We start from the raw sequence: 57348 nt of genomic DNA on the forward strand, positions 1-57348 counted from the left end.
GGCCGTCGCCGCCAACGCCGACGGCCGGCTGGAGGTGTTCGTGCTCGCGCCCGGCGGCGCCGCGCTGCTGCACCGCTGGCAGACCTCGCCCGGCGGCGCCTGGTCCGCCTGGGAGCGCTTCGGGACGCCCGCCGGGGCCGCGCCGAGGGTGGCCCGCGACGGCACCGGGCGGCTGAACGTCACCGCGATCGCCCCGTCCGGCACGGCCGCCTTCCACCGCCGCCAGTCGGTGCCCAGCGGGGGCTGGGACGCCTGGCAGCTGCTGCTCGGCTGGTCCACCGCCGCGCCGCCGGTGATCGCCGGCTCGGACGGCCGGCTGGAGGCCTTCACCCTCTCCCCGGGCGGCGAACGCCTCGCCCACCGCTGGCAGTCGGCGCCCGCCGGAGCCTGGGTACCGACGGACGTGCTCGGCGAGGACTTCGGCGAGCCCGGCCTGGTGCTCGCGGCGCCGCCCTCGGCCGCGGCCGACTCCACCGGGCGGCTGCACGTCTTCGCGGTGGCCGAGGACGGCCGGGTGCGCACCCGCGTCCAGGACCGGCCCGGCGGTGGCTGGCGGCCGTGGGCCGCCTTCGGCGACCGGCCGGTGGCGCCGCTGCGGTCGGGGGCGCCGATGGGTGCGGTGGCACCCGTGCGTTCGGGGGCGCCGATGCGCTGACCGAACGCCTGTACCCTCCGCTCCCGTTTTGTCAAGTAGCCTGCGGCATCCGGTTTATTGTCGTACGCGAAGAGGTACCGTTCGTCCGTCCGGCAAGAGCCGGCGCGCGAAACGGGGGAGCGGTGCGCGGGACGGAGGAACGGTGAGCGGGATTGTCGTCCACCTGCCGGAGGGGAACGGCGACGACACGGTGACCTTACGGCTCGGTCCGGGAGAACGGGCGCGCTTCGGCCGGGGCTCCGCCCGCATCCCCGTGGAGCTGCGCCTCGGCGACGAGACGGTCTCCCGACTGGCCGGTGAGATCCACGCGACCGACGACCACTGGCAGTTGAGCAACCTCAGCAACACCCACGCCTACCTGGTGGAGAACCCGGAGGGCGCCGGCGAGTACCTGCGGGTGCCGCCACGGCGGATCGGCGCGCCGATCCCCTTCGAGTTCTCCCGGGTGGTGCTGCCCTCCCGGCGGGAAACACCGCTCTCCTTCCAGGTGTTCGCGCCCGACCACGTCTACCTGGACCCGGACGCCCACGGCGGCTCCCGGGAGAGCCGCACCATGACGGCGTACTCGCTGGACGAGACCGCCACGTACTTCCTGGTCCTGGTCGCACTCTGCGAACCGTGGCTGCGCGACCGCTCCCCGGCCGCCGTCCCCACCACCCCGCAGGTGGTCGCCCGGCTGCACGGCCACCCCGCCTGCGCCCGGCTCACCGCCCGCGCCGTCAGCTCGCACCTCGACTACCTCGCCGACGAGAAGCTCCGCATCGACCTGCCCGACGGCGACCGCGCGGACCGCCGAAGCGGCAAACGCGAGGCCGTGGTGGGGCTCGCCCTGAAGTTCGGCATCGTCCGCGAGGAACACCTCGCGCTCCTGCCGGCCCCCGAACCCGCCCGCACCGGACGGTAGGGAGGGGCGGAGATGCCGCAAGACCCGGCCTTTCCCGGGGAGGGCGTCCCCAGCGAGGCCGTCCCGAGGGAGGGCGTCCCCAGCGAGGGCGTCCCCGAGCAGGACTTCCCCGGGGACGGCGAGGAACTGCTGCCGGCCGGCCACCGGGTCGGCGAGTGGACCGTCACCGGGCTGCTCGGCGAGGGCGGCTGGGCGACGGTCTACGCCGCCCGCCGGGCCGACGGCGGGGCCGGCCGCGCGGACGACGCGGACGGCACGGTCGCCCTCAAGGTGCTGCCGACCGCCGGACTCGCCCCCCGCCAGGCCCGCCAGGTCGCCGAAGCCGCCCGGCGCGAAACCGAGTTGGGCCGCACCGCCCCGCACCCCCGACTGGTCCGGCTGCTCGACACCCTCGTCCTGGCCGCCCCCGACCAGCCCACCCTCGACGGCGCGATCGTCCTCGTCATGGAACGCGCCCGCTGCACCCTGCGCGACCTGCTCGCCCTCGGCGTCGACGAGGCCGAGGGCGCCCGGATCGTCACCGGCATCTGCGAAGGCCTGGCCCACCTGCACCGCTCCGGCTGGGTCCACACCGACCTCAAACCGGAGAACGTCCTCATCGGCGCCGACGGCGAGGTCCGCCTCTCCGACTTCGGCCTCGCCATCGAACTCACCGGCACCCACGGCCACTGCTCCCCGATGGGCACCCCCGACTACCTCCCGCCGGAACGCTGGACGGAACCACTCGGCGAACACGGCGTCAAAGTCCGTACCACGGCGGACATCTGGGCGCTCGGCATCGTCATCCACGAGGTCTTCGCCGCCGGCGGCCGCCCCTTCCCCGGCGTCACCCCCACCGCCCGCAGCGCCGCGGCCCAACAGTACGCGGAAGGCCGCGCCGCCCTGCGACTGGCCGCCGCGGTCCCCCCGTTCTGGCGCGCCCTCGCCGCCGACTGCCTCGCCCCCACCCACGCCGCCCGCGCCCCGCACACGGCGGAGAGCCTGCTCGCGCGCATCGGCGCCGACCGGGGCCCGCGCCGCCCGCGCCGTCCGAGCACCGCTTTGCTGGCCCTGGCCTCCTGCGCCACGGCCGCCGTCACCGCCACCGCCCTCTGGCCGCACCCGGAACCGCCGCCCGGACAGCCCGCCCACGTCCGCGTCTTCAACGCCGAACGCGGCTGCCAGGACCGCACCGACCACGACCCCCAGTGCAGCCTCGGCCTCGCCGTCGACCCCCTGCGCCCCTACACCGCCGACAACGTCGGCCCCGTCCGCGTCTGGCACAACGACACCCTCGACGCCGACTGCCAACTCCCCACCGGCCTCCCCGTCATCAACGAGGAAGACCTCACCTCCACCCTCTGGTACCGCATCCGCCTCCCAGGCCACACCCCCGCCTGGCTCCCCGCCGTCCGCACCCGCGACCGCCCCGCCCTGCACCCCTGCCCATAACCGCCCTACGCGCCATCGGTCTTCCCGACCCCGGCCGCGAGCCCGCCACCGTCCTACGGCCGCACCGCCGCCGACCAGGCCCGTCGCGACCGCGCCCGTCCCGTCCGCGCAGTGGGTGTGCGGACGGAACGGGTGGGACATGCCCTGGCGGCGGGCTACCAGATAATCAGGACGTACCCGTTACCGCCGGTGCTCACAGTGGTGCTCCCGGCGCTGCCGCCACCGGTACCCGACTGGTCGTCCGGGCCGGGCGGCGGTGCGCCGCCGTTCCCGCCCCTGCCCCGCCGCTGCTGCCGCCGGTGCCGCCGCCACCGCCCCGGCCCGCGCCGCCGCTCACGCCTCCGTCCCCGCCCCGGAGGATCCGGCGATCGCAGAACCGTTGTGAACGCGGACGAAGGTGTCCCCGCCATTGCGGGGCCTCGCGCCGACGGACCCCGCTGTCCCCGCGCCACCGGGTTCGGCCGGGCGCAGAGTGGCGCCCGCCGCACCGCCCCCACCACCTGCACCGCCACTCCGACCTTCGAGGACGCCGCCCTGGCCGACGATGATTACGAGGCGCATGCCCGGGGTCACCGGCACGGCGGTGCAGGCCAGGGCCGCTCCGCCGCCACCGGCCCCTCCGCCGCCCCCACCCCCACCTCCGCCACCGGGCGCGCCCCCGCCCCCCGGGCCGAGCGCGTACAGGTTCGGCGAGGTGACGCCCTCGGGCACCTTGAAGAGGTAGATGTCGGCCTTGCCGTACGCCTGCTGGCCGTGGGGCTGGTCGGCCAGGGCGGGGAGCCCGCCGTCCTCGGGACGCGGGGTGGGCGGGAGCCGCCGCCGCGAGCTGGCAGCACAACGCCACGGGCACCCCGAGCAGCACGCCCGGCCGCCCGAGCGGAAGCGCCCGGCCCGCACGATCCACGGAGTCTCCTGGTCCCCTTGTGCCCGCACCTCCGGGGCCGGTACCCGCCGATCACCCCTGGCGGTGCATCAGAGAAGGCAGGGTGCGGGCGTGCGAACGAAGCCGCACGCCCGGGGTTTCCCAGGGGGACGTCCAGTATGTCGCCCCGGCAGGGGAGTTGCATCCTCCGGAGCCGCCGGCGCACACTCCCGTGTGCCCCGACGGTGGGCGGGCTGGAGGCCACTCCGCGCCCTGGCCGCCCGTTACGGCGTTGCAACCGGCTCTACGGAACGCCCGGCATCCAGTTCCGGGCACTCCGACCGATCGTGCCCGCCGTCAAGAGGCGCGCCTGCCGGGACGGCGGCGCTGCCCGGGCCGGCGCTGCCGTGCACTGCTCCGGCCACCCCCCTCCGGACGCGGCTTCGGGGCACGGGCGAACCGAGCCCTCGACCGCTTCAACTCGGCCACCCGACGCGACGACCGCCGGGTACGGCGCGGACGCCGTACGGACGGCTCCACCGCTGTGCCGGGCGGCAGATCCGCCCGCCGCCTGGCGCGGCCCTTGATGAACTGAAGGGACCACTCCAACACGATGCTCAGGACTACTCCCGCGACCTTGACCGCAGCTTCGTCCTGCCACAGCAACTCCATGAACCGCACTTCCATCCTCCAGTGAATCGACAAGCTGGAGGGGTGTAGATCACGCGGCCGGGCCGACACCCAGCCTGTGGGCGCCCACCCCGGAACGACCGGCCGCGTCGGCCCTCCCGGGAGCCCGGGGAACCAGAGGCACCCGGAGCCGGGAGACTCCACAGGCGATGGCCAGCGGCTCCGGCGCACCCTCGGTCCCCGACCTCAGGACGCACGCGGCAGCTGGCGGAGGATCGATTCGGGCTTCCAGCCGCCGCCGGCGGCCGCATAGCGGGGTGAGGGGATGCGGTCCCTGAACGCGCCGCTCGCGGTGCCAGCCCGGACGCATCGCTGCGGATGGCACTACGCGGGCAACCGCAGCGCCCGGCACGACGGCGGCCAGCAGCGCGTCGACGAGCACGAGAACGGATTCCGAGACGTTCACCTGGTCATCCCCCCACGGGACAGAGGCCTTGGCGACAAGCCGCGCATAGTGCTGGGGTCTTCGCGCTCAGGGCAGCATCAGTATCGGTTGGTTGTTCATAGATCGGCCCGAGGCCTGCTGGCCGCTGGGCTTGGTTGCCGCATCCGACAGTTGATAAAGCCGCAGGTGAGAGGCTAAATGTTGGATGATGAGTGTGGTTTGGGAGCAGTCCTGCCCGAGGCTGATGTCACCCGATCGTGGGACGCCCGTCTTGATAGGTGGGCCCTCGCGATGCCGATGAGCTCATCGACGAACTAGATGACTCGCTCCGATGAAATCAACCTGCGACCAAGGTCGGGAGCAGCGGCACCGGAGTGGACTGGCAGCGCTCATGGGTGATTACGTCGACCCTGAGCGTTGGTCGCGGAGCTGTCGGGACTGGTTCGGATGAGCGTGTTGGCCAGCGGCGGTGTCCGCCCGAGGACTTCACCGCCGCCAGCCTCGACCGACTCTATGGCGCGCGCCGACCAACTCTATGGCGCGCTCATTGCAAGCCCTCCAGGGCTGATGAGAACGAACCTGACCAGCGCCACGACGGGCACCGAACTAGCGTCGGCCCGCCAAGGCTAGCGGCCTTTGTCGGAGCCCACCAACGTCGTGTCCTTCAGGGCTGATCAGGGTCTCTGCGGCGCTGAACTGCCCTCCCCAGTGAATCGCGTTGGAAGCCGTCCAGGGCTGATCACCACCTTCGGGCCACGGTGGCCGCGCTGCTCCGCGCCACGGGGTTGCGAGCCCTCCAGGGCTGGTTGCGACGGTGACTCGCGGACTGCAAGGCCGAGACCTGTCCGGGTTGCGAGCCCTCCAGGGCTGATCACCACCCGTACCCACACCGCGCCCGCCGGCCCCGCCGTCCTGTTGCGAGCTCTCCAGGGCTGATCACCACCCTGCTAAATGGGGCCGGGCCCCATGTGGTTGTCGTGTTGCGAGCCCTCCAGGGCTGATCACCACCGGGGTTTCCACCTGGGCCTCGTGGCTGGCCGTGTGTTGCGAGCCCTTCAGGGCTGGTTACGACCTGTTGGCCCGGGGCCGGGTCGGGGGGTTGCCCTCCCCGTTGCGAGCCCTTCAGGGCTGGTTACGACCCGAGGGTAAAGCACCAGGTCCAGCGGTGTGCCCGATTTGCCTCGGGCGATGCCGTTGCGGCGACTCGGCGGTAGTGCATCGTCGCAGGTCAGAGCGCTTTGGGTTTGGTCCCTCTGCGGGTGGACGCTGTTCCCGTCGTGAGGCTGGCGGCGGTGACGCCGGGGCCTCTAGCACATATGACTGGCTATTGCTCCAAATCGTGAGGAATGCGGTGTCGATCGTTCACGCCCGACTAGCTTGCGGCGTGTTCGGGTTGCGGCACGCGGGTCGGGAGAGTCTGGTGCGGGTGAGGGTGGATGTGACGCCGGATGCGTCGAGTGTGCGGTGGGAGGACGTGCACGGGGCGGCGCGGGGTGTGGTGTACGGGTTGCTCAGTGGGCAGGACGAGGCCCTGGCACAGGCCCTGCACGACGGCGGGTGGCGGGGGAAGCCGCTGAAGCCGGTGGGGGTGGCCGGGCCGCTGTTTCTGGGGGCGCCGCGAAAGCGGGGCGTGTACTCCACGTCGCGGGACGGTTCGGTGTGGTTCGGGTCGCCGGTGCCGGAGATCGCTTCGGTGTTGGTGCGCGCGCTGGCCGGGGCCGATGAACTGGTGTGGGGCGCAACGCGGTTGCGGGTGCGCGGGGTCGCGGTGGACATGGATGCGCTGCTGCCGCCGGGGGAGGGGTCGGTGGAGCTGGAGACGATGACGCCGGTCGTGCTCAAGCACGAGAGCTGGAACCTGCTCCCGGGCGACGAGCACTACCTGGACCGCCTCCAGCACAACCTGGCGCACAAGGCGGACGTGTTGGGCCTGCCGGCCCCGCACGGTCTGCGGGTGCTGGAGGCGGGCCCCCGGCGGCGGTTCACGGTGCGTGGGGCGCCGCGGATCGGGGCGCGGGTGCGGGTGGCGATGGAGGCTGACGGCCGGTTCGTGAACGCGATCCGTTCCTGGGGGCTGGGCCTGGACACGATCCAGGGCTTCGGGTGGGTACGGTGACGGCCCTCGTCGCGTCCGGTCATCCCTTGCAGCGGGCGGGTGCCTGGGCCGTGGCCGTCATCGCCGAGCGCGACGGCCCGGGCCGGGTGAGCGCCGCAGACCTCGACGCCATGGCGTCCGTCCTGGTGGCGGACGTGCTGGCGGCCGCGACGGCACCCAAGGACAGCGGCGGCCGCTACGACTGGTGGAAGGTCCTGTTCGCGCTGTACCCGAACTCGAAGGCCACACACAGCAAGCGGCCCTCCGACCCGAACGTGCTGAGGCCGGACATCGAAAGGCTCTTCGCCCCGGACGCCCCGCAGTCCGGGCCGGTGCGGCCGTGCACGTTCTGCGGCGCCGGTACGGCGGTGGTCTGGGCGAAGTCGAACCTCCCCCTGTTCGACACCAGCAAGGCCCTGAACACCCTGCCACCCGGCGTCCCCGGCTGGCCGGTCTGCCGGGGGTGCCGGATCGCGATGTGGGCGCTGCCCTACGGCGCCTGGGTGACGGCCGGTTCGGCCACCGTCCTGTCCTGCCAAGAGCAGGATACCGAAAGGGAGTTCGCCCGCCGTAACGTACGGCGTGCCCGCCGCGTCATGCAGGCCGGTTTCAGTGGGATGTCCGCCGGGGCCAGGCCCGAGCTGGTCGTCCTCGCCGCGCTGCGGGACGCCACCGACGGCCTGTGCGCGACCACCCTGTGGAGCTTCAAGAACGACAACCAGGAGCCCTGGCTGCGCGTCACCCGCACCCGGCGCGCCGTCCCGGCCTTCCTCGCCACCGTCGACGGCAACGCACCGCTGCGCCGTGGCTGGCACCTGCTGCGTCGTGCTCTGGCCCGGCCGGACGCCGGGAAGAGCGGCGCGAGCGAGGCGGCGCGGCTGCTGTTCGAGGCGGAGGACGGGCGGAGCCGCCCGCTGCTCGGGCAGCTGCACCGCCTCCTCGCGGATCCCGACGGCGCGTGGAGCGTCGACGACCGCGAGGCCCTGGTCAGGCTCGCCTTCACCTACGCCGAGGAGGTCTTCGGAATGGAAACGGATCTTGAACCGGTGGCGACGCTGATCGCCGACTGGATCGCCCAGGACGGCTCGCGCGGGCGCCTGGCCGAGTACCGCAGGGCCGCGCTCAACGACTACCAGCTCGGCGCGCTCATGGTGAAGGCCTACATGCGTCTGCAACTGGTCGGGAACAAGACGCCGTTGGCGGGCCCCGAGCTGTGGAAGCCGCTGATCGGGCGCCGGCCGCGCGCCTGGGAGCAGCGGATGCTCCTGTTCGCGCTGGTGTCGGTGATGCTCCAGCGCCGAGGGGTCGCGATCAGCGGCAAGGAGCCCGACCCGCAGCAGGAACGCGAGATCGAGGCGCTGGCGGAGCAACCGGCGTTCGGCGTGGACGCCGAGGACGAGTACGACGCATACGAGATGGAGCGGGCGTAAATGGCTTACCTGGCAGGGATGATGGTGCTCTCCGTGCAGGCCGGGGCACCCAACAACGGGCGGAGCGAGGAGACCGTGTCCCGCGTCAAGTTCGCGCGGATCAGGGGCCGCAAGTACCCGTACGTGTCCGCGCAGGCGGCGCGTCGCTGGATCCGGGAGACCATGGTCGAGCGCGGCTCGGTACCGTCCCCCGTCACCCGGGTCGGCAAGGCGCAGGGTAAGGCGCAGAAGGCCAACACCCAGGCGGATCCCGTTCGTTACCCGGACGACGACCTGTTCGGCTACATGCGGGCGGGTGCGAGGAAGGACGACGCGGCGACCACCCTGCGCGACAGCCCGTTCATGCTCGGCACTCTGATGTCCGTCGAACCCGCCTATCCGACCGAGGACTTCGGCGTCATGTCCCGGGGGGTGACCGAACCCGTCCTGCACGGCCACGAGTTCTACACCGCCGACCTCGCCGCGCCCTTCCTGCTCGACCTCCCGAGGATCGGCACGTTCACCCTGCCCGGCGCGGACGGGGTGGGTCGGCCCAACTACCTCACCCAGGAGCAGGCGCTCCAGGTGGCGGAGGCCGCCGCGCTCGGCGCCACCACAGGCCCGTTCCGCGACCAGCCGGCTGTACGGCTGCCGCTGGAGGAGCGGCGCCGCCGGGCCGCGCTGCTGCCCGAGGCGATCGCGCACCTGAGCGGCGGGGCGAAGCAGGCCCTGCACTACGGCGACCGGGTGCCCGCGCTGATCGTCCTGGTCCCCTTCAAGGGCGGCATCAACCCGCTGGGCCACGTGATCGACAGCGACCCCGACACGGGGGTGCGGGTGCGCGGGGACGTCCTGGTCCAGGAGCTCGAAGCGTGGGCGGGGGAGTGGGAGGGGCCGGTACGGATCGGTTGGCGGCCCGGCTTCCGCGACCAGGCGCGCGAGGACTTCGAGAAGCAGTGCGAGCGGCAGCTGGCCGAGGGCACCATCGTCGTCGACCACCCCCGGACTGTTCTGCTCAAGCTGGCGGAGGAACTGCGCGCGGGCGAGCTGGACGGCTGGTTCGACGACCCGGAGCCGCGATGACCCCGGCGCCACCGGGCGGGCCGGTACGGGCCCTGCGTGCGACGTTCCACGCGCCCGTGGCCTCCTTCCGGGACCCGCTGTTCCCCGGTGTCACCCGCGTTCTCCCGGTGCCGCCGCCGTCCACCGTCCGCGGGCTGCTGGCGGCCGCCACCGGCGCGTACGCCGAACCCTTCGTCCTCGGCATGGCGGCCTGGTCGGAAGGCCACGGTACCGACACCGAGACCTACCATCCGATCGCCGCCGACGGCAGCAACCCGTCCGCCGGCGGCCGCATCCGGGCCGGAAAGGGCGGTACGACGGCCAAGGTCCGGCCCTTCCTCGCCGACGTCCACCTGACCCTGTGGCTGCCCGAACCGGGAGCGGACGGCGACCGGTTCGCCCGGGCGCTGCGTCGGCCTCGTCACGCCCTGCGCCTGGGCCGCTCCCAGGACCTCGTCCACCTCACCGGACTGGCCCACGTCGTCCTCGAACCCGCCGAGCGGGCGGTCGTCGGCCACGCCCTCGCCCCCGCCGACGGCCACGACGTGCCCTCCGCCCACGAGCACCGCCTCGCCGACACCGTCTCCGCCGACCGCCTCACCACCCGCTGGTCGCCGTACCTGTGGTGCGACGAACCCGCCGGGGCGGCACCGGTCCGCGGCGCCTACCGAGAAGCACCCACCAGTAACGAGGACACCCAAGCCGTATGGCTGCTGACCCCCTGACCCCACCCCTGGCCCCACCCCTGGCCCCACCCTTGACCCCACCACGAAGGCGCGCCCTCACCGACCTGCGGGCCAAGTCGCTGCCCCGGGAAGACCCCGAACGCCTCACCACCCACCTGCGCACCGTCCACGACGCGGTCGCCCAGCTGGAGGCGCGCATCGGGGCCGCCGGCGTCATCGCCACCGAACCGCAGTTCTGGAGCCTCGTACGCGTCGCGGCGCTGCTGCACGACGCGGGCAAGATCGCCGAACTGTTCCAACGGCAGGTCGAACCCGGCGGCAAACCCTGGGGCGAGCGCCACGAGGTCCTCTCCCTCGCCTACGTCGACCTGCTGGCCCTGGCAGCGGGGTGGGGCGGCGAGGAGCGCCTGCTGATCGCCACGCTCGTCGCCGGCCACCACCGGCCGCTCCACGCGGCGTCCTCCCTCGGCGGCGGCAAGCCCGCCCTGTCCCGCCTCTACAACGAACGGACCCGCTGGGACGAGGCCTTCGGCCACGTGCCCGGCCCGGACGGCCCACGGCCGCAGGTCCCGCGCGGCCTGCACCAGGAACTCCTGGCCTGGCTGGCCGGCTCCCTCGGCACCGAACCCGCACCACCGGGGCCGAACGACCCGGTGCTCGCCGACCGGGCCCGCCTGCTCCTCCAGGACGTCCTCACCGCCTGGAGGCTCCCGGTGAAGGCCCACCAGGGCCTGCTCGCCGTCCTGGCCCAGGGCGCCCTCACCCTGGCCGACCACGCAGGCTCCGCCCACGTGGACCTCCAGACCCACATGCCGCTGCCCACCGACTACCTCGCGCGGCTCCCGTACCCGCCGCACCGGCACCAGCACGACGCCGGTACGACCGTGGGCCACCTCGTCCTCATCGCCCCCACGGGCAGCGGCAAGACGGAGGCCGGACTCTCCTGGGCTGCCCGGCAGTTGGCGACGATGGCGGGCATGCCCAGGGTCGTTTGGACCCTGCCCTACCGCGCCTCCCTCAACGCCGCCCGACGTCGCTTCCAGCACACCCTCCACCCGGCCGCGGGGGAGAAGCAGCCTGACATCGGCCTCCTCCACGGCGCCCTCGCCCGTACCCTCCTCACGGAGGCGTCGGAGGACGACTGCTGTAGCGGCCCCACCAAGGACGACGCCCGCAAAGCCCGCGCCCGTGCCAACGCCATGCGCCTGTTCACCCAACGCCTGCGCGTCGCCACGCCCCACCAACTCCTCGCCGCCGCCATCGCCGGGCCCACCCATTCCTCCGTCCTCCTCGAACAGGCCAACTCCCTGTTCGTCCTGGACGAACTCCACGCCTACGACCCCGAGACCTTCGGCCGGCTCTGCGCCGCGATGCGGCTGTGGGAACAACTCGGCAGCAGGATCGCCGTGTTGTCCGCGACCCTCGCCCCGCCGCTGCTGACCATCGTCGACGAGAGCCTGCACCAGCCCGTCACCTGCCACCGGGCCGAGCCCGGGACGGCGCCGGTGCGGCACCGACTGGTCGTCGACGAGCTCGCGCTGACGGACCCGGAGAGCATCGCGCGGCTGGAAGGGTGGATCGACGAGGGGCACAGCGTGCTGGCGGTCGTCAACAGGGTTGCTGCGGGGCAGGCCCTCTTCGCCGCCCTCGCCGACCACGCCCGCGAGCAGCACCCCGACGACCCGGACGCCGCACTGCTCCTCCACTCGCGCTTCAAGAACAAGGACCGCGACGAGATCGAACGCCGACTCCTGAAACGCCACCGCGAGCGCCGGTCCGACGACGCGCCGCGTCGAGGCGGTCTGGTCGTGGCCACGCAGACGGTGGAGGTCTCGCTGCAACTCGACTTCGACCGGGGCGCGGTGGAGAACGCCCCCATCGAGGCCGTCGCCCAGCGCGCCGGACGCGTCAACCGTCGGGGCCTCCACCCGGACGGGGCGGTCGAGTTCCGGGTCCACCGGACGGACGGCCACCGCCCGTACGACCAGGGCGCGGTGGAGGCCGCCTGGTCGGCGCTCACCACCCTGGCGGTGGAAGGCGCCACCGACCTCAGCGAACAGGACATCGACCGCCTCCTCGCCCTCGCCTACGACACTGGTTGGGGCCACAAGTGGGCTGAGAGGGCTCGGGAGGCCCGCGACGGGTTCACCGCCGAGTTCCTCACCTTCGCCGACCCCTTCCACGACCGCACCGAGTACGCGAAGTCCCTCGGCGAACGCTTCGACACCGTGGAGGTGCTCCTGGAGGAGGACACCGAGGAGTACCGCCGACTCGCGGTCGGCAAGAAGGCGGACCCGCTCCTCGCCGCCGGACTGCTCATCCCGCTGGGCTACGGGCAGTTGAAGACCTACAGCCACGCTTTCGACCGGTCGCTAGGCGTCCATCTCGTCAAGGGCGAGTACGACCCCGTCCTGGGCCTCCGCCCGCCCGCCGAAACGGAGACGATCCTGTGAAACCCATCCCTGCGAGTCCACTCGGCGACGACCAGGGCCTCGGCGGCGTCCACATCAAGTACCTGCGCCACTGCCCGCGCCAACTCTGGCTCTACACGCGCGGTTACCGGCCCGAAGGCGGCAGCGACCTCGTCGCCTTCGGGGAGGTCGTGAGCGAGACCACGTTCACGCGACGGCGGGACGTCGACCTCGGCGAAGCCCGCATCGACTGGGTCACCGCCGGGGCCGTCATCCACGAGACCAAGTCCTCCCGCAGCCCATCACCCGCCCACGACGCCCAAGTCCGGCACTACTGCCTGCTGTTGGAGCGCCGAGGCGTCAACGTGCGCGGCGGCACCGTCCACTACCCCCTCATCCGCCGCACCACCGATGTCCCCTGGAACGAAGAGGCGCGGGAAGCGGCCGAGACCGCCGAGGACGAGGCCCGCGCCGTCATCGCCTCGGCCGAACCCCCCGACCGCCGGACCCGTGCCGCCTGCCGCGGCTGCTCCTACCTCGACTACTGCTGGGGAGACTGATGCCCGCCGTCGGCCGTACCTACTGGCTCACCGGACCCTGCCGCATCCGCCGCGAGGACGACAGCATCCGCATCGAGCGTGCCGACGGCAGCCCCGTCCGCATCCCCATCACGGACATCCGCGACCTCGTCGCCTTCGAGCACGTCGACCTCAACACCTCCGTGATGTCCCTCCTCAGCCGCCACGGCGTCACCGTCCACATCCTCGACCACTACGGCAACTACGCCGGACACTTCGCGCCCGCCGAGGCCATGTCCTCCGCCACCGTCCTCCGCCGACAGGTCGAGATCACCGGCGACCCCGCGCAACGCCTCCCGGTCGCACGCGGACTCCTCCTCGCCACCGCCGAGAACCTCCGCTGGGCCCTCGACACCGACCTCCTCGACCCGGCACTCGAAACCCTGCGCACCACCCTGCCCGACTGCCACGACACCGACGAACTCATGGGCCAGGAAGGCAACTTCCGCCGCACCGCCTGGGCCGTCCTCGACACCCGCCTCCCCGCCTGGCTCCGCCTCAACGGCCGCACCCGCCGGCCACCCACCAACGCCGGCAACGCCTTCATCAGCTACCTCAACGCCCTCACCTACGCCCGCGTCCTCACCGCCCTGCGCAGCACCCCGCTCCACCCCGCCATCGGCTTCCTGCACAGCGACACCGACCGCCGCCGCAACACCCTCGCCCTCGACCTCGCCGAACCCTTCAAACCCCTGCTCGCCGAACGGCTACTGCGGCGGGCCGCCGGCCAGAAGCACCTCAAACCCAGCGACTTCGAGACGGAAGTCGGCCGCGCCGCACTCAGTGCGGACGGCCGCAAGAAGATCGCCGCCCTGGTTCGGGAGGAACTCGCGACGACGGTGTACCACCGGACGCTGAAGCGGAAGGTCAGCTACGAGGAGCTCATCCACCTCGAAGCACTCAAGCTCGTCCGGCTGTGTCTGGAAGGCACGCCGTACAAGCCCTTCCGGCCCTGGTGGTAGCCGCCGATGTTCGTCATCCTGGTCTACGACACCGCAGCCGAACGCAACCCGAAAGTATTGAAAACCTGCCGCAAGTACCTCCACTGGACCCAGCGCAGCGTCTTCCACGGCGAACTCACCGCCGCCCAGTACCGCGCCCTCACCCACACCCTCAATAGCGTGATCGACCCCAGCTACGACAGCATCGTCACCTACACCGCCCGCTCCCCGGACATGATCGCCAGGGCAACACTCGGCGCCACCCTCGGCGGGCCGGGTGAGATCCTGTGACCAGTGCCACTGCAGTGCCGACCGGTCTCTGCGCTTCCGCTGCCTACGGCGACGCCCGCGGGTGCTCTGACCTTGGACTTTGCCCTCGGGTCGTGATCAGCCCTGGAGGGCTTGCAACGGCCGGCCTGCGGGCTGATCCCGCTGATCGCCACGCGTCGTGATCAGCCCTGGAGGGCTTGCAACGCGAGGACGCCCAGGCGGGCGATCTGCTCGGCGGCCGTCGTGATCAGCCCTGGAGGGCTTGCAACACGGCGTACCGGCTGCTGGACCTGGCGGCGGCCGCCGTCGTGATCAGCCCTGGAGGGCTTGCAACGGGAGGTCGACGCGGTTCTTCTGCGCCCCGTCGGGTCGTGATCAGCCCTGGAGGGCTTGCAACGGGCGGCGGGTGATGTGGAGGGGGTCCTGGATGCCGGTCGCGATCAGCCCTGGAGGGCTTGCAACACCTGCGCCGCCTCACCCTTCAGCAGGCCGAGGCCTGTCGTGATCAGCCCTGGAGGGCTTGCAACGCTAGCCCCACCACTCCCCAGCCCGCACGCCGCACAGTCGTGATCAGCCCTGGAGGGCTTGCAACCCGATCCGTTCCCACAGCTCCTCCACGGACTGCGGAGTCGTGATCAGCCCTGGAGGGCTTGCAACCTGGTGGACCTGCCCGCGGACCCGGTTCTGGTCGACGTCGTGATCAGCCCTGGAGGGCTTGCAACGGGATGCAGGTGGGGTGAGCGACAACGGGCCAGCCGGTCGTGATCAGCCCTGGAAGGCTTGCAACTCCGGCGGCGGCATCAGGGGGTGCCGGGCACCCTGTCGTGATCAGCCCTGGAGGGCTTGCAACGCGATCCGCCTCACCTCCGCATGCGTCTGGGCCGGTCGAGATCAGCCCTGGAGGGCTTGCAACCGGCGTGCTCCGCCCCCGCACCCGTGGCCAGCGCCAGTGGTCATCAGCCTTGGAGGGCTTGTAATAGAACGTGCTCCAGGCGCAGCCGCCCGTTGCGGATGTCGCGAGCGGCCCTGGGCCCGTGACGGGCCCAGGGCCGACCGCCACCCGGTCAGATGCGGATGGCCGTGAGGACGTGGTAGTCGAGGAGGCCGTCGCGCCAGGCGGGGAGGAAGTGGCGGGTCCAGTGGGCGGCGGGGACGGCGTCGGTGAGGTAGCGGTCGAGGCCGGGCCAGACGTCGGCGCCGATGGATTCGGTGGTGATGTCGGTGAAGCCGGTGCGGGTGAGGGAGGTGGTGAAGTCGTCGAGGGGGTGGGCGATGTCGAGGCCGTCGGCGAAGCTGGCGAGGAGGATCTTGAGGCGTTCGGCGACGTCGGGGCCGGGGGCGGTGAAGAAGGTGGCGACGACGAGCCGGCCGCCGGGGCGCAGGACGCGGGCGGACTCGCGGGCGAAGCCGGTCAGTTCGCGGAAGTGCTGGGCGGCCTCGACGGAGAAGACGCCGTCCAGATAGCCGTCGGAGAAGGGGAGTTCGTCCGCCGAGCCGAGGGTGTACGCCAGCCGATCGGGGTACGTTGCCAGGGCTCTCGCGTTGACGGCGCGGGCCCGTTCGATCTGGTCGGGGTGGATGTCCACGCCCGTCACGCCCGCGAACCGGAACTCCCGCAGGGCGAGGGCGGCACCCAGGCCCCGGCCGCAGCCCACCTCCGCCAGCCGCAGCCGCTCCCGCGGCTCCGGGAACTCCCGCAGCACCCGCCGGTACATCTGCTCCTGGCTGCGCACCCGGTCTTCGGAGGTCGGGTCGGCGAGGTCGATCCCTTGCCAGTAGCCGAAGTTGATGAAGCCTCCGGCGAACGACGGGGCGGTGCTGAGGTCGTCGACGCCGTACGTCCGGCGTACGGTCGGGGGGATGCGGTTGTGGTCCATGGGCCGCTGGGTCTCCTGCTCGGTGGGCGCCCGGCCGTCGGGCGCGCCGAGGTACGTACCCAAACCTGTGGTGGTCCGAACACGGTACGTGATGGCGGAGCGTCCAGGGAGCGGTGGGGGAGCGTGGTGGTGCTCCGAGCGGGCTCGGGGCACCACCACGCGAACGGGGAGAGGCTACCGGGTGAGGTCGGCCGGTGTGTCGAGGCGGGTCAGTTTCCGCGGGTTGCGCACGATGTAGACCCGGGTGACCCGGCCGTTCTCCACCGCGAGGCTCACCACCGAGGGTTCGCCGCCGATGTCGATGCGGCCGGCCGGGGCGCCGTTGAGCCACACCGCGGTGGTGTCGAACGGGACCGGCAGCCGCCCGGTGCGCGCGAGCAGCGCCGCGACGGCCTCGGCCCCGTGCACGGGGGCCGGTACGGCGGCCGCGATCCCGCCGCCGTCGGCGATCAGGACGACGTCCGGTGCCAGCACCTCCATCAGGTCCTGCAGCCGCCCGGTGCGCAGGGTCGCCAGGAACCGTTCCACCACCCGTTGTTGCTCGGAGCGGCTGACCCGTACCCGGGGCCGGCGGGCCGCCACGTGCGCGCGGGCGCGCCGGGCGATCTGCCGGACGGTGGGCGGGGTCTTGCCGAGGGCCTCGGCGATCTCCTCGTAGGGCAGCTCGAAGACCTCACGCAGCACGAACACGGCCCGCTCGGTCGGCCCGAGCGTCTCCAGCACGGTCAGCATCGCGAACGAGACGCTCTCCGCGAGTTCGACGTCCTCGGCGACGTCGGGGCTGGTGAGCAGCGGCTCCGGCAGCCACTCGCCGACGTACTGCTCGCGTCGACGGGTGAGCGTCCGCAGCCGGTTGAGGCCCTGGCGGGTGACGATCCGGATGAGGTACGAGCGCGGGTCGTGCACCTGGGCGCGGTCGACCCCGGCCCACCGCAGCCAGGACTCCTGCAGCACGTCCTCGGCGTCGGCGGCGGAGCCGAGCAGCTCGTAGGCGACGGTGAAGAGCAGGCTGCGGTGGGCGACGAAGGGGTCCTCGGTCATGCCGGCTTCACTCCGGCCGACACGTCAGCGGCGGTGTCGGCGGCATCGTCGGCGGTGACGGTGGGCCGGGCCAGCGGGATCCCGCAGGAGTCGGAGAAGCCCTGCGACCGGACGCCGTTCGCGGTGTTGTTCCTGGTGGCCATGTTGACGAAGGCGACGTAGGCGGTGAGTTCGACCATGGCGGCCGGGCCGAGCTCGTCCAGCAGGTGCTCGTACTGCTCGTCGGTGACGGCCGGCGGGGTCACCGTCATGGCCTCGGCGTACGCCATCACCTCGCGCTCCAGCGCCGTGAACACCTCCGCCGCCCGCCAGTTCGGCACCTGGCTCGCCTTGGCCGGGTCCAGGCCCTGGTTCCGCGCCTGGAAGTAGCCGACGTCCAGGCACCAGCCGCAGCCGACCTGGGCGGCCACCGCCATGTGCGCGAAGGACTTGAGGCCCTCGTCGAGTGCGTCCCACTCGGCGATCCCGCGGGAGAAGTCCAGGTTCGCGGTGGCGACGGCGGGGTTGTGCCAGACGGCCTCGACGGGTTCGAGGGCGGTCCCGAACGTCCTGATCATGTTCTCGCTCAGCTCGGCGGGCAGCTGGGCCTTCGGCAGTCGCAGTGCCATGGTGTCCTCCGGGTTCGGTGGTTCGGTGGTTCGGCGGGTTGCCGGACATGAAGACACCGGAGGGTGCCCGGATGTGACAGCGGATGGCGAAGCCGGGTGCGCAGCCAGGTGGGCGGCCGGGAGAAAAGGCGTTTCGGACCGGCCGGGCGGTTCGCTACAGTCCGCCGGGAGTCCGACCACCGCGAGGAGACCGACCACCGTGACCGTCCCCGACGACCGCCCCGCCCCGCCGCTGACCGGGGGCGAGCGCGAGATGCTGCGCGGCTTCCTCGACTTCCACCGGGCGACCCTGGCCCTGAAGTGCGAGGGCCTGACCGACGAGCAGCTGCGGCTGCGCTCCAGCCCGCCGTCCACGCTCAGCCTGCTCGGGCTGGTCCGGCACATGGCGGAGGTCGAGCGGGTCTGGTTCCGCCGGGTGATCGACGGTGAGGAGCTGCCGCTGGTCTGGTCCGAGGACGGCGACTACCAGGCCGCCTACGACCCCGCCGGCGCCACCCGCGCCGAGGCCTTCACCGCGTGGCAGGCCGAGGTCGAGCACTCCCGCCGGATCGAGCTCGCCGCCGACTCCCTCGACGTCACCGGCTACCAGGCCCGGTGGGACGCCGAGGTGTCGCTGCGGCTGGTGATGCTCCACCTGATCCACGAGTACGCCCGGCACAACGGGCACGCGGACTTCCTGCGGGAGGCGATCGACGGCACGGTGGGCGCCTGAGCACCAGGCAGGGCAGAGGAGAGGGCTACCAGCCGAGCAGGTGGGTGCGCCGGGTGAGGGCGGTGAGGACGGAGCCGGTGGCGGCCTCGGGGGTGAGCGCCGCGGTGTCGAGGGTGTGGGCGGTGTGGACGGTGTCCTCAGGGGCCGGGCCGGGGTGGAGGACGACGTAGTGGAGGGCGGCGCCGGTGGCGCGGCTCTCGCGGCGGAAGGTGTCGAGGGCGGCCGGGGCGGCGGGGGCCTCCACCACGACCTGGTAGCCGCGGGTGGCGTAGGCGAAGGCGGCCTGGGCGGCGGCCGCGAGGGCGGTGGCGTTCTGGCGGCCGGCCTCGGGCAGGTGGGGCGGGAGCTGGCCGCTGCGTATGACCCGCAGGAAGTCGTCCGTCCGCAGGTGGACGCTCGGGTTCAGTTCCCGGGCGAGCAGCTCCGCGACCGGGCTGTTCCCGGCCCCGGCCGGGTCGACGAGGACGAGGACGCCCCCGGCGCCCCCGCCGCCCCCGAGCTCCGGCCCACCTACGGTCGTACGGTTCACAGCTGCTGATCCCTTCGCGGGCCGGGGACGGTCGGGTAGCCGGGGCGGGGCGGTCGGAGTGCGAAGGGGCTGGTCGGCCCATATCCGGACATCCGACCGCCTCGTCCCTACGACTGATGCGTTTCGGGGATCAACCTAGTCCAAACGGGTGGTCCGAGTCGTCCCCAGCCCGCTTCCTGGGCGGGTCGGAGTGGTCGGTCGGCGGGGCCGGCCGGGGTGGTCAGCCCGCTTCGGTGCGCAGCACGATCGGGTTGGTGAGCGCCGCCATCGGGCCCCAGGGCAGGTCCGGGCCCATCGAGTTGCCCCTGCCGGGGGTGCCGTCCGCCTTCGGGTGGCGCACCTCGGCCCGGACGTACGCGGCGAGCGAGGCGGTGGTGCGCCAGATCACGGTGCCGGAGCCGTCGGCGGGCAGCGGCTCCTGGTGCATCTGGCCCTCGTCGGTGAGCAGGCGGACCGTCCCGCCGGGCACGCCGGAGACGGTGAGCCGGACGTCCAGCGGGGCGTCGGCCGGGACGGTCAGCTCCTCGCCGATGCCCGCCCGGCGGCCGTGCCCGGTGACGGTGAGGTCCAGCGTGACGGCGGAGGACTCGGCCAGCCAGCTGCGCCCGGCGCGCAGCCCGTCGAGGATCGCGTCCCGGGTGAGGTCCTCGGCCAGGACGACGTTGTGCGGGGAGCCGATGGCCTGCGGCTCGCTGTGCGCGTCGCTGTTGCCCAGGGCGGGCAGCCAGGAGCGGCCCTCGCGCAGGGCGACGGCGAGCCGGCCGTCCCAGGTGTCCACCGCCGACTCGTCGTCGTACGTCCAGGGGCCGTTCCACACCTCGACGCCGTCGGCCTGCTCGTAGCCGAACTTCCACTGGCAGGCGACGTACGGGCAGTACGGGTGCGCGGGCACCACCAGGCCGCCGGACCGGTGGACCTGGCGGACGAAGCGCGGGAACTCCTCGTCGCGGGAGCGGTAGCGCCAGTCGACGAACTGGCCGGGCTCCAGGCCGAGGGCCAGCCAGTGGCCGTTGCGGGTGGTGATCTCCTCGCCCGGCAGGATCAGCAGGTCGGGGCCGGCCAGCGGGCCCCAGGCGGCATGCGAGGAGCTGGTGTTGTGGTCGGTGGAGACGATGAAGTCCAGGCCGGCCGCGCGGGCTCCGGCGGCCACCTCCTCGGGCTTGCGCCGCCCGTCGGAGTGGACGGTGTGCAGGTGGCAGTCGCCCCGGTACCAGGCCCGGCCGCGGCCGCGGGCCCGCTCCGCCGGGTACTGCGGGGTGAACCGCGGCCCGGGGGCGCCGAAGCGGAGGGTGACCTCGACGTGGTACTCCAGGCCCTGCGGGGCGACCTGGTAGGGGCCGAGGACCACGTGCCAGGTGCCGGGGTTGACCGGGCCGGGGAGGTAGCCGGGGGTCGCGGCGGCGCGGGAGAGGCTGAACTCGGTGCGGAAGCCGCCGGACCAGCCGCGGAAGCCGGGGCCGCCGAGGTCGGTGCCGCGCTCGTCGAAGATGCCGATGTCGCAGGAGTTGCCGGGGGTGCCGGCCGGGACGGGCGGCTTGTCGTAGCCGTAGGAGACGGCGATCTCGCGGACGCCCTCGGGGACCTCGACCGGGAGGTAGACGAAGTCGGGGGAGCCGGTGGGCAGGTGGCCGGTGAGGGTGAGGGTGCGGTCGGGGGGTGTGGCGCCGGGGGCGGCGGGGCCGTCGGCGGGGGCGGCGTCCGCCCGGCCGGTGGCGGCGGCGAGGCCGAGCGCGGTGGCGGCGCCGGTGGCGAGGCCGGTGCGGAGCAGGTCGCGGCGGGCGGGCTGCGGAGTCGGTTGGTCGGCCGGTTGGTCGGCCGGTTGGTCGGCGGGTCGGTTCGGGCGCGGGGTGCTGGGCTCGGTCGGCATCGAGGTCTCCGGATCGGGGCGGGCGGGTCGCTCGCGGGCTTACCCGGGCGGGTGAACCGGGGGTGAGTCGTGGCCCACGGCGGCGGGGCGGGTCGGTGAAGAGGCGCCGGGCGGGGGCGGGGGCGAGTTGCGGGGAGTGACGAATGGTCGGTTCATTGTCATGTCATCGGTTTACATGCCATCGGGTTGTATGAGGCATGGCTTGTGCGAGACATGGCGCGGATGGGAGACGGGCGTGTCGGTGAGTCGGCGGGCACTGCTCATGGGGGTGGCCGGAGGAGCGCTGGCGGGGTGCCGGAGCAGGGCGGCGGGCACCGGTCCGGCCTCGCCGTCGGCGTCACCGTCCACCGAACCGTCCGCCGAACCGCTCGCGACGCCGTCCGGCGGGCCCACCGAGGCCGTCGCGCCGACACCCGCGCCGACACCCGCCCCGGAATCGACGCCCGCGCCGGACCCCGCGAAGCAGCCCCCGCACCCGGCGACCCGGGCCGAGGTGGTCGAGCGGTACGGCGCGCTGGCCCCGGCCGAGTGGGGGCTGGACGTGTCCGGGGTGATCACCGAGCTGCCGGAGGGCGAGAGCGCCATGGCGCTCACCTTCGACGCCTGCGGCGGCCCCGGCGGCAGCGGCTACGACGCCGACCTGATCGACGCCCTGCGGGCGCACGGGGTGCCGGCCACGCTCTTCCTGAACGCCCGCTGGATCGACGCCAACCCGGACGAGTTCGAGCAGCTCGCCGCCGACCCGCTGTTCGAGATCGGCAACCACGGCACCGTCCACCGTCCGCTCTCGGTGACCGGCCGCTCCGCCTACGGCATCGCGGGCACGCGCGGCGTCGGCGAGGTGTACGACGAGGTGGCGGGCAACGCCGAGAAGCTCACCGGGCTGCTCGGGCACCCGCCCCGGTTCTTCCGCTCCGGCACCGCGCACTACGACGACGTCGCCACCCGGGTGGTCGCCGACCTGGGCCAGCGGGTGGCCGGATTCACCGTCAACGGGGACGACGGGGCGACGCTCCGGTCCGCCGAGGTGCGGCGGGAGGTCGCCTCCGCCCCGCCCGGCGCGATCGTGATCGGGCACATGAACCGCCCGGGCGGCGGCACCGCCCCCGGGGTGGCGGCGGCGGTGCCGGGGCTGCTGGCGGCGGGGCGGCGCTTCGTCCGGCTCTCGGACGTGCTGTAGCGGGGCACGCCCCCGCGACGGGGCCCCGGGCGGTCAGGCGGGGTGAAGGGCGGTCAGGCCAGGCGCAGGCCGCCCGGGTGCTCCTCCTCGATGATCCGGACCAGCCAGTCGAAGACCGTCGGCCCCCTGCCCGCCCGGGCGGCGTCCAGCTGGGCGGTGATCCGCGCGCGGTTGGTCGGGTGGGCGCGCGCCAGCCGCAGCTCCAGCTGCCGGACCGTCTCCGGGTAGCCGAGGTTGTGGCGGGAGACCTCGTGGTGGCGCCACTCGATGACCCAGTCGCCGTCCTCGGGGGTGCCGTAGCCGCCGCGCAGGCAGTCGGCGAAGGCGTCGAGGTTGCGGCCGAAGTAGCCGTCCACGCCGATGGTCCGCCCGACCACGTCCCAGAAGTCCTCCAGGGTCTTGATCTCGTCGCCGTCGATCACATAGGTCACCGTCACGGGGTCGAGGATATGCCGCCCCGGTCGAGGGCCGGTCGGTGACGGTCCGGGGGCCGGTCGGTGACGGCCCGGGGCCTGGTCGCCGGTCAGGGGGCGACGGCGATCGCGGTGGCGAGCAGCCCGTCCCGGACCGCCCAGCGGCCGTCGAAGCCGTCGATCCGGCGGCCGTTGACCACCGGGCCCGGGACGAGCAGCCGGGCGGTGAAGGTGCCGTCGGGGGAGAGGTCCAGCTCGGCCTCCTCGAAGTCCAGGAAGACCTGCGTCAGCGGGAACCAGGCCTTGTACACCGACTCCTTGGCGCTGAACAGGATGCGGTCCCACGGGACGTCCGGGTGCTCGGCGGCCAGCTTGGCGAGCCGCTGCTGCTCGACCGGCAGCGCGACGGCCTCCTGGACGCCCTCCGGCAGCGGCAGCGCGGGCTCGGCGTCGATGCCGACGGAGGCGAGGGTGCCGGCCCGGGCCACGGCCGCCGCGCGGAAGCCGTCGCAGTGGGTGAGGCTGCCGACCACGCCGTCCGGCCAGCTCGGCGCGCCGCGCAGGCCCGGGACGAGCGGGCGGTACGGGACGCCGAGCCGGGCGAGGGCGGCCCGGGCGCAGTGCCGGACGGTGGTGAACTCGCGGCGCCGCTTGTCGACGGCCCGGGCGACGGCGGGCTCCTCCTCGGGCTCCAGCCGGGCCTCCGGCGGGTCCTCGTAGGCCACCTCGGTCACCACGACGTCCGGCAGCAGGTCCCCGATCATCCGTTCCCCCTCGGTCGGCCGCGCGGCCGGGCTGCCGCGCGGGACGAGGGTAACCCGGGTGGGGGGATCTTGGCGGGTGATCGGGGATCATGGCCGACCGGCCCGGCCCGACTGGCGCGGACCGGTCGGTCCGAGTCCGGTCCGGGGCCGGTTTGGGCCCGGTCCGGCCCGGCTTGGGCGCGGCTACTCGAAGGCGGCCGCCGCCTCGCGCAGCGCCCGGGCCACCGTCTCCGGGTCGTACGGCGCGGGCTCGCCGGGCCGGTAGGTGACGGAGTGCAGGGCGCCGGTATAGCGGAAGGAGCGGTGCCGCTCGTACAGCGGCCAGGAGACCGGGGACTTGCGGTCGATGCCGACGCTGATGCCCTGGAACGGGGCCATGCCGATCAGCTGGTGGACCGGGCCGAGCAGGGCGGGCTCCGCCCCGGCCGCGGCGCCGTCCCCGGTGTCGCCCACCGGCAGGCCGCCCACCGGCAGGCCGTCCACGAGCAGCCGGAACTCCCATCTGAGGTCGGCGACGGCGGTGGCCTCCAGGGTGATCAGCCGGGCGCCGGCCGGCAGCGGGCCTCCGTCGGCCTCCAGCAGGTCGCCGTACTGGTTGTAGGCGAGGCGCAGCCGGCCCTCCTCGACGTAGAGGCTGTAGCCGCCGCCCTGGTCGCCGTGCGAGACCAGGACGCCCTGGTCGCCCGGCCGGTAGCCGTCGAGCGCGGCCTCGACCGTGAAGGAGCGGAAGGCGATCAGCCGGGAGGAGCGGTAGCGTTCCAGTTCGGGGGTGCCGGCCAGCAGGGTGACGGGGCGGCGCAGCCGCTCGGCCTCGGGGCCGCGCAGGGCGAGGGCGCCGCTGCCGTCGGCGAGCGGGAAGACCCCGTCGCGCCAGGCGGCGGCCTCCCAGGCGGCGGACAACTCCTTGACCAGGTCGGGGTGTTCGGCGGCGACGTCGTGGATCTCGGTGGGGTCGGTGCGCAGGTCGTACAGCGCCCACTCGCCCTCGTCGTACGGGGTGCCCGGGCGGTGCAGGGTGACCAGCTTCCAGCCGTCGCGGTAGTAGCTGCGGTTGCCGGTCATCTCGCAGTACTGCTCGTGGTGGGTACCGGGCGCGGCGCCGTCGCGCAGCACGGAGGTGAAGCCGGTGCCGTCGAGCTCCTGGACGGGGTGGCCCCGGCGCTCCGACGGCCTTTCCACGCCCGCGAGTTCGAGCAGGGTGGGCAGGATGTCGGTGACGTACTGGTACTGGGTGCGGACGCCGGTGTCGCCCTCGGTGCGGGGCAGGCCGGCCGGCCAGGAGAGCACGAAGGGGACGCGGACGCCGCCCGCGTAGGTCTGGCCCTTGTAGAGGCGGAAGGGGGTGTTGGAGGCCATGCCCCAGCCGCGCGGGTAGTGCACCAGGCTCCGCGGGCCGCCGATCAGGTCGATCTCGCGCCGGACGTCCGGGTTCCAGTCCGCCGGCAGGTTCGGGTGGTGGACGAAGCGGCTGAAGTAGCTGCGGGTGCCCTCGGCGCCGCCCTCGCCGGTGCCGCCGTTGTCGCTGGTGAACACGATGATGGTGTTGTCGAGTTCGCCGAGGGCGGCCAGGGTGTCGGTGAGCCGGCCGAGGTTCTGGTCGACGTTGTCGACCATCGCCGCGTACACCTCCATGTAGCGGGCGTACAACTTTTGCTGGACGTCGGTGAGTTCGTCCCAGGGGCCGACCTCGTACCCGGCCTCGGAGTTGCGCTCGGGCAGCTCGGTGCCGGGCGGGAAGTGTCCGGCGGCCAGCTGGCGGGCGAAGCGGGTGCGGCGCAGCTCGTCCCAGCCGCCGTCGTAGCGGCCGCGGTGGCGGGCGAGGTCCTCGGGCTTGGCCTGGAGCGGGCCGTGCACGGCGTTGTGGGCGAGGTAGAGGAAGAACGGCTTGTCGGCGTCGTGGGCGCGCAGCGAGGTGACCATCTTGACGGCCTGGTCGGTGATGTCGTCGGTGTAGTAGTAGCCGTCGGGGAACTCGTCGATGTCCAGCGGGCTGTTGTCGCGGACGAGTTGGTGCGGGTGGAAGAGGCTGGTCAGGCCCTCCAGGACGCCGTAGTACTGGTCGAAGCCCTTCTGGAGCGGCCAGTTGGCGCGGTCGTCGGCGGCGTTGGAGGCGGAGTCCCGGGTGAGGTGCCACTTGCCGACCGCGTAGGTGGCGTAGCCGGCGTCGTGCAGCAGTTCGGCCAGGGTGGGGATGTCCCCGGCGACCTCCATGCCGTAGCCGGGGAAGCCCGGGTCGGCGTTGGCGACGAAGGAGTAGCCGACCCGGTGCGGGTTGAGGCCGGTGAGCAGGGCCGCCCGGGCGGGGGAGCAGAGCGGCATGGTGTGGTAGTTGGCGAGCCGGACGCCGGTGGCGGCGAGGCGGTCCAGGGTGGGGGTGGGGATCTCGGCGCCGAACGGGCCGATGTCGCTGTAGCCCATGTCGTCGATCAGCACGACGACGATGTTGGGCGCGCCCTCGCGCGGGCGGACCCGCCGCGGCCAGGCGGGGACGGACTCGGCGAAGGTGCGGCCGACGGTGCCGGGGAAGCCCGCGTACGGGTCGCGGCGGTGCGGGTCGGGCTGCGGCGTCGGCCGGAGGTGCGGGTCGGGCGGGGTGCTCATACGGTGCTCCGGGGGTGGCTCGGGCGGGCGCCGGCTCAGCGGCTGGCGGCCGGAGCGGGCTCCAGGCCCGGCACGGCGGCCAACAGCTCGGCGGTGTAGGGGTGTTCGGGCGCGGTGACGACCCGGTCGGCGGGGCCGGTCTCGACGATCCGGCCGCGGTGCATCACCGCGATCCGGTGGCTGACCCGGCGGACCACCGCCAGGTCGTGGGCGATGAACAGGACGGCCAGGCCGAGTTCGCGCTGGAGCCGGGCGAGCAGCTCGATCACCTGGGCCTGGACCGAGACGTCCAGCGCGGAGACCGGCTCGTCGCAGACCAGCACGCTCGGTTCGGGCGCCAGGGCCCGGGCGATGCCGATGCGTTGGCGCTGGCCGCCGGAGAAGGCGCGCGGGTGGCGGTCGGCCACGGCCGGGTCCAGCCCGACCTGCTCCAGCAGTTCGGCGACCCGGGCGGCGCGCTGCTCCCGGTCGCCGAGGCGGTGGGCGATCAGCGGCTCGGCGATGATCTGCCCGGCGGTCATCCGGGGGTTGAGCGAGGAGTACGGGTCCTGGAAGACGAGTTGGACCTCGCGGTGCGGCCCGTCGCGCCGTGCCCCGCGGCCGAGTTCCTCGCCGCGGAAGCGGATGCTGCCGCCGGACGGCGGGTGCGCCTGGACCAGCGCCCGGGCCAGGGTGGACTTGCCGGAGCCGGACTCTCCGACCAGGCCCAGGGTCTCGCCGGGGTGCAGGTCGAGGTCGACGCCGTGCAGCGCGGTGACGGCGCGCTGCCGGGAGCCGTACGTCTTGGTCAGGCCGCGGACGGTGAGCAGCGGCCGGGTGCCCGGGGTGCTGTTGGCGGCCGCCCGGGAGGGCTCCTCCAGGCGCGGTACGGCGGCCAACAGCTCGCGGGTGTACGGGTGTTCGGGCCGGGCGAGGACCTCGGCGGTGGCGCCGCTCTCGACCACCCGGCCGTGCCGCATGACCAGCAGCCGGCGGCAGGTCCGGGCGATCACCCCGAGGTCGTGGCTGATCACCACCAGGGCGGTGCCGGTCTCCCGGTTGATCCGGGTCAGCAGCCGCAGGATCTGCTGCTGGACGGTGGGGTCGAGGGCGGTGGTCGGCTCGTCGGCGACCAGCACCTCGGCGTCGTGGGCGAGTGCGAGGGCGATCATGATGCGCTGGCGCTGGCCGCCGGAGAACCGGTGCGGGTGGTCGCGCAGTCGGCCGGCGGCGTCGGGGATGCCGACCAGGTCGAGCAACTCGGCGGCCCGGGCCTGTCGTTCGGCCTTCCGCCGGGTGCCGCCGTGGGCGCGCAGTGCCTCGTCCAGCTGGCGGCCGACGGTGAGCACGGGGTTGAGCGAGGACATCGGGTCCTGGAAGACCATGGCGATCCGCCGCCCGCGCAGGGCGCGCAGCGCGGTCTCGGGGAGGGTGGCGAGGTCCTGCCCGGCGAGGTGGACCGAGCCGGCGGTGATCCGGCCGCCGGGCGGCAGCATCCGCAGCAGCGCCAGCGCGGTGGTGGACTTGCCGGAGCCGGACTCGCCGACGATGCCCAGGGTGTCGCCCGCTCCGAGGTCGAAGGAGACGCCGTCGACGGCCGTGGTGCCCTGGGAGTCGGAATCGCCGAACCGTACGGTGAGGTCGGTGACGCGGAGCACGGTGGTCATCGGCGGATCCCCCGGTTCAGGGCCTCGGCGATCAGCGTGAAGCCGAGCACCAGCGCGGTGGTGGCGGCCAGCGGGGCGGCCGCGAAGGTCGGGTGGGTGGCCAGGTAGGCGACGGACTGGCTGAGGATGCTGCCCAGGGTGGGCTCCGGCGGGCGGACCCCGAGGCCGAGGAAGCTCATCGCGCCCTCGATGAACACGCCGAGCGAGAGCGCCACGGCGGTCTGGACGATCAGCGGGTCGACGGCGTTGGGCAGTACGTGCCGCAGCAGCACCCGGGCCCGGGAGGCGCCGCCGACCCGGGCCGCCAGGGCGTACTCGCGCTCCCGCTGGACGAGGATGCCGGCCCGCAACTGCCGTCCGTAGCCGGGGATCTCGGCCAGCGCGATGACGATCACCACCGGCCAGCGGCCCGGGCCGAGGACGGCGGTGACGGCCAGGGCGAGGATGAGCCCGGGGAAGGCGAGCAGCAGGTCGAAGGCGCGCTGGACGGCGAGGTCGGACCATCGGGAGGTGGCCGCGAGCAGGGCGGCGGAGCAGCCGAGCAGGGCGCCGACCGGGACGGCGGTGACGATCAGCGCGAGGTCGGTGCCGATGCCGTGCAGCACCCGGCTGTACAGGTCGCGGCCGAGGTCGTCGGTGCCGAAGGGGTGCGCGGCGCCGGGGCCGGCCAGGGCGAGCGCGCTCTGGGCGTTCGGGTCGGTGCCGGTGAGCAGCGGTGCGAGCAGTCCGGCCAGGGCGACGGCGCCGACCAGGACGAGGCCGGTCAGGCCGCGCGGGCTGAGCAGGGCGGAGCGGTAACGGCCGCGCAGTGCGGCGGACTTGAGGGGAGGGGCGGCGGTGGTCATCGGGTCACTCCCAGCGGATCCGGGGGTCGAGCCAGGTGTAGGCCAGGTCGGTGAGCAGTTGGACGGCCACGTAGACCGCGACCACGAGCAGCAGCAGGTCCTGCACCAGCGGGTAGTCCCGGCGCAGCACGCCCTGCTCGATCAGCTGGCCGAGGCCCGGCCAGGCGAAGATCCGTTCCACCAGGACGGCCCCGGCGACGAGGTGGCCGGTCTGGAGGCCGAGGACGGTGACGGCGGAGGGCAGTGCGTTGGGCAGGGCGTGCCGCCAGACGATCCGCCGCCGGGAGACGCCGAGCGCGGTCGCGGTGCGGACGTAGTCCTCGGCGAGGGCGCGTTCGATGCCGTCCTTGAGGTAGCGGGCCAGCACGGCGGCGCTGGGCAGGGCCAGGCAGAGGGCGGGCATCGCCAGGTACTGCACGGCCAGGTCCGGTTCGGCGAGCAGGGACTCGTGCCCGCCGGCCGGGAGCAGTTCGAAGGAGACGGCGAACAGCAGGACCAGCAGCACACCGGTGACGAACGGCGGGACCGCCAGCACGCCGGTGGTGACCGCCTGGACGGCGGCGGCGACCGGGCCGCGCCTGGTGGTGGCGCCGACCACGCCCAGCGGCAGCGCGATCAGCACCACCAGCAGCAGGGCGCCGAGGGTGAGTTGGACGGTGGCGCCGAGGCCGTTGCCGATCAGGTCGGAGACCTGGCCGCCGATCGCGTAGCTCGGCCCGAGGTCGCCGCTCAGCAGGTGGCCGAGCCAGCTGACGTACTGGCCGAACAGCGGCTGGTCGAGCCCGAGTCGACCGCGGATGGCGGCGACGGTGGCGGGGGAGGCGTCCGGTCCGGCGAGCGTGGTGGCCGGGTCGCCGGGGATCAGCCGGAGGATGAGGAAGACCAGGAAGGAGGCGAGGGCGAGGACGAGCAGTCCGCTGGGGAGGCGTTTCAGGAGGAAGGTGCGCATGGGGTTCCGGGCCGTCCTGCTCAGGCCGTGAGATAGGCGTCGTCGAGGTTGAGGTAGCCGAACTTGTTGAGCGTGACGCCCCGGGCCCGGCGGCCCGCGACCTCGACCAGTCCGGCGATGGCGAGGTCGATCACGAACTCCTCGTCCAGCAGCACGTCGGTGATCTGCTGGTGGAGGGCCCTGGCCTCGGGGCTGTCGCTGTCGCTGCGGTTCCAGGCCCGCTGCACCACGTCGGTGTAGGCGGGGGAGGCGAAGCGGGAGCTGTTCCTGGCCTCGTTGAAGGGGTAGGCGCTCACCGCGAGGGTCGCGGGCTGGAGTTGGGCGAAGCCGTGGCTGAGCGTCCACAGGGCGGGCATGGACTGGGAGATCAGCTGTTTCTGCATGGTCGGCGAGTCGGCGGGCTGGAGCACCGTCTCGATGCCGACCTGCCGGAGGTCGTACTGGAGGATCTGCGCGACGGCGGTCGGCCCGGCCTCGTTGGAGTGGGCGAAGGGCAGGGTGATGTGCTCGGCGCCGGCCTCCCGGAGCAGCGCCCGGGCCCGCTCCGGGTCGTGCCGGTAGTGGGTGGCGCCGGCCTCGGTGTAGGCCGGGGAGGACTTGGGCCAGGGCACCGAGGAGACGGTGCCGTAGCCGCCGAGGGCCTGTTGGACGAGCCGGTCGCGGTCGACCGCCCAGGCGATGGCCTGGCGGACGCGCTTGTCGCGGACGTGCTCGGCGGTGACGTCCACGCCGATGTAGTGGGCGCCGGAGCCGGTGTCGTACTGCCTGATCCGGAACCGCGGGTCGTCGACCAGGGTCGCGGCGTCCTTGCCGCGGACGTTGTAGGAGAGGTGGGTCTGGCCGGTCCTGAGCGAGGACAGCAGTGACTCCGCCTGCGGGATGATCCGGATCTCCACGCCGTCGAGGTGGGGGCGGCCGGGGTTCCAGTACTGCTCGTTGCGGGCGAAGGAGAGCGAGGAGCCGGGCTTGCGCCCGGTGAGGGCGAACGGGCCGGTGCCGATCAGCCGGGTGCCGGTGACGGCGTCCTCGATGCTCTCCCGGTCCGGGACGATCATGAACTCGAAGAGGTCGAAGAGGTTACTCACCGGGTGGGCGAGCACCAGGGTCAGCTCGAAGTCGCCGTTCTTGCGGAAGTCGGTGACGGCGGCGGCGGTGGACCTCAACTGGGCGGAGCGGGCCGGGTTCTGGAGGTTCCGGACGGCGAAGACGACGTCGTCGGCGGTGAACCGGCGGCCGCTGTGGAACAGCACGTCCTCGCGCAGCCTGAGGGTCACGTTCAGGCCGTCCGGCGAGACCTCCCAGGCGGTGGCGAGCTCGGGCTGCGGCCGGAGCCGGTCGTCGTACCGGGTGAGGGTGTTGAAGGCGAGGCGCTGGACGAGGGTGTTGGCGCTCACGGCGAAGAGCAGGCTCGGGGTGATGTCGATGCCGGTCGCGACGGTCAGCACGCCGCCCCGGCGCGGGGAGTCGGCGTCCACGGCACCGGCCGCGTTCCGGGCGTGCTCGACGGCCGAGCGGCAGCCCGCGAGCGTCAGCAGTCCGGCGCCGGCGAGGCCCGCGCGCAGCAGGGCGCGGCGGCTCGGGGCTGGGGGACGGGGGAGCGCGGTCATGGCGGTCCTTCGGGGGCGGCTGCGGGTGATCGGGGCGGTTTCGCGGGGTCGGGGGCGGCTGCGGGTGATCGGGGGCGGTTAGGGACGGTGGGCGGCGCGGGGTGCGGTGAGCGCGTGGACCGGCCGGGCGTACAGCTCGCCGAGCACCGGCGCTCCGGCGGCCACGGCGAGCACGTCCCGGCCGCGCGGCTGGGCGATCAGCAGGCCGGCGTCCCGGTGCAGGTGCGAGCGGAGCGCGAACTCGGCCCGGACGACGTCGAGATGGGCCGGGTCGAGGAGGGCGAAGGTCTCGGTCAGCACCACCAGGTCGGGGTTGACCACGTCGGCGAGCAGGGCGAGCGCGCGGCCGACGATCCGGGCCCGGTTGCGGACCAGCCGGCCGGCCGTCGGGTCGCCGCGCCGGACGGCGGCGATCAGCTGGGCCCGGTCCGGCCCGGCGGTGACCCCCTCGGCGGCGGCCGCCGCGAACAGCGCGGTGTCCGAGGCGGCCACCGAGAGACAGCCGAGCCGCCCGCAGTGGCAGCGCTCCCGGCTGTCCGTGTCCGGGTCGGTGACCGTCCCGGAGACCGGGAGGTGGCCGAGGTCGCCGGTGGCCGAGGGCGGGCCCAGGTGGACGGTGCCCGCGACCGCCAGCGCCGCGTCCACCACGTGGCCGACGAACAGCTGGACCATGCTGCGGCGGGCGGCCGGGTGGCCGAAGAGGATCTCCGCCAGGGTGAGCGCCCGGGCGTGGTTGTCCACCTGGACGGGCAGTCCGGTGGCGGCCGTCAGCTGCTCGCGCAGCGGCAGGTCCCGCCACCGCAGCGGATCGTGCCGGACGACCACCCCGGCCGCCGGGTCGACGGAGCCGCCGGTGACGGCGCCGAGGCCGACCACCGTACGGTCGCCGCGCAGGGTGTCGATCAGCCGGGGCAGCCGGGCCAGCAGCGGGCGCAGCAGGTCCGGGCCGGTCCGGCCGCGGTGCGGGACCTCCTTGCGCCGCAGCACCCGGCCGCGCAGGTCGAGCAGCGCGACGGTGGTGAACGGCAGGCCGATGTGCAGCCCGGCCACGGCGAGGCGGTCCGGGTCGAGGTCGAGCGGCAGCTGGGGGCGGCCCAGGGTGCCGGTGCCGGCGGCCGCCAACTCGGGCCGCTCGTGCAGGAGTCCGAGCCGGACCAGGTCCACCGCCTGCCGGGAGACGGCCGAGGCGCTGAGCCCGGTGAGCGCGGCGACCCGGCTGCGGGCGATCGGCCCGTGGTCGAGCACCGTGCGCAGGACGGCGGAGGCGTTGGCGTCCCGGCGGTCGTCGCCGGCGCGCGGGGCGGTGGACGTGGTCATCGGCGCGGATCTTCTGCCGTGGTCCCTCGCGGCCCCGGTCAGTTGGCCGCTTCGAGCTCCTCGGCGGGCACCAGGCCCGGCACCCGCGGCGGGTCGGCGGGTTCCAGCAGCCGGCTCGGGGCGCCGTCCACGCCGACCGGCAGGTCGCCGTCCAGGGTGATCCGGCGCACCAGGCGCGGCTCGTCGCCGTAGTCGGCGACCGCGTAGTGCTGGGTGGCGCGGTTGTCCCAGATCGCCACGTCGCCGACCTGCCAGTCCCAGCGGACGGTGTTCTCCAGCCGCTCCACGTAGCGCTGGAAGAGGTCGATCAGGGCCTTGCTGTCGTCGCCCGAGACGCCCTGGACGCGCTGGGCGAAGGCGCCCAGCAGCAGGGTCCTCTCACCGGTCACCGGGTGGACCCGGACCACCGGGTGCTCGGTCCTGAAGGCGGTGGAGACGAACACGTCCCGGAACAGCCTGGCGACCTCGGCGTTGTCCGCCAGCTCGGGGCGCAGGGCGAGCCGGGCGGCGTAGTCGTAGTCGTTGGTGTGGACGGCGCGCAGGCTCTCGGCGAGCGTCTTCAGCGGGGCGGGCAGGTCCCGGTAGGCGGCCGCGGTGTTGGCCCAGACGGTGCTGCCGCCGGCCGGCGGGACCTCCAGGGAGCGCAGGATCGAGGCCTTGGGGTAGGACGGGACGAAGGTGACGTCGGTGTGCCAGTTGTTGGCGCGCACGCCCTTGGTGGCGTCCAGCTCGAAGATGTAGCGGCCGTCCGCGCTGGGCACGGTGGGGTGGCCGACCGGCTGCCCGAGCAGCCGGGCGAAGGCCTCCTGCCCGGCGTCGTCCAGGTGCTGCTGGCCGCGGAAGAAGAGCACCTTGTGCTCGTACAGGGCGGCCTCCAGGGCGGCGACGGTCCCGGCGGGGAGGTCGCCGCCGAGGCGTATGTCGTGCACGAGCGCGCCGATCCGGCCGGCGACGGGGGTGAGGCGGAGCGCGGTCGGGGCGGTGGCGTCGGCGGTGGTCGATTCGGCGGGGGAGGCGGGGGCGGTGGTCATGGCGGGGGAGGCGGGGGCGGTGGTCATGGCGGGGCCCTTTCGGGACGGGTGTGGCGACGGCGGATACGGCTACGCAGCGTGACGAATGGCGGGTGCGCGGAGCGGCGTCAGGCGGCGGTGGGCGTACGGCTCCGCATGGCGGGCAGCGGGCGTACGGGGGCGTGACGGTCCGCTTCGGCGGACGTCAGCGGGCGAGGGCGCCGCGACAACAGCGGCGCGGGCAGCGGCGGGGGACGGGGCGGACGACGGTGGCCATCGGCCCTCCTTCCTGGTCGCTGCGGATGGGCTCGGGCCTCATCGTGCTGAACCGCCCGGGCCCCTGTCAATCGTCATCTTGGCTGGTGGGAAAGGGCGTTGCCGCTTCGTTGCGGCGGCTTGCGGCCGCTTGCCGGGTGTTGCGGCGGATGACGGGGGGATGGCGGGCGCGCTGCGGGCGGGCGTTCGGGCTTGTGGCCCGGGGGCGGGGTTACTAATTTTCGGAGCGGAAGTAATCCGGGCCGGCGCGGGCGGTTCCCGCCTCGGGGCCGACGCCTGCCCGGATACCGGTGCGGCTGTGACGTTCGGTGACGGCGGTGCGGTCGTTACTGCCCGAGCAGACGGGCGAAGTCCAGCCCGAGACTGGCGAGGACGGGCAGGGCGCCGAGGTCGGTCACGCCGGCGACCGGGATGCTGTAGCCCTGGTTCACCTCGCGCGGCGCGGCGCCGGCGGTGACGGGGGCGGTGGTCGGGAGCAGGACGCTGCCGAGGAGCAGGGCGACGAGCGAGGTGCGCATCTGAGGGGGCCTCCGGGGGCTCGGGTGACGGCCTGTCAACACCCTCCATGGCAGGGCGGTCACGCATCTTCGCCCCTTCGGCCGCATTGGTAAAGATTCTTGCCTTGTGTTCATGCCAACATCGCGGAGGTCTGGACCACCTTGCGGTCAGGCGCATACGTTTCCTCCACAAAGGCGTTCGGTCGGTGAACTTCCGTACGAATGTGCCGACTTCTGCCTGTCATGCTCATGACCTTCACCGCAACCGAAGGGAACGAACCATGCGTGCCATCGGCAAGAACCTCAGGATCCTCGCGGGCGCCCCGCTCGCCGCGGCCGCCCTGATCGCCCTCACGGCCGGCTCCGCCAGCGCGGCGATACCGATCAACCAGCCCATGACCGGCAAGGCCACCTACTACACCGACGCCGGCTACGGCGCCTGCGGCACCCAGATCAACGCCTCCACCCAGATGCTGGTCGCCGTCTCGCACACCTGGTGGACCACCGCCAACCCGAACAACGACCCGGTCTGCAAGGGCATCTCGGTCAAGGTGACCTACCAGGGCAAGACCGTCACCGTCCCGGTGAAGGACCAGTGTCCCTCCTGCGACTCCACCCACATCGACCTCAGCCAGCCCGCCTTCGCCAAGCTGGCCCCGCTGGACAAGGGCGTCATCACCGGCCTGAGCTGGCAGTTCGTCAAGACCGGGCTCAAGGGCGAGACCGTCGAGCTCTCCGCCCCGGTCACCGGCTCCACCATCGGCTGAGCCGGCCCCGACGCCGGCCCCGACGGCCGTGCCCGCCCCCGCGGCATGACGGGGGCGGGCACGGTCTCTCCGCGTCCGGTCCTCCTCCCGCGTCCGGTCAGGCGCCCGCGGACCCCGCGAGCCGCGGAGCCATCGCCAGCAGCAGCTGGACGGCCGGGGGAGCCGTCCGCGGATCGTGGGCCAGCCCCAGCGTGACGGTCGGCACCGGGGCCGTCAGTCGGCGCAGGCAGACGCCGGGGATCCGGAACACCCGGGCCCGGCCCTCGGGGATGGGCGCGATGCCGTACCCCGCCGCCACCGCCAGCAGGAGCTGCTCGTCGTCCGGCTCCTCCCGCACGATCCGCGGCGACCGGCCCGGCCACAGCTGCCCGGTGATCAGCGCGTGCATCCCGGGCCCGTTCTGGCGCGGCCAGAGCACCACCGGCTCGTCCGCGATCCGGTGCCGGCCGATCCGGGCCCGGGTGCGGGCGAGCGGATGGCCGGCCGGCACGGCGAGCAGCAGCTCCTCCTCGGCGACGATCCGGCAGTCGAGCCCGGGGACGTCCAGCGGCGGCCGGACGAACGCCGCGTCCAGCCGCCCGGCGAGCAGCTCGGCGACGTTGTGCGAGGTCCAACCGGTCTGCAGGGCGACGTCCAGCCGCGGGTAGCGGTTGCGGAACTCCGTCACCAGGGCGTCGCAGACCCCGCCCCGGGCGGAGCGGGTGTACGCCACCCGCAGCCGTCCCTCCCGCCCCTGGACCACCGCCGCGACCCGCTCCTCGGCCGCCGCCACCTCCCGCAGCACCCGCCGGGCCTCCTCGGCGACCGCGCGCCCGACCGGGGTCAGCGCGCAGCCCTTGCTGGTGCGCTCGACCAGCTCCACGCCCAGCTGCCGCTCCAGCGCCCTGACCTGCTGGCTCAGTGCCGGCTGCGCCACGTGCAGCCGGCGGGCGGCCCGGGTGAAGTTCAACTCCTCCGCCAGCACCGAGAAGTAGCGCATGCGCCGCAGATCCATCCGCAGATCCATCCGGCGATGATAAGGGCGGCTTATCGCTTCCGGACAGAACCGGTCTTGGACGGCTTCCGGCGCGAGCCGCTTTCCTGGTGAGGGCCGCCGGCACCCGGCGGGCGGCCTCCGAGGGAGGGGTTCGCGATGGACGGCACGACGGACGGCACGGTGAACGGTGCGACGGGCGGCACGGTGGACGGCGTGATGGACGTCGTCGTGGTCGGGAGCGGGATCATCGGGCTCACCACGGCGATACGCCTGCAGGAGAAGGGACTTCGGGTCGTCGTGGTGACGGCCGACGGGCTGCTGTCGACGACCTCGGCGGTGGCCGCCTCCGTCTGGTTCCCGGTCGCCACCGGCACCGGCGGCCGGGTGGCGGACTGGTCCGCGACGGCCTTCGCGGAGTTCGCCCGCCAGGCCGAGGAGGGCGTGCCCGGCGTCTCGATGCGCAGCACCCGCATGCTGGAGCACGAGCGGCAGTCGGCAGGCCAGCCCTGGTGGGGCGACGCCGTCCCCGACCTGCGCCGGCTGACGGCCGCCGAACGCGGGGCGGACTGCGCGGACGGCTGGTCGTTCACCGCGCCCGCCGTCGAGATGCCGCTCTACCTGCCGTGGCTGCTCGGCCGGTTCGTCGACAACGGCGGCGGGATCGTCCACCGCCGCCTCGACACCCTCGACCAGGCCCGCGCCTGGGCGCCCGTGGTCGTCAACGCCACCGGGATCGGCGCCCGGCAGCTCTGCGACGACCCGGCCGTGCACCCGATCCGGGGCCAGCTCGTCCTCGTCCGCAACCCCGGCCTGCCCACCTCGACCCGGATCCAGGACGACCCGGCCGGCTACACGTACATCCACCCCCGCAGCACCGACGTCGTCCTCGGCGGCACCTTCGAACCGGACGACTGGAACACCGTCGCCGATCCGGCCACCGCCGAGGCGATCCTCGCCCGCTGCACGGCCCGGATCCCCGCACTGCGCGAGGCCCGCGTCCTCGGCCACGTCGTCGGCCTGCGGCCCGCCCGCCACGGCGGTCCCCGCCTCGAGGCGGAGCCGGACGGCCGGACCGTCCACAACTACGGCCACGGGGGCGCCGGCGTCACGCTCAGCTGGGGCTGCGCCGACGCCGCGGCCGAACTGGCGGCCGCTGCGGCGAGCTGACCCCGTCGCGCGTGCGTACCGGCCCCCGAGCGCGCCGTCGCGGCGCCGCTCGGGGGCCTTCGGCCGGACGCCCACCGTGCCAAGTTCGCGGTTTTCCACGATGCCCGAGCGTGGTGGTCGGATGCCAGTCTGTGACTGCCACCGCACCCCGCAGCCGGGTCGGGGCGGGACCGATCGGCCCCGGGTGACCGGCTGTTCACGTGGAACGCTCAGAAGGGATACTTGTCATGAACAGGCGAATCGGAGCGACCTCGCTCAGCGCGGCTCTCGCGGCCGCGGTTCTCGTCGGCGGTACCGCCCAGGCCTACGCCGCCGCGGCCTCCCCCGCCCCGGCGCACGCCGCGCCGGCGCCCGTCGCGGCGCCCGCCGTCCAGGAAGGCGCGTCGGCGCAGGCGCTCGACATCTGGCACTGGGTCGGCCGGTACAACTCCCAGTTCGCCGCCGAGGCCGCGTACTGGGTGCTGTACGGCCTCGGGAGCGCCATCGCGATGAGGATCGAGAAGATCTGGGACAACGGCGTGGAGACCTGGGAGCTCTACATCCAGTGAGTCTCCACAGCCAGTGAGTCACCCGGCGCCGGCACCCAGCCGCGGCGCCCCCCTCCGGACGGGACCAAGGCGAGCGTGACGCGTGTCCGCTCGTCCAGCCGAGAAGAGAGTTGGTAGACCCATGCAGCGTACGACCTCCATGACCGGTCTGGGCCGCACGGCCGCGGGCGCCCTCACCGCCGTGCTGATGGCGGCCGGAGCGGTCGCCCTCGCCCCGTCCGCGCAGGCCGCGGCCGGGCAGGACGGGCCGCAGGCCTCGGCGGCGCAGCGCCCGGCCGCCGAGAGCGCGGCGGCGAACGTGCCGCTGGTCGCCGCGGACCGTTCCACGAAGGTCACGCTCTCCAACGGCAGCGGGTCCGGCCTGACCAAGACGTGGGACAAGCTCGACCACGGCTGCTGGACGAACGACATGCTGCCGTCCGACTACATCCCCAACACGAAGTCCTCCAGCTGGCAGAGCGAGTCCTGCGGGTTCGCGACCGGGACCGAGGGCAACATCACCTACACGCTCGACAACGGCGGCGAGGTCAAGCTGCACTGGAACAACCCGTACTGGGGCAGCAACGACTACAGCTGCTCCGTCCCGGACGGGTACACCTGTTCCCGGAGCGGCGGCAGCGGGGACAACACCGCGGTCACCTTCAGCATCGGGCGCAGCCGGGCCAAGGCCGCCGCCGCGGAGATGCCCAGCCTGACCAGCGCCTCCCGGAGCACGAGCATCAACCTGACCAACAACTCGGGGAAGCTGCTCACCCGCTCCGGCGCGAGCCTGCAGTGGGGGATCTGGTCCGACAACATGATGCCGCCGTCGATGGTCCAGCCCGGTGTCACCGCGAAGTGGGCGAGCGAGTCGGAGGGCGTGATGACCGGCACGGAGGGTGAGGTCAGCTTCAACGTGGCCGGGGAGCAGAACCAGGTCAAGGTGCACTGGAACAACCCGTACTGGGGCAGCAACGGCTACAGCTGCGACGCGCCGGCCGGGTACAAGTGCACCTGGCAGGGCGGCAGTGGCGACAACGCCGCGGTCTCCTTCACCCTGTCGAAGTCCTGACGCCGAAGTCCTGACGCGGGATCCGGTGCCGGGGCCCTGATCACGCCGGGCCGGGTCGAACCGGCCGCCCCCGCCCGGGTGCATCCGCACCCGGGCGGAGGCGCGTCCGCGGCCGCTACCGCTCCAGCGCCGCCACCAGCTGGGTGCGCCGGGCGATCCGCAGCTTCCGGTAGGCGTTGGTGAGGTGGGTCTCCACGGTGCGGCGGGTGAGGCAGAGCGCGGAGGAGATCTGGGCGTTGGTGTGCCCCGCCGCCGCCAGTTCGGCCACGCGCCGTTCGGCGGGGCTCAGGGCGTGCCCGCCGTCCCGGTTCCGCACCCCGCCCTCGCGCAGCGCCTCCTCCGCCGCACCGAGGAGACGGCCGACCGGGGCCGGTCCGCCGGTCTCCGGGGCGGGCCCGGCCAGCCGCAGGGCCACGGCGTGCGCCTCGCGCAGCGTGTCGCGGCCCTTGCGGCCGCTGCCCGCCTCGATGTGGGCCCGGCCGAGGTCGATCAGCACCTCCGCGAGTTCCACGGGCGCGGCGGCCGGCCTGAGCAGTTCGGCGCCCTCGGTCAGCGAGCACAGGGCCAGCCGGCCGCCCACGGCCGCGGCGTACGCCCGCAGCGCCCGGCCGACGGTGCGCGGGGTGCCCCAGGTCCGGGCGTGGCGCAGTTCCTCCTCGGCGAGTTCGCGGGCTTCGTCCCGCCGCCCGAGCCGTACCAGGGCGAGCGCCGCTCCGGAGCGCCACGGCGTGGCGACCGGGCTGACGAAGTCGTGGGCGAGCTGGCCGGCTCCGCAGACCAGGTAGTCGTCGAGGGCGGCCTGCCAGTCGCCGTCCGCGGCGTGCAACAGGGCCCGGGTGTAGCTGAGTTCGTTCCACTCCCAGGAGCTGTCGCTGCCGGACGGGCCGACCAGGGCCACGGCCTCCCAGGCCGCGGAGCGCCGTCCGGTCTCGCGCCGGGCGGTCGCCACCATGGCGGCGAGGTGCGGCAGTCGGACGCCCTGTCCGGCGGTCGCCTCCACCAGGGGGGCGTTCTCGGCGATGACGCGGTCGAACTCCCCGGCCCAGAGCGCTGCTTCGGCCCGGACGCTGAGCAGGCACTGCAGGCCCACGTCGGTCAGGTCCGGGGGGACGGGCGGGGCGGGCAGGCACTGGCCGGTCAACTCCCGTGCCTCGTCCAGGCGGTCCGCCCACTGGAGCAGGGTGGCCGCGCTGCCGAGCCAGGCGGTCCGCAGCCGCGGGTCCACCGGCGCGGCCAGCCGCGGCCGGACCCGGTCGAGCACCTCGGCCGCCGAGCAGAGGCCGGCCCCGGCCTCGTACTCGGTGATCAGTCCGCACACCAGGGGCTCGATGGCGGGGGGCGCGGTCGGGGCGAGTGCGCGCAGGCCGGCGACGGCGCCGCGCCAGGCGTCGTTGTCGTGCGAGGAGACGAGCGCGCCGAGGGTCCCCAGCACCTGGACGAGTTCGTCGTCGTCGGCGCCGCGACCGGCCCGGCGGAGGACCTCCAGCGCGGTGTCGGGATCCCGGCGCGCGACGTGGGCCGCGCAGAGGGCGGTGGCCGCGGTGGCCCGGTCCCGGAGGTCGGTGTGCAGTTCCAGTCCGGTGCGGAGCCGGCGGATGCCGGCGGTCGCGTTGTGCGGGAGCTCCAGGGCGCCGAGGCGCATGGTGAGGGCGGCCCGGCGGTCCGGATCGAGCGGGCCGCTCAGGGCGTGGCGCAGGTACGCGGCGGACTCCGCGACGTGACCGGCGCGCATCGCCTCCTCGGCGGCCTCGGACAGCGAGCGGGCCATCCACGCCTCGCCGGGCCGTTCGACCCGCAGCAGCCGGGAGGCCACGGCGGTCGCGGGCGCGCCGCTCTCGTCGAGCAGTTCCGCGACGCGGGTGTGCAGTGCGGCGATCTCCTCCGGTGCGGCGACGGCGAGGACGGCCTCCCGCGCGAGGGGGTGGTCCAGCAGCCTGCTGATGCGGCGCGCCGACCGTTCGCCCGGGGAGCGGGTGGCGGTGCAGAGGTCGGAGAGCTGGTGGAGCAGGCCGGGGCCGACGGGCATCCCGCCCTCGGCGGCGACGGCGAGGGCGAGGCAGGCGTGGCGGACGCAGGGGTCGGCCCGTCCCAGCCAGCGGGCGATCGTGTCGCGGAAGCGGCTGCGTGACGGGGTGGCCGACGGGCGGGGGAGCGCCCCGTCGGCGAAGTCGGCGACGAGCGCCCGCACCAGGGCCGGGTTGCCGATGCCCGCCTCGACGCAGGCCACGGTGGAGCGCTGGTCGAGGCCGGCGTCCCGGGCGAGGCGGATGACGGCGGGGACGCTGAGCGCGGGGAGGGCGACGGCCGTGCCGGTGGCGGGCGGGAAGGGGGCCGGACCTGACGGGTCGGCGCGCTCGGTGAGCAGCAGCAGGACGGGGATCTCAGCGATGCGGCGGGCGAGGTAGCCGAGCCAGCGCCGGGACGGCTCGTCGGCGTGGTGGAGGTCGTCCACCGCGAGCAGGACCGGCCGCTCGGCGGCGGACCGGGTCAGCCTGGTCACCAGCCCGTGGAACAGCCGTTGTTCGTCCGCTCCGGCCGCGACGGAGAAGGGCACGGCCTCGTCGTCCGCGAAGAGCTGGCGGACGAGCCCGAACGGGAACGCCGTCTCCTCCGGTACGCCGCGGGCGCGTCCGACGCGTACGGCGTCACCGTCGGCCTGCTGCCGGACGATCGCCTCCAGCGCGGCGGTCCGTCCCATGCCGGACACCGGTGCCGAGAGCAGGACCCAGCGTCCGCTGCCCGCCCGCGCCGCCGCCGCGGCCGCCGAGGCCGTGCCCAGCACCTCGTCGCGCTCCAAGAGCATGTGCTCCCCATCCTGTCGGTCCTGTTCGGCCGGTCCGGCGCGTGGTACCGGTCCGGGCCGTCCCCAGCGGTTCGGACAGGGGTTTCCGCGGTCGTCGGAGCCGTATTCCGCAGGAACATCGTGAACGATCTCTTTCCGGTTCGATCTTCACCCACGGGTGGCGCGAGGCGGCCGGTCGAAACGGAAAACGGCGTGATCATGCTCATGGCGAAGCTTGATCCCGACGCTACCGCCGGGTTTCCCGCAGGGTGTCCTGCCTGCGACGACGGCCGCACCCGGCCGCCCGGCCCGTCGGGCGGGGCCCCGGAGCGGAGCGGCGGGCGTGCGGCCGTGCCCACTCGGTTCGTCGGCGTATTGGTGGGGCCCGGCCAGGTTGTTCGAATACCGCTCGATTCCGTCGGGCGTCGACCGGGCGGGTGGAGCGGGCCACGGGGGCGGCTTACTGTTCGGGGGTCCGGAGGCGGGTCGAGAGCGAGCAGTCCGAGAGTGGGGAGGCCGAGGGTGTCCGAGGCGAGGAAGCCGGTGCTGTACGTCGTGGTGTGCGCGGCGGGGGTCGCGGGCGGGGTGGGGGAGCTCATCTCGGCCGCGCAGGAGCAGAACTGGGACGTGGGGGTGGTGGCGACGCCCCAGGCCATGGGGTTCATCGACGCCGAGGCGATCGAGGCGCGGACCGGGTACCCGATCCGCTCCGCCTGGCGGAAGCCGGGGGAGCCCCGGCCGCTGCCGGACCCGGACGCCCTCGTCGTGTCCCCCGCCACCTTCAACACGCTCAACAAGTGGGCCCTGGGCATCTCGGACACCCTGGCGCTGGGGATCCTCTGCGAGTCGTACGGCTGGGGAGTCCCGGTCGCCGTCCAGCCCTGCCTGAGCGCGGCGCAGGCTGCGCATCCGGCCTATGCGGACAGCCTGGCGAGGCTGCGGCGGATGGGGGTGCGGATCGCGGACTTCACGCCGGGCTCGTACGACTGGACGCGGGCCCTGGAGCTGCTGCGGGACTGACAGGGTGGCTGATCGGGCCCGGTGATCCTTGCAGTGTGGGGGGTGGCCCGGGCCGAACCCGCGGAGGTAGCGTCCGGGCAGGTCAGCGAGGGTACGGGAGGTTTCCGGTGGCGGCGGTCAACGGCGAGGTGTCGTTCTGGTACGCGGCGGACGGGGTGCCGGAGCCGGGCCCCGCGCTGCCCGGGGACCGGGACGTCGACGTGTGCGTGGTCGGCGGCGGGTACACCGGGCTCTGGACGGCCTACTACCTGAAGAAGGCCGACCCCGGTCTCCGGATCGCCGTCCTCGAACGGCGGTTCTGCGGCTACGGCGCCTCCGGGCGCAACGGCGGCTGGCTGTACAACGGCTTCGCGGGGCGCGGCGCCTTCGCCAGGCGGTACGGGCGGGAGCGCGCGGCCGCGATGCAGCGGGCGATGGACGAGGCGGTCGGGGAGGTCGTCGGCGTCGCCGGGGCCGAGCGGATCGACGCGGACATCGTGCGCGGCGGTGTCCTCGAAGTCGCCCGCAGCAAGCCGCAGTTGGAGCGTCTTCGGGCCCACGTCGAGGCCGAGCGGGCCTACGGCGAGGGCCGGGTCGAGCTGCTCGGCGCCAAGGAGGCGGCCGAGCGGATCAACGTCGCCGGCACCCTCGGCGGCTGCTGGACGCCGCACGGCGCCCGCATCCAGCCCGCCCGGCTCGCCCGCGGACTGGCCCGCACCGTCCGGGAGTTGGGCGTCGAGGTGTACGAGGGGACGGCGGTCACCGCGATCCTGCCCGGCAGCGGCTACCGCAAGCCCCGCGCCGTCACCCCGTACGGCACCGTCACCGCCGACCACGTGCTGCGCGCCACCGAGGGGTTCACCGCCGGGCTGCGCGGCGAGAAGCGCACCTGGCTGCCGATGAACTCCGCGATGGTCGCCACCGAGCCGCTGCCCGCCGAGTTCTGGGCGGAGGCCGGCTGGGAGGGCCGCGAGGTGCTGGGCGACTTCGCGCACGCCTACATGTACGCGCAGCGCACCGCCGACGACCGGATCGCGCTCGGCGGGCGGGGCGTGCCCTACCGGTTCGGCTCGCGGACGGACTCGGACGGCAGCACCCAGGTGGAGACGGTGCGCCAGCTCCGGGCCGTCCTCGACCGGTTCTTCCCGGCCGCCGCGCACGCCCGGATCGACCACGCCTGGGCGGGCGTGCTCGGCGTCCCCCGGGACTGGTGCGCCACCGTGGAGCTGGACCGGGTGAGCGGGCTCGGCTGGGCCGGCGGGTACGTCGGCAGCGGGGTGACCACCACCAACCTGGCCGGCCGCACCCTGCGGGACCTGGTGCTCGGCCGGGACACCGAGCTGACCCGGCTGCCCTGGGTGGGCCACACCGTGCGGCGCTGGGAGCCGGAGCCGCTGCGCTGGCTCGGGGTGCACGCGATGTACGCCGCGTACCACGCCGCCGACCGGCAGGAGGCGGCCGGCCGGGCCACCACCTCGCCGATCGCCCGGGTCGCGGACCTGGTCGCCGGGCGCTGAGCCTACGGGCCCGGGCCTCCGGGCCTCCCGCGACAGGGCCTTCGGGGAACCGGGTGTTGAACGGGTGCGGGCGGCACCGGGTTGACGGTCCGGCGGCGTGCCGACCCGGTGCGACGGCCGCCGGTGCGGTCGTCCCGCCAGGATGTCCGGATGACAGTGAACGAGGCGGACCCGCCGCCGGCGCCGCACGATCCACGGCCGTCGCTTCGATCGTCCGTTCGGACGTGCCGCCGAGCGGAGTCGGCCCGCAGCACCCACGGTGAAGGCGTGCTGAGGAGAACACTGCCGGCCCTCGCGGTCGCCCTGCTGCTCTGCGCGCCGACGAGCGGCGCGTGGGCCAGGTCGCCGGGCCGGCAGGTGGCGGTCGTGGACCAGGCCTCGCGCAGCGTGCTGGTGTTGCAGAGCGCCGAGGAGCTGATGGCCTACCGCGGCCCGGGCCGACTGCCCGTCGTGTGGGGCTGGAGTGCCGACCGCGCACCGGAGTTGACGGATCTGACGCCCGCGCGCAGCTGGACCGACCCGGACGAGGCCAAGTCCCGGATCCGGCAGGGGCGGCGCTTCCTGCTGACCACCGCCTCCGGCGGGCTGGCCGCCGTCGTGGAGACCACCACCGGCCGCGTCCACTGGGCGACGGACCTCGGGACGGCCGCCAACCCGCACAGCATCGAGCTGCTGCCGGACGGCAACGTGGCCGTGGCGGCGAGCGCGGGCGGTTGGGTGCGGCTGTACGCGGCCTCGCAGGGCCCGCGGGCCGCGGCGTACGCGGAGTTCCCGCTGACCGGCGCGCACGGGGTGCACTGGGACGCGCGGACCGGCCTGCTCTGGGTGCTCGGCGACACGGCGCTCACCGCGCTGCGGGTCGGCGGCACCCCGGCCGCGCCCGCCCTCACCGTCGTGCGGAGCAGCCCGCTGCCCGACCGCGGCGGGCACGACCTGGCGCCCGTCCTGGCGGATCCCGGACGGTTCTGGGTGGCCACGCTGACCGGCCTGTGGCGCTTCGACCCGGCCACCGACCGCTTCACCGCCGTGCACCTGGCCGATCCGGCCGCCGAGCGGGACCTCAAGAGCGTCGGCGACGAACCCGGCACCGGCCGGCTGCTCACGGTGGCGCCCGAACACGAGGCGCCGTGCGACTGGTGCACCTCGGTGATCACCCTGCACCGGCCGGAGGGGACGCGGTCGCTGCGGGGCTCGCACCTGTACAAGGCGAGGTGGTGGAGCGTCTGGTAGCAGATTTCGTTCCCCGAGGAGTCGATCCGGGGCCGCGCGTCGTGGATACCACTCGAATTGCGGACGGCATTCGACTGATGGGGCATATTGTGTACACCGACAAACTACTCCGATGGAGGTCAGTTTTCCGTCGCGGTCGGCAAACCATCCGTCGACCCCCGTCGGCTGGGATAGCGTCGTGGGGTCGGGGGGTCGACACCGATCCGGTGCATTCGAACGCTAGCTACTGGGCCGTAATGGCCGAATGAGTCATGGAGAAAATCATGCGGAATTTCCCTGCGGAAAACCGGCCAGACGGAGTCGACGACCTTCAACTCGCGATGGAATCACTGGCCGCCTTCCCGTCCCGGAACGCAGGGAGCGGGGCGGATGTGACCGAGCGGCTCGCGGCCGTCCACGATCTGTGCCGCGCGGTCGACGCGGTGCTGGACAGCCTGGTCGTCCAGGCCGCCGCCGAGGCGGCCGAAGAGGGTTGGACCGCGGCCCGGATGGCGGCCGAACACTCCGGCTACTACGCCAGGTTGCAGCGCGCGCTCCTCCCCGCCGGTGCCGGGCTGACCCGGCAGTGAGCGCGGTGCTGCCGGGCGTGCACGTGCTGTCCTGCCCCACCCGGTGGAGCGACGTCGACGAGAACGGGCACATCAACAACGCCCGTCTGGTCGGCTACATCCAGGAGGGGATTTACGACCTGTTCTGCCACCACGAAACCGCCGTCCGGGAGTCGCTGTTCCCGTCCGGGTTCATTATCGCCAGGCACGAGATCGACTACCTGGAGCAGTTGCACCACCGGCCCGAGCCGCTCTCGGTGGTGCTCACCGTGGAACGGCTCGGACGGAGTTCCGCCCAGGTCGAGGTGAATGTCTGCCGGGACCGGCTCACATTTATGCGGGCGCGGACCGTGGTGGTCGCCCGGGACCGCGAATCCGGCCGCTCGCGGGCGCTGAGCCCGGCGGAACGGATCTTTCTCTCGGCGTTTATGCCGGACCCGGCCCGCGCCCAGGCGGTCCTGGCGGCCACCACGGTGACCGCGGCGGCAGCGGTGAGCGCGGCGCCCCCGGCGCAGCGCGTGGCGGCCGGCCCGGTCACCGGCGGACTGCTGCCGTCCCGGCGGCCGCGCAGGCGGTGCCACGCCTCGGCGCGGTGAGCGGCGCGGCGGGCGGTGCGGTGCGGTGAACAGTGCGGTGCGGTGAACAGCCCGGTGGACCGCAGGACGGACCGTTGCCCCGGGGCGGCGGCGTGATCGACGGCGGCGGCCGGTTCCGAAGGCGCCGGGGCGAGTTACGCTGAGCAGCACGGGCACCGGTACGTCCCACGGCGGTCACGGACCGCGATCCCCGTCCTGGCCCAGGGCGAGCGCGCCGCCGTCGGTCCGGCCGAGCCCGCCGACCGGAAGGAGGACGCGATGACCATCTCCTGGGAGGACTTCCTCGCCCGCGTCGTGGAGCGCGGCGAGTACCGGGGCGCGGCCGAGGCGGACCACGCCACCCGGGTCGTGCTGGCCCTGCTCGGCGAGCACCTGGTGGGGTCCGAGCGGGGCGAACTCGCCGACGCGCTGCCCGAGACCTACGCCTCGCTGCTGCGCGACGCCCAGCCCGCGGCCGAACCGCTGACCGCCGAGCGCTTCGTACAGGCCGTGGTGGGGTGGATCGACGGGGCGACCCCGGCGACGGCGCAGTGGGACATCGGGGCCGTGCTCAGCGCCGTCGCCGACCTCGTCCCCGGCGAGCTGCTGGACCAGGTGATCGAGCAACTCCCGGACGGCTACGACCTGCTGTTCGGCCACCCGGCACCGGCCTGAGCCCGCGGCGGGTGCCTGCCGCCTGCCGCCTGCCGCCCGCGGCCGGTGCCTGCCGCCTGAGCCCGCCGCCTGAGCCCGCCGCCCGCCGTTCCGCGGCCTCGGCCGGTCGGCGCGGCTACCCCGTGGTGGCCCGGAACAGCTCCGCGCCCGGGCCGGTCAGTCCGACCGGCCCGGCGCCCGGGCGCAGGTAGGCCGACGCGCCCGCCGGAAGCGGGAGTTCGGAGCCGCCGGGGGCCCGCAGCAGGGCCCGCCCGGAGACGCAGAGCAGGATCTGCGGGGCGGGGCGGTCGACCCGGACGGCGGCGGCGCCGGGGCGCAGCCGGGAGAGCCTGAACTCCTCGGCCGGCGACGGGTACTCCTCCTCGAAGCCGTCGCCGGTCGGGCGCGGGGCGAGCGGCTCGACCTCCCCGGGCCGGAAGTCCGTGACCGCCAGCAGGCCGTCCACGTCGACGTGCTTGGGGGTGAGGCCGCAGCGCAGCACGTTGTCCGAGTTGGCCATCAACTCCACGCCCACGCCCCGGAGGTAGGCGTGCGGCACCCCGGCGTCCAGGTACAGCGCCTGCCCGGCGGTGAGCCGGACGTGGTGGAGCAGCAGGGCGGCGAGCAGCCCCCGGTCGCCGGGGTACTCCTCGGCGAGGCGGGCGTACGCGGCGCTGCTCGCGCCGTACGGCCCGCCGGCGGCCGCCGTGCGGCGCAGGGCGCCCGTGACGGCGGCGAGTTCGGAGCCGTCGGCGTTCAGGCCGGAGCGCAGCAGCTCGGGCAGCACGGCCTCGGCGGGCCGGGTGCGCAGGGCGGCGGCCCAGGGGGCGAGCACGCCGAGCGCGTCCAGCAGCCGGGCGGTGCCGGCGGCCGGGCGGAAGCCGCACAGCGCCTCGAAGTCGCCGAGCGCGCAGAGGAGTTCGGGCTTGTGCCCGCGGTCCTTGTAGACCCGCTCCGGCGCGTCCAGCGGGATGCCCCGGGCCTGTTCCGCCGCGTACCCGGCCTCGGCCTGGGCGCGGGTGGGGTGGACCTGGAGGGAGAGCGCCCGGTCGGCGGCCAGCACCTTGAACAGGAACGGCAGCGCCGGGCCGAACCGCCGGACGGTGTCCGCCCCGAGCAGGCCGTCCGGGTCGGCGTCGATCAGCTGGTCCAGCGGCCGCGGGCCGCTGCCGTCGCCTTCGTCGCCGGACCCGCACAGCAGGGACGGCGCCGACGGGTGGGCGCCGAGCCAGAGTTCGGCCTGCGGGGTGCCGTCGGGCGCGGTTCCGGTGAGCGCGGGGATGGCGGTGGGCGAACCCCAGGCGTAGCGGCGGACGGGGTTCTTCAGGAGGGCGAACGGCGGCATGCGGGCGGCTCCGGGGAGGCTCAGCGGCAGAGCGCGGCCGCGCCGATCAGCCCGGCGTCGGTGCCGAGCTCGGCGCGGCGCACGTCCAGGCCGCGGATGTACGAGAGGGCGGCGTAGCGGTCCAGGTGGCGGGCGAGCGGGGCGAACAGCACGTCCCCGGACTCGGCCACGCCGCCGCCGACGACGACCCGGGAGAGGTCCACCAGGGCGGCCGTGGCGGCGATCCCGGCGGCCAGTGCCTGGGCGGCGCGGTCGAAGGAGGCGAGCGCGACCGGGTCGCCCGCGGCGGCGGAGGCGGCGACGGCGCGGGCCGTCCGGTCGCCGTCCACGGGCCGCCAGCCCTCGGCGAGCGCCCGGCGGGCGATCGCGGTGCCGCTGGCGAGGCCCTCCAGGCAGCCGCGGGAGCCGCACGGGCAGGGCTCGCCGTCCAGGTCGACGGTGATGTGGCCGAGGTGGCCGGCGTTGCCGCTGGGGCCGGGGCGCACCGCGCCGTCGAGCACCAGTCCGGCGCCGACGCCGGTCGACACCACCAGGCAGAGCGCGTTGTCGGCGCCCCGGGCCGCGCCCTGCCAGTGCTCGGCGGCGGCCATCGCGACGCCGTCCCCGGCGAGGTGGACGGGCAGCGTGCGCTCTGCCACCGCCGGGTGCGCGGCGACCGCGGCGACCAGCGGGAAGCCGCGCCAGCCGGGGATGTTGACCGGGCTGACGGTGCCGTTCGCGAGGTCGACGGGGCCGGCGCTGCCGATCCCGACGGCCGTCACGGCGGCCCAGTCGGCCGTCCCGGCGAGCCGCTCCAGCACCTGGTGCACCACGGCGAGCACGGCCGCGCCGGGCTCGGTGGCCGGGGTGGGCAGCTGGAGCCGGTGCCGCAGCCGTCCGTCGGCGTCGACCAGCGCCCCGGCGATCTTGGTGCCGCCGATGTCGAGGGCGGCGAACAGCGGGGTGAACGGCACGGTGGGCTCCAGGAAGTAGGGGGCGGCGCCCCGGCCGCGGGGGCCGGGGCGCCGAACAGCGTAGATCAGCCTCGGCGGGCGGCGCTGAGCCGCAGGGTGACCAGCTCGAACGGGCGCAGCGCGAGGCGCACCGCGCCGTCCTCGACCGCCACCTCGCCGCGGGTGCCGTCCCAGGGCCGCTCCAGCAGGTCGCAGGGGACGGCGCCGGCCAGCGGGTAGGAGGTGGTCAGCCGGCCCCGGGCGCGGCCGCCGCCGGCCTCGTAGACCCGGACGATCAGGTCCCCGCTGCGGTCGTCGGCGAGCTTGACGGCGCTCACCACCAGGGCGTCGTTGTCCAGCTCCACCAGCGGGGCGACCCGCTCGGCGCTGCCGGTGACCGTCCGCTCGGGCAGGCCGATCCGGTAGCCCTCGCGGACGGCGTCGCCGATCGCCGCGCCCGGCACCAGGGCGTGCCGGAAGCGGTGCAGGCCCTGGTCGGTCTTCGGGTCGGGGAAGCGCGGGGCGCGCAGCAGCGAGAAGCGGACCGTGGTGGTGGTCCCGCCGTCGTCGGGGCGCACGGTGCGGGTGACGTCGTGGCCGTAGGTGGAGGCGGTGACCAGGGCGACGCCCCAGCCGGGCTCGTCGAGGTGGACGAAGCGGTGGTTGCAGGCCTCGAACTTGGCCGCGTCCCAGCTGGTGTTGGTGTGGGTGGGCCGGTAGAGGTGGCCGAACTGGGTCTCGGCGGCGTAGCGCTCGGTGTGGACGTCCAGCGGGAACGCGGCCTTGAGGAACTTCTCGGTCTCGTGCCAGTCGACCTCGGTGTCGATGTCCACCCGCTGCTCGCCGGCCGGCAGGGTGAGGGTCTGGACGACGGTGGAGGAGCCGAAGGAGCGGGCGATCCGCACCGAGGCCCCGGCGGGGGACGACGCGGCGGTGAGCGAGTCCACGCCGGTCAGGTCGGTGACGGTGTTGCGGTAGAACTGGTCGACGTCCCAGGCGTCCCACATGTTGGGGAAGTCGGGGTGCAGCTGGAGCAGGTTGGCCCGGCTGCCGGGGGCGACGGTCTCCCGGCCGGTCGCGGTCTCGACCACCGAGGCGATCAGGCCGTCCGCGTCCACGACGACCTCCAGCAGGCCGTTGCGCAGCGTGAGGCCGCCCCCGGGGCGCTCGACCGCCTCGCAGGTGCCGTCCGGCAGGCCGACCGCGGCGGCCCCGCCGGCCGGCACCGTCGAGCGGCTGTGCGGCGCCGAGTTGAACACCAGCTCCCGCCCGCCGGCGGCCGCCCCGGCCAGCGCCTGCTGGGCCGCGCCGATCAGCGCCTCCAGCTCCCCGGCCAGCGCCGCGTACGTCGCCTCGGCCTCGCGGTGCACCCAGGCGATGGACGAGCCGGGCAGGATGTCGTGGAACTGGTGCAGCAGCACCGTCTTCCAGATCCGGTCCAGCTGCTCGTACGGGTACTCCGCGCCGGTGCGCAACGCGGCGGTGGCGCACCAGAGTTCGGCCTCGCGCAGCAGGTTCTCGCTGCGCCGGTTGCCCTGCTTGGTCTTCGCCTGGCTGGTCAGGGTGGCGCGGTGCAGCTCCAGGTAGAGCTCGCCGACCCAGACCGGCGGGTTCGGGTACTCGGCCTCGGCCTTGGCGAAGAACTCGGCGGGCTTCTCCCAGCGGACGGTGGCCGAGCCCTCCAGGTCCTTCATCCGGGCCGCCTTGGCGACCATCTCGCGGGTGGTGCCGCCGCCGCCGTCGCCCCAGCCGGTCGGGGCGAGCGAGTGCCGGGCGACGCCCTTGTCCTTGAAGTTCTTCGCCGCGTGGGCGATCTCGCTGCCCTTCATCGAGCAGTTGTAGGTGTCCACGGGCGGGAAGTGGGTGAAGATCCTGGTCCCGTCGATGCCCTCCCAGAGGAAGGTGTGGTGCGGGAACTTGTTGATCTGGCTCCACGAGATCTTCTGCGTCAGCAGCCACTTGGAGCCGGCGTTGCGGATGATCTGGGGCAGGCCGCCGGTGAAGCCGAAGGTGTCCGGCAGCCAGGCCTCGTGGTTCTCCACCCCGAACTCGTCCAGGAAGAACCGCTTGCCGTGCACGAACTGCCGGGCCATCGCCTCCGAGCTCGGCATGTTGGTGTCGGACTCCACCCACATGCCGCCCGCCGGGACGAACCGGCCCTCGGCGACGGCCTTGCGGACCCTGGCGTACACCTCGGGGCGGTGCTCCTTGATCCAGGCGAACTGCTGGGCCTGGGACATGGTGTAGAGGAAGTCCGGCTCGTCCTCCAGCAGCGCCGTCATGTTGGCGGTGGTGCGGGCCACCTTGCGGACGGTCTCGCGCAGCGGCCACAGCCAGGCCGAGTCGATGTGCGCGTGGCCGATCGCGCTGATCCGGTGCGCGGACGGCACGGCGGGCGCGGCCAGCACACCGGCCAGCTCCGAACGGGCCGCCGCCGCCGTGCCGTTGACGTCCTGGAGGTCGACGGCGTCGAGCGCCCGCTCGACCGCGCGCAGGATGTCCCAGCGGCGGGCACCCTCCACCGGCAGCTCGGCCATCAGCTCGCCGAGCACCTCCAGGTCCAGCACCAGCTGCCAGACCGTCTCGTCGAAGACCGCGAGGTCCATCCGGGTCAGCTTGTACTGCGGCTGGTCGCCGGCCGTCTCCTTGTCGCCCAACTCGGTGGGCAGGAAGGGGTGGTAGTCCAGGATGACCGGGTTGGAGGCGGCCTCGACGTGCAGCAGCACCTGCTCGCCGCCGGCCGCCGGGGCGGCGATCCGCACCCACTGGTTCTGCGGGTTGAGGCCCTTCACCGGGGAGCCGTCCGGGCGGTAGACCAGGCCCTCGCACTGGAAGCCGGGCATGTTGGCGTCGAAGCCGAGGTCGATCAGCGCCTCGACGGTGCGCCCGGCCCACTCCTGCGGCACGGTGCCGGTCACGGTGATCCAGCTGGTGCCCCAGGGCGCTCCCCAGGCGTCGCCGACCGCGATCGGGGTGCGCGGGGCGGCCAGGCCCTCGGCGACCGGGACGGGCTCGCCGGGAGCCGTCCAGATGCCGACCTCCAGCGGGACGGACTCGGGGTAGACGGCCGGGCGGATGCGCTCGTCCAGGACGCGCTTGAGGCGGGACTCGACCAGGGTGCGGTCATCGTGCATGTCAGCGGGCTCCGTTGCGTGGCTGAGGGGAACGGACGGACTAGAGGGACGGTACGTCGGAGGGGTGGACCACCTCGGTGATGCCGCGCGCGGCGAGGTGCTCGCGGTCCTCGGCGCGCTCGGCGAGCACCGTGGTCGGGCGGGCGCCCTCCGCGGCGAGGCGCATGAACGCCTCGTACACCGGGCCGCCGGGGCCGCAGACCGAGCGCCGGGGCGAGAGGGCCTCGTCGCCGGTGGCGACCACCACGGCGGTGCTGCGCGGCTTCGGCGGCTGCCAGGAGCGGCGGGCCTCGGCGGCGGCCTCGGCGAGCCGGGAGCCGGCCGGCTTGACCGTCCGGTCGGTGGTCAACAGGCCGAGGCTGTACTCCAGTTCGGGGAAGTCGGCGAGCGAGCGGTCCACGTCGTGCGAGCACCACCAGGTCACGCCCCACAGGTCCGGGCAGTCCAGCACGGCCTCCACGGTGGCGCCGGTGAAGCGCGCCGCGTCCTGCGGGGTGATGTGCGGGGCGGGCGCGCCGACCTCCTGCAGCCAGACCGGGCGGGCCGGGTCGTCCGCCCAGGCCTTGGACAGCTCGACCAGGTAGGCGGCGTGCTGCGCGGTGGCGGTGGAGTGGGCGCCGTAGCGCTGGGCGGTGCCGTTGAACACCCAGGAGTGCACGGCGGTCGCGGCGCCGATCCGGGCCGAGTGCCAGGGGGTGAACGGGTGCTCGTCCAGGTACCAGGCCGCGTCGTACGAGGCGTGCAGGTGCAGCCGGCCGGGGGCGCCCTGCTCGCAGGCGTCGAGCATCCGGCGCAGCCAGGCCTCCGCCTCGGCGGGGGTGGCCCGGTCCGGGGCGGGGTGCGGGGCGCCGGAGAACTGGTTGATCTCGTTGCCGAGCGTCATCCCGAGGAAGTTGGGCCGCTCGCTCAGCGCGCCGGCGAGGGTGCGCAGGTAGGCGGCCTGGCCGTCGAGCACCTCGGGGTCGGTGAAGATGTTGCGGCGGTGCCAGGTCTGCGTCCAGGACGGGAGGAAGTCGAAGCTGGACAGGTGGCCCTGCAGGCCGTCCACCGCGACGTCGAGACCGCGCTCGCCGGCCGCGTCCACCAGGGCCGTCAGCTGCTCGACGGCGCGCGGGCGGATCAGGGTGCGGTTGGGCTGGAAGACCGGCCAGAGCGGGAAGACCCGCACGTGGTCCAGGCCGAGGGCGGCGATGGAGTCGAAGTCGGCGCGCACGGCGTCGAGGTCGAAGTCGAGCCAGTGGTGGAACCAGCCGGCGCTGGGCGTGTAGTTGACGCCGAAGCGGGGAGCGGTGGTCATCGGGGTCATCGGAGGGCTTCCTCAACGGGTGTGGGGCGTACGGACGGTGGGTCGTCACCGGCGGGGGCGGTCCCCGGTCGGGCTATCCCTTGACGGCTCCTTCCTCGACGCCCTTGAAGAAGAAGCGCTGGCAGACGCCGAACACCACGACGATCGGCAGGAAGGCGATCATGGTGCCGGCCGCGATCAGCCGGGGGTTGGCGGCGAAGGTGCCGTTGAGGTACTGGAGCCCGACGGTGAGGGTGTACTTCTGCGGGTCGTTGAGCACGATCAGCGGCCACAGGAAGTCGTCCCAGGCGCCGATGAAGGTGAAGATCACGATCACGCTGAGCATGCCGCGCACGTTCGGCAGGCCGATGTGCCACAGCCGCTGCCAGACGTTGGCGCCGTCCACCAGCGCGGCCTGGTCCAACTCGGCCGGGACGGCGGCGAAGGCGGTGCGCATCAGCAGCACGTTGAGCATCGCGATCGAGCCGGGCAGCGCGACGCCGGCCAGGGTGTCGGCCAGGCCGAGTCCGCGCACCAGCACGTACTGGGAGACGATGGTGACCTCGCCGGGCAGGATCAGGGTGGCGAGGAAGAGGCCGAGGACGAGCTTGGCGCCGCGGAAGCGCAGCCGGGCGAGCGCGTAGCCGGCCAGCGTGCAGCCGACCACGTTGCCGGTGATGCAGACCACGGCGACGATCACCGAGTTGAGCGCGTAGGTCCACACCGGGATGACCTCGGCGACCTTGCCGTAGTTGCCCAGGGTGGGCTGGTCGGGCAGGAAGCTCGGGGTGCGGGTGTAGACGTCCTCGGCGGGGCCCTTGAGGGAGGTCGACAGCTGCCACAGGAAGGGGCCGATGACCAGCAGCAGGACCAGCACCAGGAGCAGGTAGCGGGCGGCGGTCTGCGCGGTGGAGGGGGTGTTGAAGCTCCGGGAGCGCCTGGCGGGGCCGGTGGGCCTGGCGGCCTCGGCGGCCTTGGCGGGCTCGGCGGGGGTGTCGGGGGACTGGGGCGTGCGGACGGTGGTCATGGGGGGTCAGGCCGCCTTCCGGTTCAGCCGCATCAGGAACAGCATCGGGCCGAGGGTGACGACGAACAGCAGCAGGCTGAGCGCCGAGGCGTAGCCCAGGTGCCCGTTGAAGCCGCGGCTGTACATCTGGATCAGCATCACCACCGACATGTCCCGGCCGCCGGGGCCGCCGAGGCCGTTGGAGAGCACGTACAGCTCGGAGAAGACGCGCAGCGAGCTCACCGAGATCAGCGCCGAGATCAGGATCATGGTCGGGCGCACCCCGGGCAGGGTGACGTGCCAGAACCGGTGCAGCGGTCCGGCGCCGTCCACGGCCGCCGCCTCGTGCAGCTCGCGCGGGACGTTGGCGAGCGCGGACAGGTAGATGACCATGTAGTAGCCGAGGCCCTTCCAGACGGTCAGGGCGATCGCGCTGAACAGCAGCAGCCAGCGGTCGGTCAGGAAGGCGACCGGGGAGTCGGCCAGCCCGGTCTGCTGCAGCAGGCCGTTGGCCAGGCCCCGCTCGTCCAGCACCCAGCCCCAGATCAGCGCCACCACGACGGCGGAGGCGATCACCGGGGTGTAGAAGGCGGTGCGGAAGAAGGTGATGCCGGGGATCTTGCTCTGCACCAGCAGGGCGAGCAGCAGCGGCAGGACGGTCAGCAGCGGCAGGCAGACCAGCATGAACACGATGCTGTTGACCAGGGCGTCGGCGAGCTGGTCGTCGTCCAGCAGCCGGCCGAAGTTCTCCAGGCCGGTGAACTGCCCGCCGCCCAGGGGCTTGGCGTTGGTGAAGGACAGGATCACCGTGTTGACGGCCGGCCAGAGGTTGAAGACGGCCAGCCAGACTATCGCGGGCCCGGCGAGCAGCCAGGGGGTGAACCAACGCCGGTGGGTCATGCCGTTGCCTTCCTGGGGCCTGGGGGTGGTGCGGGTGATTCCCGGGGAGCGGCGGGCGCGGGGGAGGCCCGCCGCTTCACCGGTACTTCGCCGGTACGTCTCCGGTACGTCTCCGGTGCCGCGCCGGAACGTCTCCGGTACGTCGCTGGTACGTCTCCGGTGCGGGGTGGGGCACCGCGGGGCTGGTGCCGGGGCGGCGTCGGATCAGCCCTTGAGCAGCTTGTTGCACTGCTCGACGGCGGTGTCCAGCGCCTGCTTGGAGCTGGTGTCGCCGCTGATGGCCAGCGCGAACTGCTGCTTGATGATGGTGCCCATCGCGTCGTCCACCTCGACCGGCTGGATCAGCTTGGCCTTGGCGAGCGAGGCGAAGGCCGTCACCTTGGCGTCGCCCGCGTTGGTGCCGTCGCTCTTGCTGAAGAACGGGTCGTTCGCGGAGGCCTTGGTGGACGGGAACACGCTGGTCAGGTGGGCGAAGGCGGCCTGGTTCTCGGGGCTGGTCACCCAGCGGGCGAGGGCCACCGCGGCGGCCGGGTTCTTGGTGTTCTTCGGGATGGACAGGCCCTGGACGTACAGCGGCGGGGTGGCCATCGCGGGGGAGGAGACGACCTTCGGGGCGAGGGTCGGGTTGTCGGTGGCGAGGCTGGTGATGTAGTTGCCGCCGCCGGTGGTCCAGGCCACCGTGCCGGAGCTGAAGAGCTTGGAGTTGCCGGCGTAGGTGTCGGTGAGCACCCCGTTCGGCATCAGGCCCTCCTTGAAGGCGTCGCGGTACTTGTCGAGCAGCGCGGCGGCCTCGGGGGTGTTGAAGGTGAAGGACTTGCCGTCGTCGGACATGATCTTCACGCCGATGTTGTACAGGTCCCCGATGCCCGGCTTGCGGCTCATCAGGTAGGTCTGGCCGCCGGACTTCTCCTTCATCGTCCGGGCCTGGGCGATCAGCTCGTCCAGACTGGCCGGGGGCTTCTGCGGGTCCAGGCCGTTCTTCGTCAGGAGCTCGGAACTCCAGTAGTTCACATCGGTGTTGAGGTACCAGGGGTAGCCGAAGGTGCCCTGGTAGCCGTTGAACCGGTAGGCGTCCACGCCGCCGGGGACGTACTCCTCGGCGAGCTTGGGGTCGGCCTTGGCGATGTCCAGCAGGACGTCCTTCTTCGCCAGCGGGAAGGCGAAGTCCGGCGGGAGGTTGACCACGTCGGGCAGGCTGCCGGCGGCGGCCTGGCTGAGCACCTTGTCGGAGTAGCCCTCACCGGGCTGGTCGAGCCACTCGACGTCGACGCCGGGGTACTTCTTCTTGAAGCCGTCCAGCACGCCCTGCATGTAGTCGGTGAACTTCGGCTTGAGCGACCAGGTCTGGATCGAGACCTTGCCCTTGACCTCGCCGGTGGCGGCCGCACTCGCCACCGCGTCGCTGTCCTTGGTGTCGCCGGAGCCGAGTCCGCAGCCGGTGAGCGCGGCGGTGGCGAGCGCGGTCGTGGTCAGTGCCGCCCAGATTCTTCGCATGAGGGTCTCCCGGTCCTGGGGGTGGGTGGGGGATCGTGCCGAGCTCGGGGGTTGTGTCGGATTCCGCAACCTGACTAACTAAACCGGTCTAGCTATGCCAGGGACTATGCTCCCGCCTAAACTTGGATGTCAAGAGAGGAGTCGGGTTCTGTGGGCAGACCGACGATCGCCGACATCGCCCGCCAGGCCGGTGTCTCCAAGGGCGCGGTGTCCTTCGCGCTCAACGGCCGGCCGGGTGTCAGCGAGGCGACCAGGGCCCGGATCCTGCGGGTCGCCGAGGAGATGAACTGGCGCCCGCACAGCGCCGCGCGGGCCCTCGG

47 protein-coding genes, 1 pseudogene and 1 CRISPR repeat array (1 of these 49 only partly in view) are annotated in these 57348 nt (G+C 73.8%); of the genes and pseudogenes, 24 read left to right on the plus strand and 24 right to left on the minus strand.

Annotated elements, in window-relative coordinates; genetic code table 11:
- The 11 genes and pseudogenes from ACWDCZ_RS11285 to cas2 form a co-directional block, all read left to right on the plus strand.
- Positions 1–655 (plus strand): annotated as a pseudogene (locus ACWDCZ_RS11285) (family 43 glycosylhydrolase); the annotation flags it as partial.
- Positions 656–797: 142 nt separating this feature from the next.
- A complete protein-coding gene (locus tag ACWDCZ_RS11290; RefSeq protein WP_181970501.1) occupies positions 798–1559 on the plus strand; it encodes a serine/threonine protein kinase in 762 nt (253 codons plus the stop codon).
- 12 nt (positions 1560–1571) lie between these two features.
- Positions 1572–2990 (plus strand): serine/threonine-protein kinase, encoded by a 1419-nt coding sequence (locus tag ACWDCZ_RS11295; protein WP_449815800.1) that lies wholly within the window; start codon positions 1572–1574, stop codon positions 2988–2990.
- A gap of 3288 nt (positions 2991–6278) precedes the next feature.
- Complete coding sequence (gene cas6 / locus ACWDCZ_RS11300) at positions 6279–7043, plus strand: CRISPR-associated endoribonuclease Cas6 (RefSeq protein ID WP_416874767.1); 765 nt, start codon at positions 6279–6281, stop codon at positions 7041–7043.
- A 26-nt stretch (positions 7044–7069) separates the two neighbouring features.
- On the plus strand, positions 7070–8452 hold the full coding sequence (locus ACWDCZ_RS11305; protein ID WP_449815801.1) for a hypothetical protein: 1383 nt from the start codon (positions 7070–7072) through the stop codon (positions 8450–8452).
- Entirely contained in the window at positions 8453–9514 is a 1062-nt protein-coding gene (gene cas7i, locus ACWDCZ_RS11310; protein ID WP_449815802.1) for a type I-B CRISPR-associated protein Cas7/Cst2/DevR, read from the plus strand.
- A complete protein-coding gene (cas5, locus tag ACWDCZ_RS11315; RefSeq protein WP_449815803.1) occupies positions 9511–10218 on the plus strand; it encodes a CRISPR-associated protein Cas5 in 708 nt (235 codons plus the stop codon). The genes cas7i and cas5 overlap by 4 nt, the downstream gene beginning before the upstream one ends.
- A gap of 32 nt (positions 10219–10250) precedes the next feature.
- Positions 10251–12632: a CRISPR-associated helicase Cas3' gene (gene cas3 / locus ACWDCZ_RS11320; RefSeq protein WP_449815804.1), complete on the plus strand. Its 2382-nt coding sequence runs from the start codon at positions 10251–10253 to the stop codon at positions 12630–12632.
- Positions 12629–13150: a CRISPR-associated protein Cas4 gene (locus ACWDCZ_RS11325; RefSeq protein ID WP_049652021.1), complete on the plus strand. Its 522-nt coding sequence runs from the start codon at positions 12629–12631 to the stop codon at positions 13148–13150. Before cas3 ends, ACWDCZ_RS11325 begins: the two co-directional genes overlap by 4 nt.
- Positions 13150–14130, plus strand: coding sequence for a type I-B CRISPR-associated endonuclease Cas1b (cas1b, locus tag ACWDCZ_RS11330; protein ID WP_074005236.1), 981 nt, complete (start codon positions 13150–13152; stop codon positions 14128–14130). Before ACWDCZ_RS11325 ends, cas1b begins: the two co-directional genes overlap by 1 nt.
- Before the next feature lie 6 nt (positions 14131–14136).
- Positions 14137–14400, plus strand: a complete 264-nt coding sequence (gene cas2, locus ACWDCZ_RS11335) for a CRISPR-associated endonuclease Cas2 (RefSeq protein ID WP_449815805.1) — start codon at positions 14137–14139, stop codon at positions 14398–14400.
- 94 nt (positions 14401–14494) lie between these two features.
- A CRISPR array of direct repeats spans positions 14495–15357; the repeat unit is 24 nt; unit sequence GATCAGCCCTGGAGGGCTTGCAAC.
- Between the two features lie 86 nt (positions 15358–15443).
- Here cas2 and ACWDCZ_RS11340 read toward each other — a convergent pair.
- The 3 genes from ACWDCZ_RS11340 to ACWDCZ_RS11350 form a co-directional block, all read right to left on the minus strand.
- On the minus strand, positions 15444–16319 hold the full coding sequence (locus ACWDCZ_RS11340) for a class I SAM-dependent methyltransferase (RefSeq protein WP_234348398.1): 876 nt from the start codon (positions 16317–16319) through the stop codon (positions 15444–15446).
- A gap of 111 nt (positions 16320–16430) precedes the next feature.
- Complete coding sequence (locus ACWDCZ_RS11345) at positions 16431–17297, minus strand: RNA polymerase sigma-70 factor (RefSeq protein ID WP_117486913.1); 867 nt, start codon at positions 17295–17297, stop codon at positions 16431–16433.
- Positions 17294–17905: a carboxymuconolactone decarboxylase family protein gene (locus tag ACWDCZ_RS11350; RefSeq protein ID WP_449815806.1), complete on the minus strand. Its 612-nt coding sequence runs from the start codon at positions 17903–17905 to the stop codon at positions 17294–17296. The genes ACWDCZ_RS11345 and ACWDCZ_RS11350 overlap by 4 nt, the downstream gene beginning before the upstream one ends.
- Before the next feature lie 253 nt (positions 17906–18158).
- Between ACWDCZ_RS11350 and ACWDCZ_RS11355 the strand changes: the two genes are divergently transcribed.
- The gene (locus ACWDCZ_RS11355) at positions 18159–18617 is read left to right on the plus strand and encodes a DinB family protein (RefSeq protein WP_049652026.1); all 459 of its coding nucleotides are present in this window, start codon (positions 18159–18161) and stop codon (positions 18615–18617) included.
- A 25-nt stretch (positions 18618–18642) separates the two neighbouring features.
- On the opposite strand, the gene ACWDCZ_RS11360 is transcribed toward ACWDCZ_RS11355, so the two are convergent.
- Positions 18643–19146, minus strand: a complete 504-nt coding sequence (locus ACWDCZ_RS11360; RefSeq protein WP_049652015.1) for a hypothetical protein — start codon at positions 19144–19146, stop codon at positions 18643–18645.
- 220 nt (positions 19147–19366) lie between these two features.
- Positions 19367–21013: a CehA/McbA family metallohydrolase gene (locus tag ACWDCZ_RS11365; protein WP_449815807.1), complete on the minus strand. Its 1647-nt coding sequence runs from the start codon at positions 21011–21013 to the stop codon at positions 19367–19369.
- 235 nt (positions 21014–21248) lie between these two features.
- Between ACWDCZ_RS11365 and ACWDCZ_RS11370 the strand changes: the two genes are divergently transcribed.
- A complete protein-coding gene (locus ACWDCZ_RS11370) occupies positions 21249–22193 on the plus strand; it encodes a polysaccharide deacetylase family protein (protein WP_449815808.1) in 945 nt (314 codons plus the stop codon).
- A gap of 53 nt (positions 22194–22246) precedes the next feature.
- Here the strand turns inward: ACWDCZ_RS11370 and ACWDCZ_RS11375 are convergent, their stop codons facing one another.
- The 10 genes from ACWDCZ_RS11375 to ACWDCZ_RS11420 all read right to left on the minus strand — a co-directional run bounded on the left by ACWDCZ_RS11375 (position 22247) and on the right by ACWDCZ_RS11420 (position 34139).
- Positions 22247–22630 carry a barstar family protein gene (locus tag ACWDCZ_RS11375; RefSeq protein WP_117486909.1) on the minus strand — a complete coding sequence of 128 codons (384 nt, stop codon included), beginning with the start codon at positions 22628–22630 and terminating at the stop codon, positions 22247–22249.
- Between the two features lie 86 nt (positions 22631–22716).
- On the minus strand, positions 22717–23370 hold the full coding sequence (locus ACWDCZ_RS11380; protein WP_380777710.1) for a 4'-phosphopantetheinyl transferase family protein: 654 nt from the start codon (positions 23368–23370) through the stop codon (positions 22717–22719).
- 183 nt (positions 23371–23553) lie between these two features.
- Positions 23554–25971: an arylsulfatase gene (locus ACWDCZ_RS11385; protein ID WP_449815809.1), complete on the minus strand. Its 2418-nt coding sequence runs from the start codon at positions 25969–25971 to the stop codon at positions 23554–23556.
- A 35-nt stretch (positions 25972–26006) separates the two neighbouring features.
- Complete coding sequence (locus ACWDCZ_RS11390) at positions 26007–27617, minus strand: ABC transporter ATP-binding protein (RefSeq protein WP_449815810.1); 1611 nt, start codon at positions 27615–27617, stop codon at positions 26007–26009.
- A complete protein-coding gene (locus ACWDCZ_RS11395; protein ID WP_449815811.1) occupies positions 27614–28462 on the minus strand; it encodes an ABC transporter permease in 849 nt (282 codons plus the stop codon). Before ACWDCZ_RS11395 ends, ACWDCZ_RS11390 begins: the two co-directional genes overlap by 4 nt.
- A gap of 4 nt (positions 28463–28466) precedes the next feature.
- Positions 28467–29411 carry an ABC transporter permease gene (locus tag ACWDCZ_RS11400; protein ID WP_049655646.1) on the minus strand — a complete coding sequence of 315 codons (945 nt, stop codon included), beginning with the start codon at positions 29409–29411 and terminating at the stop codon, positions 28467–28469.
- A gap of 20 nt (positions 29412–29431) precedes the next feature.
- Complete coding sequence (locus tag ACWDCZ_RS11405; protein WP_449815812.1) at positions 29432–31018, minus strand: ABC transporter substrate-binding protein; 1587 nt, start codon at positions 31016–31018, stop codon at positions 29432–29434.
- A 78-nt stretch (positions 31019–31096) separates the two neighbouring features.
- On the minus strand, positions 31097–32335 hold the full coding sequence (locus tag ACWDCZ_RS11410; protein WP_449815813.1) for an ROK family protein: 1239 nt from the start codon (positions 32333–32335) through the stop codon (positions 31097–31099).
- A gap of 38 nt (positions 32336–32373) precedes the next feature.
- Complete coding sequence (locus tag ACWDCZ_RS11415) at positions 32374–33366, minus strand: TauD/TfdA dioxygenase family protein (protein ID WP_449815841.1); 993 nt, start codon at positions 33364–33366, stop codon at positions 32374–32376.
- A 581-nt stretch (positions 33367–33947) separates the two neighbouring features.
- Positions 33948–34139, minus strand: a complete 192-nt coding sequence (locus tag ACWDCZ_RS11420) for a hypothetical protein (RefSeq protein WP_049656983.1) — start codon at positions 34137–34139, stop codon at positions 33948–33950.
- A 260-nt stretch (positions 34140–34399) separates the two neighbouring features.
- Here ACWDCZ_RS11420 and ACWDCZ_RS11425 point away from each other — a divergent pair, with 260 nt between their 5' ends.
- Positions 34400–34885 (plus strand): cysteine/serine endopeptidase inhibitor, encoded by a 486-nt coding sequence (locus tag ACWDCZ_RS11425; protein WP_049656984.1) that lies wholly within the window; start codon positions 34400–34402, stop codon positions 34883–34885.
- 97 nt (positions 34886–34982) lie between these two features.
- Here the strand turns inward: ACWDCZ_RS11425 and ACWDCZ_RS11430 are convergent, their stop codons facing one another.
- Positions 34983–35891, minus strand: a complete 909-nt coding sequence (locus ACWDCZ_RS11430) for a LysR family transcriptional regulator (protein WP_234348579.1) — start codon at positions 35889–35891, stop codon at positions 34983–34985.
- Positions 35892–36017: 126 nt separating this feature from the next.
- On the opposite strand from ACWDCZ_RS11430, the gene ACWDCZ_RS11435 reads away from it, so the two are divergent.
- The 3 genes from ACWDCZ_RS11435 (at position 36018) to ACWDCZ_RS11445 (ending at position 38627) form a co-directional block, all read left to right on the plus strand.
- Positions 36018–37028: an FAD-dependent oxidoreductase gene (locus ACWDCZ_RS11435; RefSeq protein WP_449815814.1), complete on the plus strand. Its 1011-nt coding sequence runs from the start codon at positions 36018–36020 to the stop codon at positions 37026–37028.
- Positions 37029–37255: 227 nt separating this feature from the next.
- Positions 37256–37576 (plus strand): hypothetical protein, encoded by a 321-nt coding sequence (locus tag ACWDCZ_RS11440; protein WP_449815815.1) that lies wholly within the window; start codon positions 37256–37258, stop codon positions 37574–37576.
- Between the two features lie 121 nt (positions 37577–37697).
- Entirely contained in the window at positions 37698–38627 is a 930-nt protein-coding gene (locus ACWDCZ_RS11445) for an aegerolysin family protein (protein ID WP_074005251.1), read from the plus strand.
- Between the two features lie 115 nt (positions 38628–38742).
- Here the strand turns inward: ACWDCZ_RS11445 and ACWDCZ_RS11450 are convergent, their stop codons facing one another.
- A complete protein-coding gene (locus ACWDCZ_RS11450) occupies positions 38743–41430 on the minus strand; it encodes a LuxR C-terminal-related transcriptional regulator (protein ID WP_449815816.1) in 2688 nt (895 codons plus the stop codon).
- A 501-nt stretch (positions 41431–41931) separates the two neighbouring features.
- Between ACWDCZ_RS11450 and ACWDCZ_RS11455 the strand changes: the two genes are divergently transcribed.
- From ACWDCZ_RS11455 to ACWDCZ_RS11480, 6 genes are all read left to right on the plus strand, one after another.
- Entirely contained in the window at positions 41932–42429 is a 498-nt protein-coding gene (locus ACWDCZ_RS11455) for a flavoprotein (RefSeq protein ID WP_181970499.1), read from the plus strand.
- Positions 42430–42536: 107 nt separating this feature from the next.
- A complete protein-coding gene (locus tag ACWDCZ_RS11460; protein WP_449815817.1) occupies positions 42537–43925 on the plus strand; it encodes an NAD(P)/FAD-dependent oxidoreductase in 1389 nt (462 codons plus the stop codon).
- 267 nt (positions 43926–44192) lie between these two features.
- Positions 44193–45155 carry a DUF6528 family protein gene (locus ACWDCZ_RS11465; protein ID WP_449815818.1) on the plus strand — a complete coding sequence of 321 codons (963 nt, stop codon included), beginning with the start codon at positions 44193–44195 and terminating at the stop codon, positions 45153–45155.
- A 371-nt stretch (positions 45156–45526) separates the two neighbouring features.
- Positions 45527–45724, plus strand: coding sequence for a hypothetical protein (locus tag ACWDCZ_RS11470; RefSeq protein WP_049657510.1), 198 nt, complete (start codon positions 45527–45529; stop codon positions 45722–45724).
- Entirely contained in the window at positions 45721–46299 is a 579-nt protein-coding gene (locus tag ACWDCZ_RS11475) for an acyl-CoA thioesterase (RefSeq protein WP_074005255.1), read from the plus strand. The genes ACWDCZ_RS11470 and ACWDCZ_RS11475 overlap by 4 nt, the downstream gene beginning before the upstream one ends.
- 258 nt (positions 46300–46557) lie before the next feature.
- Positions 46558–46953 carry a DUF2267 domain-containing protein gene (locus ACWDCZ_RS11480; RefSeq protein ID WP_049660531.1) on the plus strand — a complete coding sequence of 132 codons (396 nt, stop codon included), beginning with the start codon at positions 46558–46560 and terminating at the stop codon, positions 46951–46953.
- Between the two features lie 115 nt (positions 46954–47068).
- Here ACWDCZ_RS11480 and manA read toward each other — a convergent pair whose 3' ends face one another.
- The 7 genes from manA to ACWDCZ_RS11515 form a co-directional block, all read right to left on the minus strand.
- A complete protein-coding gene (manA, locus tag ACWDCZ_RS11485) occupies positions 47069–48277 on the minus strand; it encodes a mannose-6-phosphate isomerase, class I (RefSeq protein ID WP_449815819.1) in 1209 nt (402 codons plus the stop codon).
- A 20-nt stretch (positions 48278–48297) separates the two neighbouring features.
- Positions 48298–49230 (minus strand): ROK family protein, encoded by a 933-nt coding sequence (locus ACWDCZ_RS11490; protein ID WP_449815820.1) that lies wholly within the window; start codon positions 49228–49230, stop codon positions 48298–48300.
- A gap of 65 nt (positions 49231–49295) precedes the next feature.
- Positions 49296–52343, minus strand: a complete 3048-nt coding sequence (locus ACWDCZ_RS11495; RefSeq protein ID WP_449815821.1) for an alpha-mannosidase — start codon at positions 52341–52343, stop codon at positions 49296–49298.
- A gap of 40 nt (positions 52344–52383) precedes the next feature.
- The gene (locus tag ACWDCZ_RS11500) at positions 52384–53640 is read right to left on the minus strand and encodes a glycoside hydrolase 5 family protein (protein WP_449815842.1); all 1257 of its coding nucleotides are present in this window, start codon (positions 53638–53640) and stop codon (positions 52384–52386) included.
- 82 nt (positions 53641–53722) lie between these two features.
- On the minus strand, positions 53723–54655 hold the full coding sequence (locus tag ACWDCZ_RS11505; RefSeq protein WP_449815822.1) for a carbohydrate ABC transporter permease: 933 nt from the start codon (positions 54653–54655) through the stop codon (positions 53723–53725).
- A gap of 6 nt (positions 54656–54661) precedes the next feature.
- Positions 54662–55534, minus strand: a complete 873-nt coding sequence (locus ACWDCZ_RS11510; protein ID WP_449815823.1) for a carbohydrate ABC transporter permease — start codon at positions 55532–55534, stop codon at positions 54662–54664.
- 204 nt (positions 55535–55738) lie between these two features.
- The gene (locus ACWDCZ_RS11515; RefSeq protein ID WP_449815824.1) at positions 55739–57028 is read right to left on the minus strand and encodes an ABC transporter substrate-binding protein; all 1290 of its coding nucleotides are present in this window, start codon (positions 57026–57028) and stop codon (positions 55739–55741) included.
- Between the two features lie 150 nt (positions 57029–57178).
- Between ACWDCZ_RS11515 and ACWDCZ_RS11520 the strand changes: the two genes are divergently transcribed.
- Positions 57179–57348: the 5' end (the start) of a LacI family DNA-binding transcriptional regulator gene (locus ACWDCZ_RS11520; RefSeq protein ID WP_079272693.1), read on the plus strand. Its footprint extends 913 nt past the window's final position; only the first 170 of its 1083 coding nucleotides appear in the window; the start codon lies at positions 57179–57181; its stop codon lies beyond the right edge, outside the window.

Source organism: Kitasatospora sp. NPDC001225 (assembly GCF_053597855.1).

What these genes read in the sequence shown, in the direction of transcription:
- ACWDCZ_RS11295 (WP_449815800.1), top strand. Translation starts at nt 1,572, where the DNA reads ATGCCGCAAGACCCGGCCTTTCCCGGGGAGGGCGTCCCCAGCGAGGCC.
- cas7i (WP_449815802.1), top strand. Translation starts at nt 8,453, where the DNA reads ATGGCTTACCTGGCAGGGATGATGGTGCTCTCCGTGCAGGCCGGGGCA.
- cas5 (WP_449815803.1), top strand. Translation starts at nt 9,511, where the DNA reads ATGACCCCGGCGCCACCGGGCGGGCCGGTACGGGCCCTGCGTGCGACG.
- cas1b (WP_074005236.1), top strand. Translation starts at nt 13,150, where the DNA reads ATGCCCGCCGTCGGCCGTACCTACTGGCTCACCGGACCCTGCCGCATC.
- cas2 (WP_449815805.1), top strand. Translation starts at nt 14,137, where the DNA reads ATGTTCGTCATCCTGGTCTACGACACCGCAGCCGAACGCAACCCGAAA.
- ACWDCZ_RS11345 (WP_117486913.1), bottom strand. Translation starts at nt 17,297, where the DNA reads ATGACCGAGGACCCCTTCGTCGCCCACCGCAGCCTGCTCTTCACCGTC.
- ACWDCZ_RS11350 (WP_449815806.1), bottom strand. Translation starts at nt 17,905, where the DNA reads ATGGCACTGCGACTGCCGAAGGCCCAGCTGCCCGCCGAGCTGAGCGAG.
- ACWDCZ_RS11355 (WP_049652026.1), top strand. Translation starts at nt 18,159, where the DNA reads ATGCTGCGCGGCTTCCTCGACTTCCACCGGGCGACCCTGGCCCTGAAG.
- ACWDCZ_RS11365 (WP_449815807.1), bottom strand. Translation starts at nt 21,013, where the DNA reads ATGCCGACCGAGCCCAGCACCCCGCGCCCGAACCGACCCGCCGACCAA.
- ACWDCZ_RS11380 (WP_380777710.1), bottom strand. Translation starts at nt 23,370, where the DNA reads ATGATCGGGGACCTGCTGCCGGACGTCGTGGTGACCGAGGTGGCCTAC.
- ACWDCZ_RS11385 (WP_449815809.1), bottom strand. Translation starts at nt 25,971, where the DNA reads ATGAGCACCCCGCCCGACCCGCACCTCCGGCCGACGCCGCAGCCCGAC.
- ACWDCZ_RS11390 (WP_449815810.1), bottom strand. Translation starts at nt 27,617, where the DNA reads ATGACCACCGTGCTCCGCGTCACCGACCTCACCGTACGGTTCGGCGAT.
- ACWDCZ_RS11395 (WP_449815811.1), bottom strand. Translation starts at nt 28,462, where the DNA reads ATGACCACCGCCGCCCCTCCCCTCAAGTCCGCCGCACTGCGCGGCCGT.
- ACWDCZ_RS11400 (WP_049655646.1), bottom strand. Translation starts at nt 29,411, where the DNA reads ATGCGCACCTTCCTCCTGAAACGCCTCCCCAGCGGACTGCTCGTCCTC.
- ACWDCZ_RS11405 (WP_449815812.1), bottom strand. Translation starts at nt 31,018, where the DNA reads ATGACCGCGCTCCCCCGTCCCCCAGCCCCGAGCCGCCGCGCCCTGCTG.
- ACWDCZ_RS11410 (WP_449815813.1), bottom strand. Translation starts at nt 32,335, where the DNA reads ATGACCACGTCCACCGCCCCGCGCGCCGGCGACGACCGCCGGGACGCC.
- ACWDCZ_RS11415 (WP_449815841.1), bottom strand. Translation starts at nt 33,366, where the DNA reads ATGACCACCGCCCCCGCCTCCCCCGCCGAATCGACCACCGCCGACGCC.
- ACWDCZ_RS11420 (WP_049656983.1), bottom strand. Translation starts at nt 34,139, where the DNA reads ATGCGCACCTCGCTCGTCGCCCTGCTCCTCGGCAGCGTCCTGCTCCCG.
- ACWDCZ_RS11425 (WP_049656984.1), top strand. Translation starts at nt 34,400, where the DNA reads ATGCGTGCCATCGGCAAGAACCTCAGGATCCTCGCGGGCGCCCCGCTC.
- ACWDCZ_RS11430 (WP_234348579.1), bottom strand. Translation starts at nt 35,891, where the DNA reads ATGGATCTGCGGATGGATCTGCGGCGCATGCGCTACTTCTCGGTGCTG.
- ACWDCZ_RS11435 (WP_449815814.1), top strand. Translation starts at nt 36,018, where the DNA reads ATGGACGGCACGACGGACGGCACGGTGAACGGTGCGACGGGCGGCACG.
- ACWDCZ_RS11440 (WP_449815815.1), top strand. Translation starts at nt 37,256, where the DNA reads ATGAACAGGCGAATCGGAGCGACCTCGCTCAGCGCGGCTCTCGCGGCC.
- ACWDCZ_RS11445 (WP_074005251.1), top strand. Translation starts at nt 37,698, where the DNA reads ATGCAGCGTACGACCTCCATGACCGGTCTGGGCCGCACGGCCGCGGGC.
- ACWDCZ_RS11450 (WP_449815816.1), bottom strand. Translation starts at nt 41,430, where the DNA reads ATGCTCTTGGAGCGCGACGAGGTGCTGGGCACGGCCTCGGCGGCCGCG.
- ACWDCZ_RS11480 (WP_049660531.1), top strand. Translation starts at nt 46,558, where the DNA reads ATGACCATCTCCTGGGAGGACTTCCTCGCCCGCGTCGTGGAGCGCGGC.
- manA (WP_449815819.1), bottom strand. Translation starts at nt 48,277, where the DNA reads ATGCCGCCGTTCGCCCTCCTGAAGAACCCCGTCCGCCGCTACGCCTGG.
- ACWDCZ_RS11495 (WP_449815821.1), bottom strand. Translation starts at nt 52,343, where the DNA reads ATGCACGATGACCGCACCCTGGTCGAGTCCCGCCTCAAGCGCGTCCTG.
- ACWDCZ_RS11500 (WP_449815842.1), bottom strand. Translation starts at nt 53,640, where the DNA reads ATGACCACCGCTCCCCGCTTCGGCGTCAACTACACGCCCAGCGCCGGC.
- ACWDCZ_RS11505 (WP_449815822.1), bottom strand. Translation starts at nt 54,655, where the DNA reads ATGACCACCGTCCGCACGCCCCAGTCCCCCGACACCCCCGCCGAGCCC.
- ACWDCZ_RS11510 (WP_449815823.1), bottom strand. Translation starts at nt 55,534, where the DNA reads ATGACCCACCGGCGTTGGTTCACCCCCTGGCTGCTCGCCGGGCCCGCG.
- ACWDCZ_RS11515 (WP_449815824.1), bottom strand. Translation starts at nt 57,028, where the DNA reads ATGCGAAGAATCTGGGCGGCACTGACCACGACCGCGCTCGCCACCGCC.